37 protein-coding genes are annotated in these 41,488 nt (G+C 68.4%); 7 read left to right on the top strand and 30 right to left on the bottom strand.

Annotated features, from left to right (window positions below):
- Window positions 1-119 precede the first annotated feature (119 nt).
- From AWX74_RS37030 to fxlM, 16 genes are all read right to left on the bottom strand, one after another.
- Complete coding sequence (locus AWX74_RS37030; RefSeq protein WP_054571259.1) at window positions 120-2,465, bottom strand: TniQ family protein; 2,346 nt, start codon at window positions 2,463-2,465, stop codon at window positions 120-122.
- Entirely contained in the window at window positions 2,462-3,619 is a 1,158-nt protein-coding gene (locus tag AWX74_RS37025) for an ATP-binding protein (protein ID WP_054571260.1), read from the bottom strand. Before AWX74_RS37025 ends, AWX74_RS37030 begins: the two co-directional genes overlap by 4 nt.
- On the bottom strand, window positions 3,616-5,721 hold the full coding sequence (locus AWX74_RS37020) for a Mu transposase C-terminal domain-containing protein (RefSeq protein ID WP_200931456.1): 2,106 nt from the start codon (window positions 5,719-5,721) through the stop codon (window positions 3,616-3,618). The genes AWX74_RS37025 and AWX74_RS37020 overlap by 4 nt, the downstream gene beginning before the upstream one ends.
- Window positions 5,718-6,500, bottom strand: coding sequence for a TnsA-like heteromeric transposase endonuclease subunit (locus tag AWX74_RS37015; protein WP_200931457.1), 783 nt, complete (start codon window positions 6,498-6,500; stop codon window positions 5,718-5,720). The genes AWX74_RS37020 and AWX74_RS37015 overlap by 4 nt, the downstream gene beginning before the upstream one ends.
- Before the next feature lie 293 nt (window positions 6,501-6,793).
- Entirely contained in the window at window positions 6,794-7,048 is a 255-nt protein-coding gene (locus tag AWX74_RS37010) for a hypothetical protein (RefSeq protein ID WP_242666587.1), read from the bottom strand.
- 62 nt (window positions 7,049-7,110) lie between these two features.
- Entirely contained in the window at window positions 7,111-8,013 is a 903-nt protein-coding gene (locus AWX74_RS37005) for a type II secretion system F family protein (RefSeq protein ID WP_091286531.1), read from the bottom strand.
- Complete coding sequence (locus AWX74_RS37000) at window positions 8,010-8,891, bottom strand: type II secretion system F family protein (RefSeq protein ID WP_091286526.1); 882 nt, start codon at window positions 8,889-8,891, stop codon at window positions 8,010-8,012. The genes AWX74_RS37005 and AWX74_RS37000 overlap by 4 nt, the downstream gene beginning before the upstream one ends.
- Window positions 8,885-10,213, bottom strand: a complete 1,329-nt coding sequence (locus tag AWX74_RS36995; RefSeq protein WP_054571540.1) for a TadA family conjugal transfer-associated ATPase — start codon at window positions 10,211-10,213, stop codon at window positions 8,885-8,887. The genes AWX74_RS37000 and AWX74_RS36995 overlap by 7 nt, the downstream gene beginning before the upstream one ends.
- Window positions 10,210-11,133 carry a hypothetical protein gene (locus AWX74_RS39330; protein ID WP_054571541.1) on the bottom strand — a complete coding sequence of 308 codons (924 nt, stop codon included), beginning with the start codon at window positions 11,131-11,133 and terminating at the stop codon, window positions 10,210-10,212. The genes AWX74_RS36995 and AWX74_RS39330 overlap by 4 nt, the downstream gene beginning before the upstream one ends.
- On the bottom strand, window positions 11,130-11,762 hold the full coding sequence (locus AWX74_RS36985; RefSeq protein WP_063793379.1) for an SAF domain-containing protein: 633 nt from the start codon (window positions 11,760-11,762) through the stop codon (window positions 11,130-11,132). Before AWX74_RS36985 ends, AWX74_RS39330 begins: the two co-directional genes overlap by 4 nt.
- A 68-nt stretch (window positions 11,763-11,830) precedes the next feature.
- Entirely contained in the window at window positions 11,831-12,385 is a 555-nt protein-coding gene (locus tag AWX74_RS36980; RefSeq protein WP_235498513.1) for a hypothetical protein, read from the bottom strand.
- Between the two features lie 1,808 nt (window positions 12,386-14,193).
- Window positions 14,194-15,123, bottom strand: coding sequence for an endonuclease/exonuclease/phosphatase family protein (locus AWX74_RS36965; protein WP_054571542.1), 930 nt, complete (start codon window positions 15,121-15,123; stop codon window positions 14,194-14,196).
- A gap of 964 nt (window positions 15,124-16,087) precedes the next feature.
- Window positions 16,088-16,606 (bottom strand): hypothetical protein, encoded by a 519-nt coding sequence (locus AWX74_RS36950; RefSeq protein ID WP_091286521.1) that lies wholly within the window; start codon window positions 16,604-16,606, stop codon window positions 16,088-16,090.
- 214 nt (window positions 16,607-16,820) lie between these two features.
- Window positions 16,821-17,390, bottom strand: a complete 570-nt coding sequence (locus AWX74_RS36945) for a hypothetical protein (RefSeq protein ID WP_091286518.1) — start codon at window positions 17,388-17,390, stop codon at window positions 16,821-16,823.
- 204 nt (window positions 17,391-17,594) lie between these two features.
- Window positions 17,595-18,482 (bottom strand): methyltransferase domain-containing protein, encoded by an 888-nt coding sequence (locus AWX74_RS36940; protein ID WP_083473985.1) that lies wholly within the window; start codon window positions 18,480-18,482, stop codon window positions 17,595-17,597.
- A gap of 3 nt (window positions 18,483-18,485) precedes the next feature.
- Window positions 18,486-19,688, bottom strand: coding sequence for a methyltransferase, FxLD system (gene fxlM, locus AWX74_RS36935; RefSeq protein WP_091286515.1), 1,203 nt, complete (start codon window positions 19,686-19,688; stop codon window positions 18,486-18,488).
- Between the two features lie 711 nt (window positions 19,689-20,399).
- Between fxlM and AWX74_RS36930 the strand changes: the two genes are divergently transcribed.
- Complete coding sequence (locus tag AWX74_RS36930; protein WP_083473986.1) at window positions 20,400-21,935, top strand: helix-turn-helix domain-containing protein; 1,536 nt, start codon at window positions 20,400-20,402, stop codon at window positions 21,933-21,935.
- A 43-nt stretch (window positions 21,936-21,978) separates the two neighbouring features.
- On the opposite strand, the gene AWX74_RS36925 is transcribed toward AWX74_RS36930, so the two are convergent.
- From AWX74_RS36925 to AWX74_RS40500, 7 genes are all read right to left on the bottom strand, one after another.
- Window positions 21,979-22,848 carry a dimethylarginine dimethylaminohydrolase family protein gene (locus AWX74_RS36925; protein WP_054571547.1) on the bottom strand — a complete coding sequence of 290 codons (870 nt, stop codon included), beginning with the start codon at window positions 22,846-22,848 and terminating at the stop codon, window positions 21,979-21,981.
- Window positions 22,849-23,003: 155 nt separating this feature from the next.
- Window positions 23,004-23,417, bottom strand: a complete 414-nt coding sequence (locus AWX74_RS36920) for a GFA family protein (RefSeq protein WP_054571548.1) — start codon at window positions 23,415-23,417, stop codon at window positions 23,004-23,006.
- Complete coding sequence (locus AWX74_RS36915) at window positions 23,414-24,244, bottom strand: DUF3865 domain-containing protein (RefSeq protein ID WP_054571549.1); 831 nt, start codon at window positions 24,242-24,244, stop codon at window positions 23,414-23,416. The genes AWX74_RS36920 and AWX74_RS36915 overlap by 4 nt, the downstream gene beginning before the upstream one ends.
- Entirely contained in the window at window positions 24,241-25,536 is a 1,296-nt protein-coding gene (locus tag AWX74_RS36910) for a JmjC domain-containing protein (protein ID WP_054571550.1), read from the bottom strand. Before AWX74_RS36910 ends, AWX74_RS36915 begins: the two co-directional genes overlap by 4 nt.
- A gap of 93 nt (window positions 25,537-25,629) precedes the next feature.
- Window positions 25,630-26,757, bottom strand: coding sequence for a hypothetical protein (locus AWX74_RS36905; protein ID WP_054571551.1), 1,128 nt, complete (start codon window positions 26,755-26,757; stop codon window positions 25,630-25,632).
- Window positions 26,758-26,836: 79 nt separating this feature from the next.
- Window positions 26,837-27,946, bottom strand: coding sequence for a fatty acid desaturase family protein (locus tag AWX74_RS36900; protein WP_083473987.1), 1,110 nt, complete (start codon window positions 27,944-27,946; stop codon window positions 26,837-26,839).
- Between the two features lie 138 nt (window positions 27,947-28,084).
- On the bottom strand, window positions 28,085-28,258 hold the full coding sequence (locus AWX74_RS40500) for a hypothetical protein (RefSeq protein WP_165615951.1): 174 nt from the start codon (window positions 28,256-28,258) through the stop codon (window positions 28,085-28,087).
- A 481-nt stretch (window positions 28,259-28,739) separates the two neighbouring features.
- Between AWX74_RS40500 and AWX74_RS36895 the strand changes: the two genes are divergently transcribed.
- The 3 genes from AWX74_RS36895 to AWX74_RS36885 all read left to right on the top strand — a co-directional run bounded on the left by AWX74_RS36895 (window position 28,740) and on the right by AWX74_RS36885 (window position 31,719).
- Window positions 28,740-29,627, top strand: a complete 888-nt coding sequence (locus AWX74_RS36895; protein ID WP_200931474.1) for an amino acid--tRNA ligase-related protein — start codon at window positions 28,740-28,742, stop codon at window positions 29,625-29,627.
- A 39-nt stretch (window positions 29,628-29,666) separates the two neighbouring features.
- A complete protein-coding gene (locus tag AWX74_RS36890; protein WP_054571552.1) occupies window positions 29,667-30,509 on the top strand; it encodes a TauD/TfdA dioxygenase family protein in 843 nt (280 codons plus the stop codon).
- An 82-nt stretch (window positions 30,510-30,591) separates the two neighbouring features.
- Window positions 30,592-31,719, top strand: coding sequence for a hypothetical protein (locus tag AWX74_RS36885; RefSeq protein ID WP_054571553.1), 1,128 nt, complete (start codon window positions 30,592-30,594; stop codon window positions 31,717-31,719).
- Here the strand turns inward: AWX74_RS36885 and AWX74_RS36880 are convergent.
- The 3 genes from AWX74_RS36880 to AWX74_RS36865 form a co-directional block, all read right to left on the bottom strand.
- Entirely contained in the window at window positions 31,716-33,035 is a 1,320-nt protein-coding gene (locus AWX74_RS36880; RefSeq protein WP_200931475.1) for a helix-turn-helix transcriptional regulator, read from the bottom strand. The genes AWX74_RS36885 and AWX74_RS36880 overlap by 4 nt on opposite strands.
- Before the next feature lie 1,108 nt (window positions 33,036-34,143).
- On the bottom strand, window positions 34,144-34,479 hold the full coding sequence (locus AWX74_RS36870; protein WP_091286509.1) for a hypothetical protein: 336 nt from the start codon (window positions 34,477-34,479) through the stop codon (window positions 34,144-34,146).
- Window positions 34,476-35,546, bottom strand: coding sequence for an ATP-binding protein (locus tag AWX74_RS36865; protein WP_083473988.1), 1,071 nt, complete (start codon window positions 35,544-35,546; stop codon window positions 34,476-34,478). Before AWX74_RS36865 ends, AWX74_RS36870 begins: the two co-directional genes overlap by 4 nt.
- Window positions 35,547-35,944: 398 nt before the next feature.
- Here AWX74_RS36865 and AWX74_RS36860 point away from each other — a divergent pair, with 398 nt between their 5' ends.
- Both AWX74_RS36860 and AWX74_RS36855 read left to right on the top strand, forming a co-directional pair.
- Window positions 35,945-36,805 carry a helix-turn-helix domain-containing protein gene (locus tag AWX74_RS36860; protein WP_091286534.1) on the top strand — a complete coding sequence of 287 codons (861 nt, stop codon included), beginning with the start codon at window positions 35,945-35,947 and terminating at the stop codon, window positions 36,803-36,805.
- On the top strand, window positions 36,802-37,026 hold the full coding sequence (locus tag AWX74_RS36855; protein WP_054571557.1) for a DUF397 domain-containing protein: 225 nt from the start codon (window positions 36,802-36,804) through the stop codon (window positions 37,024-37,026). Before AWX74_RS36860 ends, AWX74_RS36855 begins: the two co-directional genes overlap by 4 nt.
- Window positions 37,027-37,098: 72 nt before the next feature.
- Here the strand turns inward: AWX74_RS36855 and AWX74_RS36850 are convergent, their stop codons facing one another.
- The 4 genes from AWX74_RS36850 to AWX74_RS36835 all read right to left on the bottom strand — a co-directional run bounded on the left by AWX74_RS36850 (window position 37,099) and on the right by AWX74_RS36835 (window position 40,618).
- Window positions 37,099-37,902, bottom strand: a complete 804-nt coding sequence (locus tag AWX74_RS36850; protein WP_054571558.1) for a hypothetical protein — start codon at window positions 37,900-37,902, stop codon at window positions 37,099-37,101.
- A 489-nt stretch (window positions 37,903-38,391) separates the two neighbouring features.
- Window positions 38,392-38,733 (bottom strand): histone-like nucleoid-structuring protein Lsr2, encoded by a 342-nt coding sequence (locus AWX74_RS36845; protein WP_054571559.1) that lies wholly within the window; start codon window positions 38,731-38,733, stop codon window positions 38,392-38,394.
- A 423-nt stretch (window positions 38,734-39,156) separates the two neighbouring features.
- A complete protein-coding gene (locus AWX74_RS36840) occupies window positions 39,157-39,675 on the bottom strand; it encodes a hypothetical protein (RefSeq protein ID WP_226931195.1) in 519 nt (172 codons plus the stop codon).
- Between the two features lie 160 nt (window positions 39,676-39,835).
- Window positions 39,836-40,618 (bottom strand): AcrVA2 family anti-CRISPR protein, encoded by a 783-nt coding sequence (locus AWX74_RS36835; RefSeq protein ID WP_226932687.1) that lies wholly within the window; start codon window positions 40,616-40,618, stop codon window positions 39,836-39,838.
- 421 nt (window positions 40,619-41,039) lie between these two features.
- On the opposite strand from AWX74_RS36835, the gene AWX74_RS40495 reads away from it, so the two are divergent.
- Entirely contained in the window at window positions 41,040-41,237 is a 198-nt protein-coding gene (locus AWX74_RS40495) for a hypothetical protein (protein WP_054571562.1), read from the top strand.
- Window positions 41,238-41,488 lie beyond the last annotated feature (251 nt).

Here is a 41,488-nt window from a genome sequence, read left to right as displayed (position 1 = left end):
TGTAGGGAGGCCGGCGAAGATGTCCATTCGGGTGCCGTGATCGTGTCCACTGGGGGTTTCCCGTGCTTTCTTGGGGGCCGGGGTGGTTGTCCATTTCTTCGCTGTGCCTGTTCGTGTCGTCATGGGTGGCTGGTGGTGTCGTGGAGGATGTGGGCTTCTATCTGGAGGTGTAGTGCCTGTCCGAGTTCTGTGGGGCTGTCGAGGCGTCTGGGGTGGTGGCGGCGCATGAGGGTGCCGCCGCAGACGCGTTCGAGGTAGGTGAGCTGTTCGGAGAGGGAGGCGGGGGTGACGCCGGCTTCTTCGGCGGCTCTGGTGAGGTTGGAATGTCGGACGATCATCGTGAAGCGTTCGAGGCGGAGATGGGCTTGGTGGCCGGTGAGGGCGCTGCGTAGTGGTTCGGGTAGTTGGGAGGGGTGGGTTCCTGTGAGGGTGTGGATGTGGTGTGAGCCGCCGGATGGACGTAGCGGGATTCCGTGTTTCTCCGCGAAAGCCCGGAGGGTGCTGTAAACGCAGCCGATTTCGTCGGCGATGTCTGCGAGGGTGCGTTTCCAGGTGACGTATTGTTCGTGGAGCCAGGTGGGGTCGACGTAATGGATTCCGGGTTTGTGCTGCTGGCTGGTGTCGGGGTGGAGCGGGAGGATCGCTCCGGCGCGGTGGGTGGGATAGAGCGGGCGTGGCAGCGGGTGTAGCCGCACGGCTTGGCGGACGTGCTCTGTCGACATGTGGAGGGTTTCGGCGACCTGCTGCGGGGATCGGTGCTGGCGGGTGAGCAGGTCGTGGATGGGGGCGGGGTCGGTGTGTTCGAGATCGGCGCCGGGCCAGTCGTGGGTGTGGACCCAGTGCGCTGGCGGGGCCCAGCGCAGCGGCTCGTCGGTGACGCCGGCGTGGAGAAGCAGGGCGTGGGCGTGGCTGGTGAGATCGTCGGCGAGCGGCGCGGGCATCCCGAGGACGAACTCGTGGTAGGCGGGGCGTCGCGCGGGGTCGACGATCCGGTAGGGCGGTGAGGCGATGGCGAGGTTGCCGTCGGTGAGGAGTTCGTAGAGGTAGGAGCGGGCGAAATCGAGGCGGCGTCGGTGCCCGCGGCGCAGCTCCCCGGGGCCGAGGAAGCTTCTCCAGGTCGCGCGGTCGATCAGCTCGGTCGTGGCGGCGAGGTGACGGCGGCGCGTGTAGTCGATCGGGATGGGGTGGGTGTCGCAGGCCAGGGCGAGTTCGGTGAGGATGCGCAGCGTGGTGCTGCCGGCGGGGCCGCGGGTCAGTTTGCCGAGCTGGTGGGCGACGGTGCCGCCGGTGATCTGGTCGCTGACGAGGGCGGTGATCTGGTTGAGCCGCAGAGCGCTGTGGGGAAGCAGAAGCGCCGCGATCGCCGCGGGGCGGAAGGTCACCGGTTCGAGGGAGTCGTCGTCGAGGAGACGGATCGTCCAGACGGGCCAGAGCTGGTCGGGTAGGCGTGCGGCTCGCAGGACGGCCGGGTCCGGTTCGCCGCTGGTGGGGTCGGTGGTCGGGGGATGCAAGGTGGGCAGGGTGGTGGCGTGCCGGAGGCGTTCGATGGGACGCAGGAATCCGTCGCGGCTGTGCGCGATGCGGGTTGTCAGGCTGGGGCTGGCGGATTTCCAGGACTCGGGCACTGCCAGGGGCCGGGGCCCGGCCGAGTGGTGGGCGACCAGGGGCGCGAGGGGGTCGTCCGGGCGGCCAGCGGTGGGGGCGGTGAGCAGCTGGTAGGCGGTGAGCAGGGTGTCGGCCCGCAGGTCGCCCGCGACGGGTGTTCGCTGGCGGCGGGGGCGGTCGTTCGTCGCGATGTGGGCGGCGAGGATGGTCAGGTCGGTGAGCGTGGCGAGGGCTTCGTGCCGGGCGGTGGCGTCGGGTGGGAGGCGTAGCCGCGCGAGGCTGCGGTCGATCAGCTGCTGGGCGGTGTGGGCGGCGGCGGGATCGGCGCAGGTGGGGTGGGGGGGCTCGGTGAGGTCGAAGCCGCAGCGGGTGGTGGTCGCCGCGGCGGTGACGTGGCGGGTGCAATGACCGGGTGGTGTCCGTCCGGACGGGTGCCGGACGGGTTGGGTGGACCCGCAGCGCGGGCATCGGTCCGCGAGTGGCTGGCCGTGATCGAGGCAGAAGAACGTCCAGCGCAGCTGCCAGGCCAGGGCGAACCGGCCGGGATGTTCGGCCAGGCAAGTCGGGCAGAACCGGCTGGTGCGTCCCGCGGTCGCCGCGGTGCGCAGGGCGTCGGGGGTGCGCGGGGGCAGATCCGGGAGCGGAGGGTGGAACATCGCGGCGAAGGTCCGGGGGGTCAGACCGGTCGCGTCGGCGACCGTGAGCGGCGTGGTGACGGCCGGGGGCGGGTCGGCGGTGAGGCCGAGGGCGCGGGTGAGTTCGCTGGTGGTGACGCGCAGGCGCCGCGCGTAGGCGGTCGTCCAGCTCTCGAACGATTCCCCGGGCAGCGGTGTCAGGGTGAACGGGAGCCGGCGGGTCATGCCGCGCCCTCCCCGCCCAGGCGCGTGGTGGTCTGGCGGGCGGGCCGGCTGGTCAGCCGGCCCGCGCCGAGCGCGGCGTGCAGGTCACGGCGGGCTTTCTCCGCGGCCTCGTCGATGCGGACCGCGTCGAGCAGACCGGCGGTGAGGGTTTCCGCGCCGGTCCTGACGGCCCGGTAGCAGCCCCGGGCGATCAGGGACATCAGCGAGGCGAAGTGCCCGGAGCTGCGGGCGAACAGGTAGTCCGACAGGTCCTCGGCGACCGTTCCCCGGCCGAGTTCGGCGAGAACCAGGTCGCGTTCGATACCGAGGAGCAGGTTGCGCCAGGTGCGCCGCCCGGCCTCGCTGTGGATCTCGAACGGGGTCAGGGTGAGGACGTTCCACCGTCGCGCGGTCTGGGAGAACGCGGCGTCGGCGCCGGTCAGGCCCTCGGTGAGCAGCCCGCGGGCGCGTAGCCCCACCCCGACGAAGAAGAACGTCACCGGGAACGTGTTGGCGAGCCACTTGAAATGGTTGGCGACCTCCCGGCCATCGCGACGGTGGACGTCGAGGAAGTGCACGTCGTCGACGACGACGAGACGGGTCTTGCACCCGGCGACGCATTCGGCGGCGCGGTTCGCCAGGCGTGTCGCGGTGCCGCGGTCAGGGGCGGGCAGCGCGTAGAAGCGGCAGAGCATCGCGTTCAGGCTGCGGATCGTCGTGTTCGAGGTCAGCCCGAGGTAAACGACCGGCACCCGCTGCCACTGGCCGCCCGTGGCGGGAACCGTCGGCCCGTAGAGGTCGACCTGTTCGCGGTGGAAGGCGCGGGCGAACGCCAGCGCGGCGGTCGTCTTGCCCAGCCCGGGAAGCGCGTCGAGGACCGCGGCGGGTTTGACCTTCTCCCCGTCCTGCCGGTTCGATCCGCAGATCTCGTCGAGCTGCTCGAAGACGGTGTCCATGCCCGGGGTCGCGACGGGGCCGAGGTTGGCGTGCCAACGGGCACGGGTCTCGTTGTAACGCAGCCGGACGGTCCGCGACATCCCCGCGATCTCGCAGGCGCTGTGCCGCGGCGGGCGGGTCCTCGGCGGGGTGTCGACCATCGCGAACCAGCCGTCCTTGCATGACAGGTTCCAGTCCCGCTCGTCACGGTCGGACAGCACCGCGTCCGGGCGGTTCATGGCACGACCCTCAGCGCGTCGGCGTAGAACTCCTCGTCGGCGATCCTGGCCGGTTCGTCGGCGGCGGCGCCGTCCAGCTCACCGTCGCAGTCGTCGTCACCGGCCCGCCACGAACCCGCCGGTGTCCCGGCGGGTTCCAGCCCGGCGCTGACCGCCGGCAGCTCGCAGGCCGCCGCGAGGTCGCCGCCGACGGCGGCCTGCAACCGGGCCTGGCGCTGCTCGCTCGCGCGGATCGCCATCCGACGTTCGGCGGGATGACGCACGAGCCCCGCGTCCCACCGGTCCAGCAGGTCCGCCAGGGCGAGCCGGTCATCGACGTGACGGCCCTCGGCGAGCGCGAGGCGGCGGGCGTAGGCGAGCGTGTCCGCGGAGAACGGCATCCCGACACCGCCGGCGTGCTCCCAGACCAGCGTGTGCCAGCGCTGGTCGGCCGGGTCCTGGAAGTAGACCCGTGAGATGTCGTCAGTGTCGTAGCGCACCGGCCACTTGCCGGCGTGCCGACCGGTGAACGGGCTGAGCCGGTTGCGGTAGCCGCCCAGCACGGGGCCGTTGTAACGAAGCCCGTTGACCTCGATCCCGTAATGCTGGATGGTCCGCCAGGCGACCGGCAGAAGATCGAACACCAGATCCGTCCGCGCGGGCACCCGCAGCCGACCGGCCCGGACCAGACCGTGAGCGAACATCTCCGCCGGACACAGATCCAACCCCGGCACCGCCGGGTCCACCAGCCCGCCGTGCGGACGCCGGTGGTAGATCCCGACGATCCACTGGCGGATCACGGTCTCCAGCTCGTCGACGAAGAAGTAGGCGCAGCCCTGCGGATCCTTCCCACGGCTGTGGACATCCGGCCCCTTGTAGCCGGGCAACGCCGCCAGCAATCCTTCTCGCAGGGTCCGGAAGAACCGCTCCACCGGCGCCTTGTCAGTGGGGGTCAGCGGCCGGGCCGGCTGCACCGACACCCCGAGGCGCTGACACACCGACAGCAGATGCTCCGACAGGAAGATCTTGCCGTGGTCGACGACGATGCTCTCCGCGGCCACCCCCGGCAGCCCCGGCTCCGCCTCGACGACGACGGTGTCCGGCAGCCCCGCGTAGGGCAGCAGACCGCCGCCGCTGCCCCGGGCCGTGTCCACCACCAGCGACTCGTAGAGCACGACCGCCGCGTCGACGGACTTCGTCGACACCGGGGAGAGCCGCAGGCCGGTCACGCACCGCGAATACAGATCGAGCGCGACGGTCAGCTCGACCCGGACCCAGCGCAAGGTCAGCGGTTCCATCGCGAACACGTCCAACCCGGTGGTGTCCACCAGCACGTACTCACCCGGCCGGGTCGCGCGCAGCCGCCCGTAAGGCTGTGTCGGCCGGTTCGCGATCGACCGTTTCGCCGCCGTCGCGCCGGTGAACGCGTGGGTGGCCCGGGACAACTCCTCCAGCACCAGCCGGGCCCGCCGCCGCCCCGGCGCCCGCACCGATCCGGCGCCGTGCTCGGCGTCGAGCCGTGCCGCCACCCGTTCCAGCAGCAGCTGCCGGGTCGGCCGGCTGGCGTCGGTGTGTTCGTCGAGCACCAGCCGACACATCGCCAACCACCGCTCATCGACCCCGGTGAACGGATCGGCCAGCCGCACCATGCGCTGATCGACCAGCCCCGCGGCGCCCGCTGTCTGGACCGCGCGGACCCAGCGGCGCACCGTCCGGACGTCCACCCCCACCTCCGCGGCCTTCGCCGCGTAGCGGTCCATCAACGGCACCGCCATCTCGTAGGCCGCCCGCGGCTCACCGGCAGCCGCCAGCGTCACCGTTCCTGAGACGTAGCCGGTCAGCACCTCACGCACATGCCCGAGCCGCGCCAGCACCTCGGCGCGTCGCGGCCCGTCCAGGCTGTCCAGTACCGGCCCCAACGCCTCCATCGGCGCCACCGGCTCCCCGTCCGCCCCGAGCACCGAGGTCGCGGGATTCGCCAGCACCGTCGCCGTGTGCACCAGCTCCTCGCGGCCCTGCCCGTCACGCAGCCGCAGCCGCTGCGCTTCGATACCGACGACCGTGCGCATCTCGCCGTCGTGGACCAGCCTCGTCCCGATCGTCACCGTCACCGTCGCGCTCACACCACACGCTCCAGCACCGACACCGGCGACAACGGCCTGTCCAGATCGACGCGGAACACGCCCCGCCACACCAGATGCAGCAACGCCGGCCGGCACACCTCGACCGCGAACCGGCCCGCCAACCCGGCCTCCACCTCACCGAGAGCCACCCTCCCCGTGACCGTCCGATCGATCTCCTCGACGGCCTCGGCGTCGACCCGATCAGCACGCCGATAGGCCGCCAGGAACCGCACATTTCCCAGCACCGCCGCCGGCGCCCCCGACCAGACCTCATGGCACCAGCCGGCCCGCGTGAAAACCTGGCCCGCCCAGGCCAACGCTTCCGCGACCTTCTCCCTGGCCAGCTGCTCCGCCGGCTTCACATTGACCACGGTCACCAGCCCGCCCGGGTCCACCAGCAGAAAGTCCGGAACATGCCGCCGGAGCCGCCCATCCACCTCCGCGGTCAGGCAGAAAGGCTGCGCCGCGATTCCCACCACCGAACAATCGAAATCGGCGAGCAGGAGCCGGGCAAGCTCCAGCCGGCTTTCATAAACCACATGGCCCGCCATCGTCACCGACCAATACCAGCCCGAGTAGTGCGCCTGTCCCTGCCGCCATCGAAAAACCCGCCACGGACACCCAGCCACCGTCGCGGCAAGGTCAACCAGCGACAGATCCTCGTACGTCGACACCGCGCCAGTGGAATCCCTGACGCTCAATTGAGCATCAGTCACCATCGCTACCATCTCCCCAGATAGAAGACATGATCCCAACTGGCACGGTAGATCACTGGACATCAGTCCGGTCGCTGGACACGCTGCGGACAAACAGGACGCCAGTGCACAACGTCTCCGGTATCACGCAACCTAAATCCGCATAGAAATCTCCTTCCCTGCCCTGTTTCACGGGCTCGTCGAGGGCTTCCGTCGCCTTTGCCCCGGCTTGCCGTAGCCCCGGTAGTCCGCTGTGGACAGAACACCGGTCGTTGGACATCGACTGGACATATATCGCGGCCATTGGACATCTAGACCGGCGTCCCTACATCAGCCATGTCGTCGCGACACCTGATCGTTCTTTCGTCGGTCGCGGGTCATAGGCTGATGCCGTTGGCCTTGTCGATCACGGCGCGCGAGATGATCCCGATGACGGCGAGCGCGAGCACGACCAGCATCGCGGTGATGATCACCGTTTCGGTCGAGTACCCGGCGTCCCGGCCTTCTTCCCGGCCCCGGGTCTCCCACAGCTCGAAGCGGGCCTTCAGGAGGGCCGGCAGGCCCAGCAGTAGAACGGTGGTCGCCGCCACCGAGCGGCGGGCGGCGATGCGAGTGTGGCCGAGACGGGACACGGGCGGAGGGTCCTTCCTGTCGACGCGATCAGGGCTTCAGAAATCACGAACCCACGGTCTTCTCAGAGGCTGGTCATGACGCGGGCGACGGCCGGGTAGCCGATCAGCAGCAGGAACCCGAGGAACAGCACGGCGACGGGCAGGGACATGCGTTCGGTGGTGGCGGCGGCGTACGCGTCCGCGTCGGTGAGAGCACGCAGGCGGATCGTGGCGGCTTTGGCGGTGAGCGAGGCGCGGATCTTGGCGCCTTCACCGCCGGCGAGGGCGACGCTGGCGGCGGTCTCGACGATGTCGGCGATGTCGTGGCGGTTGCCGAGCTCGGCCAGGACGGTCCAGATCGGGGTGCCGGTGAGGACCGCGGTGTCGACGGCAGCCTTCAGCCGGGTGTAGGCGGGGCCGGTGCCGATGGACGCGGCGTCGTCGAGGGCCTGCTCGAGTCCGGCCCCACCCGCCAGAGAGATCACGACGAGGTCGAGGAAAGTGGCGAACGCGGCCCGGAACGCCCGCCGATGCGACCGCGCGTCGGCGTGGACCACGAGATCCGGGGCGAAGAACCCGGCGATGGCCAGGGCGAGTGCCCCGACCGTTGGCAGGAGCACGGGCAGGGTGATCCCGGCGACGGCCAGCACCACCGTGAGCAGCGGAAGCAGGAACAGGCCGACGACACCGCTGGTGACCTTCTCGGCGAGGTGGCTGGAAGGGTCGCGGTCGAGCGCGACCAGGTCCCGGCGGATGGTCAGCGGGAGCAGCCGCGCGGGGTCGAGGTGCCGGGCCAGGGGCTGCCCGGCGCGGGCCGCCCACCCGCCAGGCCCCGGCCCAGTGTCCGCCTCGCCGAGGGTGGGGGGTGTGGGGCGTAGGTCGGCGAGGAGCTGCTCCAGGTCGGGACGGGCGGGCCGCAGAGCGGTCCACAGCAGCCACAGGCCCAGCCCGCAGCCGGCACCGCAGGCCAGCACAAGCCCGCTCATCGGTGCTCCCCGGTGGGCGGCCGGGTCAGGATTCTCGGGTCCGCCGGTGCCCGGCCCATCCGCGCCAGCCAGACCAGCCCGCCGGCGAACAGGGCGGCGACCCCGAGCAGGACCAGCTGGCCCGCCGCGCTGTCGTAGGGCTCGACGAAGGCCGGGGAGAACACGAGCAGCCCGAACGCCATGGTCAGGGTGATCGTGGCGATGACCCGGGTGGCGGTACGGATCCGCGCTCGGCCGGCCAGGGTACGTAGCCGTAGCGCGGTCTGGTCGTGCGCGGCGGCGGCGAGACGGCCCAGCAGGTCCGCGAGCTGGCGGGCCTGGCGGGACGCGGCCATCACCAGCGCGGCCACGACCAGATCCGCGGTCGGGTCGTCGAGCTCGTCCGCGAACACCACCAGCGCGTCCGGCAGCCGTGTGCCGCTATCGAGGGAGGCGGCGAGGGTGAGGACCTCGACGCGGATCGGCAGCGGCGCGAGGGGCGCGGTGGCACGGATCGCCTGCTCCAGGCCCGCGGCGCCGGCGAGGGTGTCGCGCAGCATCTCCGTCCAGACCGCGATCGCCTCGACCCGTGCGGTCTGTGTTTTCTCCGTCCGGCTCGCGGCGAGCAGACCCGGCGCGAGCAGGACGGTGAGGGCGGCCAGCGAGGCGGCGACCGGCCACCCGGTCAGCAGACCTACTCCGACCGCGGCGGCGACGGCCCCGGCGGTCCGGGCGTGCCGGGCCTGCGGGGACAACCCGTCGCCGGCACGGCGGGCCGCCGCACGGCGCAGCGCGCTCGCGGCCGGTGCGCTTCCGGTACCGGCCAGCCACAGGCCGACTCCGCAGGCCGCCCCGCACCCGAGGGCCAGGACCAGCCCGGCCGTGGTCGTGTTCACCATGACGGGACCGCCTCCCAACCACCGGTGCTGATCACGCCCGGTAGCGGGCGGTGGTCGTGGGCGGCGAGGAGCGCGGTGTTCTGCGGGCTTAGCGGCGCCCCGGGCACCGCGGCACCGTCCGGGCAGGGGCGCCACACCTCGTTCGTCGCTACCAGCAGCCCGTCGGCCCCGACGACCTCCCGGACGCTGGACACCACCCGGCGCCCGCCGGCGGTGCGGTCCAGGTGGATGACGAAGTGCACCGAAGCGGCGACGAGCAGCGCGGTCGCGTCCAACGGCAGCCGCTCCGCGGACTGCGCCGCGTAGGCGGCGAGTTTGAGGAATACCCCGGCGGAGGAGGAGGCGTGGATGGTGGCCATCGACCCGTCCACACCCATGGACATGGCGTTGAGCATCGGGATGACCTCGGCGCCGCGCACCTCCCCGACGATCACCCGGTCCGGGCTCATCCGTAGCGCCGCCCGTGCGAGGTCGGCCTGGCTGATCGCGCCTTCGCCTTCGATGTTGGGCTGGCGGGCCTGCAACGCGACGACGTCACCGTGCTGGCCGTCGCGGTCCAGACCGAGCTCGTAGGCGTCCTCGATCGTGATGATCCGCTCGGCGTACGGGACGTCGGCGGCCAGCGCCCGCAGGAACGTCGTCTTCCCGATCCCGGTCCCACCCGCGATCAGCACATTGCGTCGGGCCAGGACCAGCAGCTTCAGGAAGTGCCGCAGCTCGGGGCTGAGCATGCCCAGGTCGGTCAGCGCGTCGACCGTGACCCGCTGGTAGCGGTGGCGGCGGATCGACACGGCCGGACGGTGCGCGACCGCCATCAGCGCGTGCAGCCGGGACCCGTCCGGCAGCTGGCAGGACACCTCCGGCGACGCCCGGTCCCAGCGACGTTCCTCCACCCCGGCCCGTGCCACGACCGTGCGGACCAGCTCGACCAGCTCCGCGTCGGAACGCGCCACCGCCGGCATCCGTTCACGCGAGCCGTCGAACCGGCTGACCCACACCACATCGGCACCGTTCACCGAGATGTTCTCAACGGTGGGATCGTCGAGGAGATGCTGCAACCCAGCCAGCCCGAACAGGCCGTCGAGGACCGCCCGGGTGAGCCGCTCCTCGTCGTGGCGAGACGGCAGCTGACCGCCCGCGGCGAGCTGGGCGTGGGCATGCTCCGCGAGGACCTCCGCGATCAGTTCGGAGGCCAACGCCCGCTGATCATCCCGCCCCAGCGGCGGGAGGCCGCGCGCCTCGCGAATCTGCAGCCGCGCGGACAGCGCCGCGCCCACCTGGGCCCGAACCTGCGCCGCGAACGCGTCCAGGTCGCCGGTCATTGCCAGCCCTCCCGGTCAGGGGTCGTGGGAACCCAGCCAGACGCCGCCGCCTGCCCACCCGGCCGAGAGATCGTGAACGTCGCACCCGGCACCACCGGGAGACGACCACCCGCCCGCGGCAACGAGCCCGGCGGGACAGCGGGGAGCGGGGCGGCGGAAGGCAGCGCGGCGAGGGCCCGCGACGATCCGCCGCGCCGGCCGGCGAGGCGACGATCGAGATCGGCAGCGATGTCCGCGGCGGCGCGCAGGAGTTGGGAACGGCGGGCGCCACGACCAAAGCGGCCCCCCGCCACCCCGGCCGCCGCCCGCGGATGATGCGGTATCACCCCCACGACCGGAAGACCCACCGCCTCCTCGACCCGCCCGGCCGACCATTCCGGTTCCCCGGCGAGGACCAGCACACAGTCCCGGCGGCCCGCGCCCGTCAGCTCCTCCACCCGGCCCGCGACCCGGGCCAGCTCGGCGGGGACCGGGCGCGCCAGCACGACCAGCACCCCGGCCGCCCCCGCGATCGGGAGCGCGACCGAGCCGGGATCAAGCCGGCCGCAGTCCGCCACGACCAGCCGGCCCGACGCGGCCCACGGCACCGACCCGGTCTGTGCCAGGACCGCGACCGCCCCACGGGCAGAGCCCGCCTCCACCGGCGCCGCGACCAGCCCCACACCCCCGGCGAGCGCCCACACATGCGCGTCCACCGCCGCCGCCCCGCCCCGTGCGGCAGCCGCCCAGGCCAGCAGGCCCGGATAGCCGAGCAGCCCGTACCAGCCAGCCACATCACCACCCGACGGATCCGCCTCCACCAGCAGCGGACCGGCATCCGCCGCGCCAGCCGGCCACACCGCCGCTAGCGCCAGCGCCGCCGTCGTCACCCCCGGCGAGCCCTTCAACGCGCCCACCGCGACCAGACCCACCCCGCTCACCGGGACACCGCCCGAACCACCAGCACGACCCGGCCCGCCGCCGCCGCCTCCGCCACCGGCGCGGCATCCCCGCCGGCCACCTGCAGCGACACGACCACCCCGCCGTCACCGGTCGGATCCGCCAGCCCGGCGCCGACACCCACGACCAGGCCCTCCACCGACCGCGCCCCCGACTCCGTGGACGGTGTGGACGGCGTAGACACGCTCCCGCTGACGGTCCCCGCCTGGGCCGACACCGCGGTGAGCAGGATCGACACCCTGTCGCCCCGCGCCAGCCCCGGAGGGAACTGGCCCGCCCGCAGCGACGCGCCGACCAGCGCCTGCCCCTCCGGCGGCACCCGCGACCCATCACCCACCGCCCCGGCCGGGAGCAGACTGCCCGCCAGCAACGGCACCACCGCCACCCGGCCCAGCACCGCGGCCACGCCGTCCGCGGCCACCACGTCCACCCCGCCAGCCGCTCCCACCGACACAGCGCGTAGATCCTGCGCGGTCAGCACCTGGCCCGCCGGCACGTCTCGCGCCACCAGCAGCAGATCGCGCCGCGCCTGACGCTCGTTCCCGACGGCGACGAACGCCGCGACCGACAGCGCGACCAGCACCACCCCGACCAGCGCCCGCCGTGCCATCCCACCCCGCGCACGGCTCTGCGCCCCCAGACGGGCGTCTTCATTGTGTCGAGGCCGCCTCGTGCCGCTCACCGGCCCGACCCCGACAGCACCAGCGCCTGTGACTCCCCGACGGCAACTGACGCCGTCGTCTGCGACGTCAGGCCGGCGGCCTCACCGGTCTGCCCCCCGCCCACCCAGCCGACCTGCCACGACACCGTGACCGTCAGCGGAAACCGACCCCCGGGCTCGCCCGCGGAGCCCCTCGTGAACCTGATCGCGCACTCCGACATCGCCGCGGGATCATCCACACCAGCCTGGAACGCCCGCCCGGGTCCCGCGCACCGCACCTGTCCGCCCGACCCGAAGTCCCACACCACTGACACCGGACGCGCCGTCGCGGTCACCGACACCCCCGGCACCGAGGCCGTCGCTGATACCGACATCCAGCTCGCCGCGTCGACCCACAGCCACACTGGCACCCCGACCAGCTGCACCGTCTCCACATCCGGGGACAACCCGAAAGCGGGGGCGGGCAACACCAGGCGGTTCACCGCCCGCTGCGCCATCACCTCCGGCGACGGAGGAACGACCGCGCCCATCTGCGCATCGGGCCGCCACACGATTCCGTAGCTGCTACTCACCCCGGGGCATTTGCGCTCATACCAGGAGCCGGGAATTCCCGGAGTGACTTCCGCAGCAAGGATCGCCGGAGGCGTGAAATCGGGCCGAGCCTTGTAATAGCAGCCATCACTGGCGAGTCGTCCCAGTTCTGGATCGACGCACGGCACCTTTCCTAGCACCGGAACATCGCATTCCTCTACGCTTCCTGAAGCGTCCGCTGGAGATAGTACTGGCGCGTGATTCTGATACACGTCGTCGGCGGGAGTTCCTTGGGTTCCGGCCCAGACGTCACAGGCTCGGTCGGCCTGTTGGCATCGAGCTCCGAACAGGACGTCGTCCGCTCGAGCTGCCGTCGCCTGGAGGAGCATCACGAGTGGGACCGCACCGGCGATCAGCGGGGAGAGTTTCAACACGTGCCTTTATTCTGAATGACCAGCTGATCAACTTTCCAGGTGCCGTCATGGAAGAGCACCAGTGCTTGGCTGCTACTTCGACCACCGGGGACATCGTCCTGAAGTACACCATCGGGCGTGTAGTTGAGCCACTTTGTGGTGTCCACACAGTCGGTAACAGTCACCCGATCCGGCCTGCCCGCAGGATCCGCTGCCGTGACGTGTGGGCTGAGCCCCGGCGTTCCCTTAGAAACGACCCCGTTCCGCCAGTTCGTGTAAACCGCACGGTAGGCAAGCGTCAGTGCGCTCCCGCTCGCATGTCGCGCCATCCTGAGACTCGCGTAGTCGGATGTCTCCGCGATGGCAACCCAGTCCTCCCACATCCCCCGATAGGCAGTGAGCGCGTCGCGTTCAGCGATCTCCGCCGGGGTCAACGACGCCGAGGGGCTGACGGCAGATGGAGAAGGCGCCGCCGACGCCGGCGGCGCCGGTGGGTCGCCAGGACTGTCGGCGCAGGCACCGGTCGCGAGCAGGACCAGCAGGGCCGCCGACCATCCGCGCCGCCTCACGTTCCGTTACCCATCTGACCCCTGCCTTATCACGTTGGTGACTCGCCGAAGTGCCAGAGAGTTAGACCACCAGCGGGAATGAATGACAAGGGAGGTGAACGTCACAGACGCATCCGCGGCGGCGCGAACTATTATGCGCGCGAGCAAAGGGAGTGGCTACACTCCGCGATCGCGCCTTCGGTGCTTTGGCGAACAGGAGGGCGCTCGCGACCCATCGGGGAGACATACCCGCTCGGCGCACTCAAGATCACAAAATGGCTGCGCGGGCCCGGAGGAAATCCTCTGGCCAAGGCATCGACACGGGTCGAGGGCTGTGACGCGCATCGTCGACTGTCCCAACGCCGGGATTCGGCCGAGACTCACCCCGGAAGGCCGACAGCTTCACTGCGGAGAGTGATGTCCAGGAGGGTCATCGTGCGGCATCGTGCCGTGCCAATGCAGGTGCATGGCATCTTCGGGACATTTCGCTGCCAGCAAAAAGCGGGGTGCGAGAGAGATCAACATCGGCCCATGTACCGGACAGTAACGACAGCGGCCCTCAGCGGGGCCGGCCGGCCCCGCCGCTGTCATCGGCTGGCGCCTGGTTAGGTCACGGTGAGGTAGGCGATGGAGGTTCCCAGGAGGAAGGGGGCGTCGGCGGGCGGTTGAGCGCCATGCGTCGGCGTAGCGGCGGGCGAAGGCGGTGCCGAGGACGCGGCTGATCGCCTGGTAGGCGGATTCTCCCGCCGGTCCCGTGGCGCGGAGCGCGGCGTCGGCCGCGGCTTCTCCGATGATGGGGGCGGTGACCGTTTCCTCCCCACACACCACTATCGGGGGATCATCTTCGCAGACCGTCCCGCCTCAACCGCTTGCGTTCGGCTGATTTCCTCACGAGGGAAGCTGCGGATTGCTGCGCTGTGCCTGCGTGCCGAGAGCCGTGGTCTCGTAGGTGACCGTGACGGGCAGGTGATCCGAGGCGCTGCGTGCCAGCTCGGTCCGGGTCACCTCGACCGCGCGCAGCGCCGGGGCGATCTCGGCGGTCACGCGGATCGCGTCGATCCGCCGGTCTCCGAAGGTGTTGCCGGGCCAGTGCCCGACGGTGGCCTCCCACGGCCGGTCCAACACGACCGCGGCGTCCGTGAGCCCGCCCGCGTACAGCACCTCACCGGGCTCCCGGTCCGCCCGGTGCCACCGGCGGCCGTGTTCGTCGTACCCCCACACGGTCTGGTAGATCAGGTCCGCGTACCAGTCACTGTCGGCATACGGGTCCGGGTCGTAGAACGTGCCGTCCGGCCGCCGGTCCGCGCTGACACAGTTCCAGTCCGCGCCGACCAGACCGGGCGGGCTGCCCTCGGGCCGGGTCATCACCGCCACGACCCGCTCCATCTGATCGGCCCGCATGTGCCGGCCGAACGGCGTCCCATGGTGGCTCGCGTACTGCACCCGCCGCCCGTCGATCTCCAATGTGATCTTCGCGAGGGCGTGCCAGAAGTCGGCCGCCCCGTACGTGCGGAACGATCCCGGGACCACCGTCAGGCCCGGCCGCCACAGCAGGCCGACGTGGAAACGCTGCCGGCCGGCGGCGATCGCGGGCCGGTCCGGCTCGTAGGCGCACTCCATCCCGGCGTCGTCGGCGAGGGCCCGCAGCCGGGCCGCGGCGACCTCGACGTTCGGGGCGATGATCTCCTGGACCGCGAGGACGTCCGCGTCCAGACCGCGGATGACCTCCACGACCCGCCCGTACCGCTCACGCTCCTCGGCGCTGTCGGACTCGAACAGGTTGAGCATGTTGTACGTCGCGAACCGAACCTCGGCCATCTGACGCCTTTCCTTCCGTGCGGGTCCGCGACGATGCGCCGCGGAAGGTCCGTGAGCGGCAGGACCGGCCGGCCAGCCGCTTTTCGCCGGCCGACAAGTCCCAATATTTGATCATGGCTGCTGTCGCACGGCCGGCGTCGGCGCGCGAGCATGGACAGGAGCGTCCGGAGGCGAGCAGGACGGGTGATGCCGATGAGGACCGAGAAGACACGGCGTCGCCGTGAACTCCGCGACGCCCAGTACCGAGCCGCTCTCGGCCTGCCAGCCGACGGCCCGCTGCCGGCGAGCCTGGGCGCGGTCGGCGGCTCCCGCGGCGGCGGTCACGCCGGCCGGATCAACCAGACGACCACCGGACGACCAGCCGGTTGGCGTCATCCCACCCGGTCGGCACGGAAACACCAGGGCAAGCACGGAGGTGAGCACCATGAGCAAGAGCGGTAGCAGGGCCGGTCGGAGTACGCCGAGCAGCGGAAGGTCGTCACGGTCGACGCCGATGACAGGGAAAGCATCGTCGAGAGTGCAGTCGTCCGCTGCCCGTAACCCCTCGGGCCGGTCGGCCCGGACCGGGTTCGCACCGCGAGCGCAGTCCGCAGCCGCACGGAACCCCGGCCCGGCCAAGCCCCAGTAGCCCACCCGGATCCGGTCGCGATGGCGATTTGATCGAGACTCTGGATCTCGCTCGATCACGCGGGTCCCGTCAGACACGCGTCCGCAACACGCTCACGATCCCGCAGCGTCACGGACTTGTCCGCTACGTGAATCCCCGCGGCGCAGGCATCGACGGCGGCTGCGGTCGGAAAACTGAAGCAGAACCACATCCGGCCGATGTGGGCCGAGACGGGCCCGCCAACGCGGGCCACCGGTCCTGCGGTGTGCCGACTCCGTCACTGAGGCCACCTCGGGGCAGGTTCTGCGTGTTGATCGTCAACATCATCGGAGTGCCCTCCTGCGTCGTGGGTCATGGTCACAGCGATGGCGCCAGCGTGATCGTGGCCGGATGCCGCCGCCCGGCGTAGTCGATGCTCACCGACCGGGCCAGCAGGCCGGAGAGTGGGCGCGACCGCCTGAACCACCACAGCCACGACATCGTCCAGCCCATGACAGCGCTGGCCACGACCGCTGCCGGCAGATCGACCTCGACAAGCAGCGGTTGCGCGCACGGGCCGAGGACCAGGCACTGCCCGACCCCGCCGGACGCCACCAGGCCGCATCCGGGGAAGGTTCGCAGAAGCGTCAGGCACCGCTCGAGGTCATCGCCACCACCCGAGTGGATAAGAACATCGGCAATTGCGAGGTCGTTAGGCCCCCATGTCCACGAGGCCGATTCCCGCCAACCGGGGGGCAGGGTCGCCCGAAAATGATGCCCCTCCAGCACCGAGGAGGGCTTCGCCTTGATCTCCAGGCCGTGCTCCACCACCCACAACACCACCGGACCATCGCTGCTCACATCGGCGAACACCGGCGCATCGCCGCTCACCTCCACGACCTTCGTGACAACGCCCGCAGTCACATGCGTCGCCCCATAGTTGTCAGGCCACCGAAGGCCACGGCCCGCGGCCGAGGTCATCTCCCGCTGACCCGCGTCGCGTCGGACGCCCCGGCCGGGCCGCTCACGCCAGCCCAGCCCCGCTGCAGACTCCTCGTCCGCGCACACCGTGCCTCTCCGCGCCCGCCTTGCCGCCCTGTATGTGCCGTGCTCACAGCGACGGGTCCAGCGTGAGAGTCACCGGGTAGCGCCGCCCCGCGTAGTCGATAACCACCGGCCGGGTCAGCATGTCGGCGAGGGGCCGTCGGCGCCGGGCCCAGTACCACGAGGCGATCCAGCCGTAGACCGCGCTAGCGACAGGTGGCGCTGGCAGATCAACCGCGACCCGTAGCGGCTGCGCGTAACGGGCGACCACCACGTAGTCCTCGACCTCGCCAGCGACGGTCACCTCACAGCCGGGGAAAGCGCGCAGCAGTCCTACGCAATGCGCGACAGCGTCCTCGCCGTCGCCGCCTGGGTAGACGAGAACGTCAGCGGACTGGAGCTCGGCGGGCCCGACCATCGGGTGGCTGAGCCCGGTACCGGGGTGGATGACCCGCAGGTGATGACCCTCCAACTGGAGAAAAGGATCCGCCATGATGTCCACGCTGTGATCGACTACAGCGATGATGACCGGCCCGTCACTGCTGACATCAGCGGTCTCTATGACGACCCCGGTGGTCACGACAGCCACGCCCTCGCCGTCTCCCCGCGCGGCGGTGCTCGCCTCAGGAGCGGTCATCCCCACGTAGCCAGTGCCGGGTCCAGTAGCCCGGCGGTGGCGCTCAGGCCAGCGTCCGCCGGAAGCACCCGCGTCACCCGCGCCCGGCCGCGTCATTCTGCATCACAGAATCCCCCTCCGGTTACCCACCGCATCATAGATCGCCATGTTGGGGGCTGATCCACGTTGGGAGACGAGAGCTGCGGGGCCGACCATGGCGGGCCGTCACGTGGCGGATTCCGGTTTGGTCATGGTGAGGTAGGCGATGGGGGTTTGCAGGAGAAGGGGGCGTCGGCGGGCGGTCGAGCGCCATGCTTCGGCGTAGCGGTGGGCGAAGGCCGCGCCGAGGACGCGGCTGATCGCCTGGTAGGCGGACTCTCCCGCCGGGCCCACGGCGCGCAGCGCCGTGTCGGCCGCGGCGACTCCGATGATGGGGGCGGTGACCGTCTCCTGGGTGTGTTCGACCGGGAGGAGGCCGGCGAGGCGGGCGTTGCCGATCGCGTGTGCCGCGGTGAAGGTGTGGGCGGCGGGGCGGACGCCGGCGAGAACCCGTTCGGCCTGGGCGATCTCGCGGGCGCTGAGACCGTCGAGGGCGATAGGTCCGCTCTGCCCGAGCAGGGGCTCACACAGGGACAGCCATCCTCCCGGTTTGAGGACACGGGCGATGTCGATCAGCATCCGGCGGGGGTACAGGAGCGGGCCGAGGAGACTGCGGCCGATGACCGCGTCCACGCTGGCGTCCGGCAGGGGTACGGGGTTTTCGGTGAGGTCCCAGACCGATCCCCAGGTGTGGCCGTTCTCCGGGGTCGGCCGGATCCGCTGCAGCGCTTCCGCGGTCGGGGTCAGGGTGGTGACGCTGCCGCCGGGGAGAACAGCCCAGAGCGCGGCGCTGGTCAGGGTCGATGCCTGGCTGAGGTCGACCAGGTCCTGCCCGGGACGGACCCGTGCCCCAGCGAGGACCGTGGTCTCGGCCGGTGACAGGCGGCGCCGGACCTCGAGATGCTTCTGGTGACGGTGCACGATCAGAAGATCCGCGTCGGCGGGTCCCGCGGCGGAGCGGCTGATGGGCCGGCCGCCCCGCCCGGTTTTCGACGAGGAACGTGACGAAGCCATGGTTCAGCCCCAGCTGATCAGGACCTGCGCGGACGGCAGGTCGAAGCGCCGGCCGGGTGGCGGGGACTTCTCGACGACGCCGCGGGGGTAGACGTGGATCGTGGGGAGCTCGCCGCGGTGCTCCGTGTTCCAGACACGGACATCGTGAGCGAGCTGGTCCGCGAGCCGGGTCCGGTCCGGCCCGTAGGCGATCACGCCGATTTCCAGTCCGTCCCCGGTGGTGTGTCCGAGGGCGAGGAAGGCGAGCGTGGCGTCGGTCCAGATCGCCGGCGCTCCGGGCGGGATGGTCTCTGTGACCGGGCCCGTCTGATAGGTGGGGGTGTCGGTGTGGAGCCGGCCCAAGGTCGGTTGGGCTGTGGCCAGCCACAGGTCCAGGCTCGACAGCAGCAGGGTGTCGTCGGGAGCGACGATCACACCGGTTCCCACGGTGTGACGTGGCCCGGCGAGCGCGGCGCACAGCGCGTCGACGTCGACGTCCTGGTCAGGGCCGACGTCAAGCCGTGCCCCGCCTGCCAGGGTCACCGTGGTCCGCCGGGGGACACCGAATCCTTGCATCGGTCCGAACGCGAACGGTCGGATCGCGTCGGAGGTCAGGATCCCACCGACCTTGGCGAATGCGACGGTGTGGGTGAGGCCGCGGAGGTGCAGGGGGATGATGATCCTGCCGCCTTCGACAAGCTGGTCGAACCAGTCCTGTGGCACGTCCGGCGTGTCGAACGTGACGACGATCCGGTCATAGGGGGCACGGAGCCCGAACCCGAAGCGCCCATTGGAGACCAGCGCCGTGATCCCGGTGTAGCCGGCCGTGCCCAGGCATTCGTGGGTGCGGCGGACCACGGTCTCCTCGAGGTCGAGGCTCACCACCGAACCTGTCCGCCCTGTCAGCCTCGCCAACAGGGCGGCCTCGTAGCCCCCGGATCCCAGCTCGAGGATCCGCTGGCCGGGTTCGACCCGCAGCGCTTCCAGCATCGCCGCGACCACCGACGGCTGCGACACCGAGCCCACAGGGTTCTTGTAGATGTCACGTTTGGTGACGACGGCCTGGTCCTGGTAGGCCGCCTCGGGCGGCAGGTCCGGCAGGAACAGCTCCCGCGGCACGGTGCGCATCGCCGCCTCGACCGGCGCCGACACCGGCTCGGCGGCCAGGATCCGCTCGACCATCGCCTCCCGCAGTCGCGCGACCGAGACATCCGCGATGGAGGTCACGGCGCCACCGCCGAGAGCGCGCCGTGGCCCTCACCGTTCTCTGTCGCGCGCGTGATGGCGATGGCCTCATGTACCGCGGGAGGGAACTGGAGGAGCTGCCGCCCTCGCGGAATGGCCGGAGCGGCGGGGAATGTGAACACGGCTTCCTCAGACAGGAGACGGCTGGCGATGGAACCCGCCAAGCCCGGACCGCACACCCGATGTCGATCCGAACCCGGCGGGGGACGACGCAGGTCCCCGGGTGCCAGGCGCCCGATCACACGAAGGCATCACGCCCCGGCCAGCCGCGAAACGTTCGTGGCTGGCCGGGCATCGTTTTCCTCGTACGACCGGCGTCCGGCACCGCCTCGGAGCGCTGCTGCTCTGATGGAACCGTGGCGTAGCGCAGGTGCACAGACCGAAACCCTGGCCTTCTACTGGCCTTTCACTGGCCTTGTTCGCGGCCGGTTTGGGCGCCCCGAGCGGCTCACCCCGCCGCTACACCTGGCAGGGCCGCGACCCACCAGGTCGTCCGCATGGAGGAGCTGACGCCCAGGGACCTCTGGAAGAGTCAGACCAGAGCAAGCGGCTTTGACTTCCCGGCCTGATGGGGTCACGGGTAAGCGGCCCGCGCAGGGCACCCTGACTTTTTGTGGTCGCGTTCGGGCCTCGCCGGGCCCCGAGTGTTTACGCTGTAGCCGATCCGAGCTCGCTGTGTGACGGGGAGGTGGAGTGACAGCTCATACGCGCGCGGACCTGCTCACGCAGTACCGCACCTGGTATCAGCTCACCCAGCCCGAACTCGCCGAGAAGATCGCAGAGCGAGGGCAACGCGAGGACCCCAACTCCACTCGGCCAGCGGTGACGGCCAGCCTTGTCTCGCGGTGGGAACGAGGTGCGAGCCAACCCAGCCCCCGCTATCTGCGTCTCCTGTGCGCGGTACTCCAGGCCACCCCGGCCGAGCTCGGGCTACGTCCGCCCATGCCCGGCGAACGCATCACCCACCCCTGGAACCAGTCCAGCCCCGACCAGCCGAAACCGATAACTCCCGCACGCCCATCCCAGCCGCGGACCAGCGAAGACCTGAGCCCGACAGCACGAATCGCCGCGCGTTCCGGAGCGAGCCACGGGATTGGCCACGAGAGGGAGCCCTGGGACGTTCCTGGCTTGGTGTATCGATCCTCGTTGGGGCATACGCTTGTCACCGTTGATGAGATCGGGAGGGCAGACGTGCGCCGTCGGGACCTGCTACTGCGATCATCGTTCGTTCTGGGGGCGCTCGCCGGACCCTCCCGGGACTGGCTCCTCGCCAGCCTGGAGGCCGTCGACGCCGGAGGCCCCCGCCGCGCGGACATGGACACGATCTCCTCGATCCGAACGATGTTCGGGGTCTTCCAGGAGATGGACGTCATCCAGGGCGGTGGAGAAGTCGCCCGCCGCACGGTCGCCCAGTACCTGACCGACCACGTACTCCCGCTCCTCACAGAGTCCCAGCCCTCGCATGTCCGCAAGGCGCTGGCCGAGGTCGCCGCCGAACAGACCTACCTCGCGGGATGGATGGCGTTCGACGCCGGGCAACAAGGCGTCGCCCAGCGTTATCTCATCCAGTCGCTGCGCCTCGCCGAGACATCCGGGAACCGGATGCTCGGAGCCCATGTACTGGCCGGCCTGGCAGACCAGGCAACGATGCTCGGTCACCCCGACGAAGGCCTACGCCTCGCCCGTACCGGCCGTCACGGACTCGGCAACCTCAACGCCCCCGCCGTCCTCACCGACCTCTGGGTGCTGGAGGCACGCGCCCTGGCGGTCATGGGCCGGCGAAGCGAGTCCGCGGTCGCGATCGGTCACGCGGAGAGGAAGTTCGACCTAGTCGACGTCGCAGACGAACCCGAGTGGGCGAGGTTTATCGACGAGCCCTACATCGCAGGAGAGATCGCAAACAGTCTGCGTGACGCGGGGGACCCCGCAGAGGCGCAGCGCTACGCCCACCGATCCGTCGAGGGCGCCCGCCGGCAGAACCGCAGTCGGCGCGCGGCGCTGTCCCAAACCGTGATCGCGGTCGGACACGCCCAACGCAACGACATCGAGGCCGCCGTCGCAGCCACGCACACCGCGATGGACATCGCCATGGGCGTTCCGATCTCCGCCCGGTATGCCACCGCTATCACAGACCTGCGGGACCGCCTCATCCCCCACCAGCGCGAAGCCGCAGCCCACGACGTCATCGCGCGCATCAACCGCACAGCACTGGCCCCCGCCAACATTTAGCAACGGCCCAGAAGGTCCTGTAAAAGCAACAGTTTGACGCTGATTAGATTCGTAGGAGCGGGAGGGTGGTACAGCGCAGTGAACCGGGTATTTGGGTCACGGCCGAGTAGTCGACGGTGAGCACCTCGATGCCCTCGGCTGCCAGCGCGCGGCAAATACGGTCGCTCCCGGTAGCCGCAACAACTACTCCTGGGGAAATCGCGAGCATATTCGCCTGCACCGCACATGCTTCATCATCCGTGACTTCGATGAGGCGGTCAAAGTGCTCCTCGAACCAGAGAATCTGATCTGGGGGGAACACTGCCCGATGAACAAGGGCAATTCTGGGTGCGACGATATTGAAATGATCGTCCAGGTGCACGATGCCGGGAACCGCGAAGCGGATGGGGATCACCTCACGGTCGACGCCGAGAGCATTGAGGATGGCCTGCAGGCCCGCGACACCGGACAGAGATGTCTCTTCGCTGAGGCCTACTAGCACGCATCCGTCGTGGAGCATGACGTCTCCGCCCTCGATTGTGCCACGCGGAAGGTATGCGACCCGCGGCATTCCCGCCGTGAGAGCGGCCAGAGCAGATGCTTCAGGTCTCCGATGTTCGGAGTTCAGGCGGGCCATTACGAAGACGTTGTCGATGACGAAGCCGAGGTCGCGCGGGTAGTGCTGGCACGAGCATCCGGGAGCAGGGTCGAGTATGACGATCTCCGCACCACGGTCCCGCAATAGATCCATAAAAGCATCCTGCTGGGCGCGAACCTTCGTGCTGTCGTAGGGCGACCAATTGCTGGTCGTCATCTGGCGAGCGAGGACAGGGTGGACATCGGGGCCGTCGAGGTCTCGGGTAAAGTCGCCGGCGTAACGCATCGCTACGCGACGTAGATTGTCGAACTCGTTTACTACATGCGGAGGAAGCATGACAGGTGGGCCTCCGATGCAGCGCCAGGGCGAGGGGACTGAATGGCCGCGCACTTCGGAAAGCGCACGGCAAAGAGGCCGGCGCTTGCCATTCCGGCCACCGGGGTGGTGAGTCCTCTACGTCTCCTCACCACCCGAGTCGTTGGCGGTAAGCGTCAGCCGACCACGCTGTGCCGGGTGTCGGACACCTGCGGCAGCCAGGTGACCGCGTCGCCGCGGAAGGACTGGTTGACCGGGATGAGGTCGGTGGCCTCATCCAGCGCACTGAGCGTGATCGCGATGGTGTCGCCGCCGTCGTCGAGAGCACACAGCTGGCTGCCGCAGCTGGGACAAAAGCCGCGCTTGGTCTCACCCTCGAAGGTGTAGTACCAGGATGGTGTGCCGCTCGCGCCGGTCCAGACGAGTCCGACCAAGGGGAAGGACACCCACGACATCATCGGGCCGCCAGAAAGCTTCTGGCAGTGGGGGCAGCTGCAGGTATGCGGGTAATCCGGCTCGCCAACGACCGTGAACTTGATCTTTCCGCACAGGCAGCCGCCAGAGCGAAGCTCAGTGCCTGAGGTGCTCATCCGATTCTCCTTGCTCGGGTAGCCAGTTCGCTCCACCAGTGTGCCATCGCCTCGAAGATCTGCAGGAAGCCGTCCGTTGACTGTGACAGGTCGAGATGGAACAGATCATTCTGCCTAATGAACCGCGCTAGCCCTTCGATGTGGGAAGCTTCGACACTCAAGCCCTCGATCTGCGCGGCATCGTGCTCGTCGTCCAAATGCAGCTCGTAGTAGTGGTGCAGCGCCTTGAGCTCCTTGCCGCTGGCCCGGACCGTCAGCTCGCCGTAGCGGTTCGTGATGTCTCGCAGGAGTGCGGTTTCAGCGATCGCGACGGCCTCCGTTGCGTAGTAGCCTCCCGCTATCAAGCTGGGCATGTGCGAGCCGACCATCACTTGGTGGAGAAGGACCAGTTTGGCCGTCTCGTCGGCCGGGACATGCCCGTTGACGAGAAGACCGAGGTCGCTGAGCAGGGCGTTGGAGTACAGCACGTAGTGCGCGGGGACCTTGCCGCGCTCGCCGCCCTCCTCCAGGTGGTTGCGCCGCAGTTCGTGAGCGAGCTCCGGGCAGAATCCCTCCACGGCGGTGGCAGCAGCCTTGAGGAACTGAGCATTGTAGCGAGCGAACACCGAGAGCTCCTCGATGTACATGCGGGCCTGGGCTGCGGTGAGCGTGTCCGGACCAACCACGTTCCGGATCTCCTCGAACACCCAGGCGACCATCGGTGCAAAGTGCTTGTCGACCAGGTCGTCACCCGAGTCACAGGTTCCCAGAAGGGCAGCGTTGATGTACCTGCGCGTATCGGCGTGAGACTCGCAGTAGGCCTGCACGAGAGAGTTTTCGGGGGTCATGCCGCGATGTCCTTCATGTGGATGGAGCGAGTGGTGACGTGGAGGCCGCCGGTCGCGCCTAGCGCACGGATCGCGGCGAGTACGTTCTCGTCCTCGGGGAGGGTGATGCTGGTCCCAGCGCTGAGGTCTGCGGCCACCTTCGGGGGCAACACGCTGGCGTCGATGGCGATCTCATAGCCGCGCAGGAAGATCCGTTGACCGCTGACGAGCATCCGGTACGGCTCAATGACTGAGACCGACGCGCCGGGCACGACCTCCTCTACGTTGAACGCGGCGGCGGCCTCGGACCGGGCGAGGTCTCCGTCCACCAGTTCCCAGCCGCCGTTACTGAGGATGGTGTTCCATCTCTGGCTTGCATGCTGCTCGACGGCGGCAGCGAGCCCCTCAAGCGCGGTGGCGAGTGTCGGGCGGGCGAGGTCGGTCAGGCGCTGCGCTACCGGGCCACTTCCCGCGGCCAAAGCCGCCATCGGCGAAGGATGGCTGAGCTCGTGGTCGGGTCCGCGATCGGCGAGAAGGGACGCGAACAGTTCGGGGAACAGGACCTCGCGAAGGAGGCCTGCGTCGGGGTAGGTGTACAGCGGCACAGCCACTGAGACGCTGAACTCATCCTGGGTCCCAACGTGGAATACGCGACGGGGCAGGAACAGGATGTCGCCAGCTTCCAGGACGAAATGCTCGCCATGTTCCAGCAGCCACGAGTAGTCGCCATAAAGAGGATTCTTGCTGCCGGTGAGCTTCTCAAACGCCTCAGCGGACCACGTATAGAAGTTCTTCGGATTCGGCCCGAGGTGGACAAGGAAGGCGTCCTCGAATCCCTCGTGGACACCGAACGCCGTGCCCGCGTAGTTCCCGACGAACGCGACCAGCTCAGCGCCACCGAGAGGCACGCCCCATCCGTCAAGGAGGGACGCAAGGAATGCTCCTAGCCCTGCGGCCAGCCGCGGGCTTACGGTCTCCAGATTGTTGATTACCAGGCTAAAGCGCTCGGCGACAGTCAGGGTCTGCAACCATTGGACGAAGCCTCCCTCGTCCCACCCCGGTGCACTCAGCACCCCAGGCAGGAGGTCGTCCCGCCGGTCCTCTCCAACATAGACACGAGCGTGCGCTGCGATATCAGTTCCGGCAACGTGTGTCCTACGGATTGCTGCGAATCCGGCAAGGACGTCGTCAGGTCGCGCCGCGGCCGCTGGAATCACGTTCTTGAACAGGAAGGGCGCCGTCCCGACACTGGTGCGCGAGAGGAACTCGTCGGTCCAGAAACTGCGGTCGAGGGGCCGGGCATAGATAGTCATTCGCTGTCCAGACGATCAGGCGGCCGCTATAGGTGTGCGATCCGCGGCGTCGTGAGATGGAGAGGAAGGGCGACCGGGGGCGCAGCGGGGTCGCTAGCCGAGGTAATCTTCACAACCTCCTGCGCGGACGGTGTCGAGAGTGAAACAATGGAAGCCTCCCCCGAAGAGTCGGCGGTGCCGATGGCGAACCGGAACAACCGTGAAGCCACGCCCCTCGAGCACGCTAATCAGTTCAGGGTAGTGAGAATTGACGACGACGGTCTCCTCGTCGATCGATAGCACATTGATGTCGATGTAGCGGCTGGCGATGGGGATAACGAAGCCGAAGTCGTCATACTTGGGAAAAGTGGACTCGTCCGTCTCCGGGGGGTAGATAACATCCCACGCTTGCATTTCCTTAGGTAGGAACGCCAAATATTTTGGCGAACGCAGAAGCATCAAACCAGGCCGCAGTGGCACCACAACACTGTCGATGTGGTTGTCTGCTATTCCGTCGAGTCGATGGAAGCGCATATGGGGGAAGTTGACGGTGAGCCAGCGCAGCGCCAGCTCATGATTGCGGTTGGCCACGTTCACTAGGACATCGCGACCTAGCCGCATGCACTGTGCGCCGTCGAAAACCAGCTCCAGGCCCAAGCCGTCGATGCCCAGGGCCGTCTCACCTTCGGTGGCACGAGAGACATCGATGCCAAGGCGGCGGAAATAGGCGTCATCCAGGGAATCCCGCCCCAGCGCGGGTCGTGGCATGCTCAGCCAGTTCGACCCGCCCTCGAAGTAGGAATAGAAGAGCGGTTTGAGAAGATCGTTTTCGAAGATTCTCGAGCGCACGTGTGGCGCGGTCTCCACGATCGTGTTCCCGAGAACTATCGTCTGGTCTCTGACATTGAGGGGAGGTGTTGCTCGGGCATTCCAGAGTGGGGAGCATATGTCGACATTCTTGCCCGGAGTCGCGGGCCGTAGAACGCTCACTCCGCACCCGGTCAGGGCGTCGACGAGGCCAGCAATGTCCTCGTTCAGCTCGTCGACCAGTTGCTCAGGGATCGCCAGGAGAGGATCTGCGCCACCCTCATTTCCTAGGGTGGGAGCCACATTGTCGAAGAAGAACAGCCGCCACGAAGTGTCGAGGTCGTGGGCGGTGTAATACTCGGCGCGACCGACGATGACTTGGCTGAGCCGCGTCCATTCGTCAAAGCTGTTCGCACCACTGGCGGGGTCGGTCATGGCGTGCAGTCTCCTTGGCGGGGGAAGCGCAGTTCTCTTCGGATGTACTGGGCGCAGGCGTCCAGCGCATCCGTGACAATCACCAGCCGGTCGGCAACGACTCTGGGTAGTGCAGGGGTAATACGGCCGCTTCACTGATGCCAGTGCCGACCTCAGTAGAGTTCGCACTCAGGCAACGGATGATGTCCTCGATCACGCACGGCTGATCTGGGGTGGATCTGCGGCGGAAGAAGTAGCCCGAGCACCACGGGACTTCGCCCCATCGCTCCAGACTCTGCGCGGCTGAAGCCTTGGCTTCAGGTAGACGCCGCCAGGGTATCTGCGGACACCAGTGGTGGAGCGGGTGGTACATGTCATCGAGATGACCACCGAGGAGATGACGGGTCAGCCAATGGGAAGACCAGCCGCGCGTCTGCCGGAGCGGGTCAGCGTTCTCAATGAGGCCTGCGTGATTACCGAGGTCTGTGATCCACGTGACGACCGGTCTGACAAAAAGGAGCGGGACCAGCCAATATAGGAGGAACGACAGCACTGCGTTGAAGGGCAAGCATGCTACAACGATGCCCGCCCACAGAGCGCTTCGCGCGGCTGGCGCCCGCCAGGACTCATCCGGACTCTTTGTGACCAGTGTTAGGGCGGCGGTCTTGGGTAGCCGCCAGAGGGCGCCTCGCACGATGATCCGAATGACGAAGGTGCGTCGGCTAGGTGTCACACCGGCGACATTAATGTTGCCTGCCCGGTAGGATCGGAACATCGGATCGTCATCCGAACCGAGCCTAGCGTGGTGCATGAGATGGCTGCTGCGGTATGGCTGGAAACCCTCCCCGAGCAGACCGGTCAGCAGGTACCCGATGATGCGGTTCTCCCGCCGCGTTGCCATCAACTTGGAGTGGACGCACTCATGAGCAAGGTTCGACAGGTGCCGCTGCCGGACGCCGATGTAGCACACGGCTAGCAGGGGTCCGACGAGGTGGCCGATGAGGTGGCCGACAGCCGCGGCGACAGCGATCGACGCGACGTCCAGGCAGACATCGGACCGCCCGATGGTCGGTGGGCCGCAGAGCCGCTCGAGCGAGGCGACGAGATCCGCTCCGAGTGCCTTACGGACAGGCCCCGACGCGCCGGTCCCGTTGCGAGTCCTGCCTCGTGGCGCCGGCTTCCGCACCATGCTTCTGGCAGGACTACCCATCAGATCCTCCTGACGTCGCGGCATTCGGGTCGCGTTTCATGAACAAGCACGGCCCGCTCGCCGCCCCGGCGCACCAACCGCCGGATGACGCCGGTGCTGGCATGGGTGGCGCGCCGGAGCGCAACGAGCGGCGAAGCTTCAGGCTGCGACGGCGTCGGGACGCATCCCGACCTTCAATGCACTCGCATCGGGACGCATCCCGATCTTGAGGCCGGCGTCAGGACGCATCCCGAGCTTGAGACTGGCGTCGGGACGCATCCCGACCTTCAGCGCACTCGCATCGGGACGCATCCCGGTCGTTGGAGCGGACACTGTGAGCTCTCCCTTCGGTCGCCTGGATCCCGCGAATCCGCGGTGATCAGGGTGTGCTTTTCTTCGAGCCGCAGCGGATAGACGAGTCGAATCCGACAACTCGGCCAGCGGCCAGGCGTGCGCGCGCCACGAGAATGCAACACTTGGAAGGACCTTCCCCAAGCAGAACACCACGGTAGCGGACGCCTAGCGCGTGCCCCCACACGTTATGACTCCCCCCATGGTGGGCACAATGCCTGCGAACTTGCGTCCGATGCACGGACCGTTGCACATCCTTTGCACGCCAGCGCCCTCTGAGCTGCTGGTATGTGCCACAGGGCCCGCTGAAGCGACCATAGTCGGCCACGAACTGCTCCTCGATGCGCGACGGCGGGTTCCCACTTGGGACAGATGCGACTAGTTTTGTGAGTCAGCCAATGACTTGGCGCGCTCGCGGTCGTGCCCAGCCGGCCTGGCAGGAGGCCCAAATGAGGAGAGCCACATGACTGCGGTGTTCGACCCGATCGGTCTGAAGTCCGAGATCCTATTTAGTCTGCGCGACACCTTGCGCGCTGAATCCTTTGTCGAACTGATCACTCCAGTCGCTCGACGCACCGATCTCGGCCCGCGGCGACGGGCTCGAATCGATCTCGATGGTGGCCGGTTCCTGCGGACGATGATCGGTCCAGCCCTGCGCATAAATCTCGAATACCATCCACGAGTCTTCGAGATCGGCCCGTGCTTCCGCCACGAACCATCGGACGAGCTCCACTCGAGCGAGTTCACCATGCTCGACCTCTACGCAACTGGGGAGAGCTTCGACTGGCTCTACGACATGGCTGTGCGTCTGGTCGCCCCGCACATCGCCTACAAGCCGGTGCGGATCTCAGTCGCGGACTACATCTTCGATCTGTTCGGCGTCAACCTGCGGCGCGAGCCTCTCGGCGATCTACCCATGCGGATCGCCGATCGCATGCGTCTGAGCGCAACGACACCGTTCAGGACCGTGCTCGGGCAATTTGTGGAGCACGAGCTTGAGACGAAGAGCAGGGCCGCGGCGGTGTTCCTGACCGACTACCCGCTGGGCGGCGACGAGCCATGCGCCCGCCTCACCCCGGGTACACCCGCCGTGATCAACAGATTCGAGCTCGTCATCGACGGCATCGAGGTAGTCCATGGCTATGAGGACGAGGTCGACGGCGTCGCATTCGCCCAGCGGGCCCGCGAGGCGGACCTGTACGACGACGAGCAGGGTCTGGTCTGGCGCGCGATCGACGCGGGTCAGGTGCCGGGCAGCAGCGTCGGCCTTGGTATCGGCGTCGAGCGCCTGTGCATGGCAGCGTCGGGGGTCAAGGATATAAGCCACTTTCGGCAGTCCCCTCAGTACTGAGCGCGGCCGATGTTCACCCCATTCGCCAGGAGGATTCGCATGGCCCTATCGTCGCATCCGATGGCGGGAGGCTTCGGCGCAGTCGTCGACTTCGACCTCAGCCAGCATGCACGCCTGAGGCATTCTGCGGATTTGGCTGAGGCCCTTCAGCAGCACAGGCTCCTCATCTTCCCCGACCAGCACCTTAACCACGCTGACATCCTCGCTGTCAGTGAACACTTCGGCACCGTGGACACCGACGTCGACTCCCAGTATGCCGTCAGCGGATTCCCCGGCATCACGGTCATCAGCAATCTAGTCGAGAACGGTGTCCGCGTCGGGATCTACGATGGGGATAACGAGGAGGAGTGGCACGCCGACAACAGTTTCAAGCCTCTCCTGAGCCGGGCGACAGTGCTCTATTCGGTGATCACTCCCGAACAGGGCGGACAGACCCGATTCTCCGACACGACCCAAGCCTACGCTGACCTGCCCGCGGAGCTGAAGGAGCGCCTCGAAGGTCTGCGCGCGGTCCACTCGGTCCAGCGGCTGTGCGCGCTCCAAGGCCAGGCCAACGGCGGCCACTCATCGGCAGCGGTGGGCAGCCTCGCCACCCACCCCGAGGTCGAACACCCGCTCGTCCTAGAACACCCGGTTACCGGTGCACGGTCACTCCTGCTCGGCTCGATGGTCATCAGCAGGATCGACGGCCTGGACAACCAGAACTGCAGGAGCCTCCTCGCTGACCTGCTGGGGCGGGCGACCAGCGGCCAGTACGTCTACACCCACCGATGGCGTCAGGGCGACTTCGTCGTCTGGGACAATTTCGCCGTCCTCCACACCGCGTCCCCGTGCGACAGCTCGCGGCACCACCGCCTGCTTTATCGCACCTCGGTGCGATAGCCTGCTCGCGCCGACTCGGCACTCCGCATTGCGCACAGTAGGCTCCCCTCGGCCGGTGCCCCGTCGTCGCTAGGGTTTACACATGACGACCGCGAAGGTTCCCCTCAAAGAGCAGGCGTTGCATGCTGATCGCGTCGCCCGGATCGGCAGGGAGGTGCAGGCTGTCCTCCCCGGCTTCGATGCGGAAGGGTTCGTCCGCGAGGTGGTTGCTGACCTGCCTAGATTGGAACTGAAAGCCCGCATTGCCCGAATCAGTCAAGCTCTGCGGGACTACCTCCCAGTAACCGGCCGCCAGGCGCTCGACGTGCTTCTGCAGTCTTTGCCACCCACCCCGGAGGCCGCTGGGGCAACCTCGGATTTCGGCCTGCATATCTACTCTCCCCACTCCGACTTCATTGCCCGCTTTTGCCGCACCAGCGAAGACCTGCGCTTCGCCCTCGAAGCGCTCCGGCGCCTGACCCCCTATTTCTCTGCCGAGGACGCCGTTCGTTACTTCCTCAACGACTTTCCCAGCGAGACCATGGCGGCGATCGGCAAGTGGGCGAAAGATTCCGACCATCGAGTGCGCCGATTGGCCAGCGAGTCCACACGCCCCAAGCTCCCGTGGTCCCCCCGCATCGCCCTGCCCATTGATGCCGCGCTGCCCGTGCTCGACCAGTTGTACACCGACTCCAGTCGGTACGTGACCCGCTCCGTGGCGAATCATCTGCATGACATCGCTTCCGAGAATCCTGACCTCGTCCTCGGCGTCCTCCAGCGCTGGAAAAGTTCCGGGGCGACCCAGAGCAAGGAGTTCGACTTCATCGCACGCGAGGCGCTTCGCACTCGGCTCAAGTCGGGCTGGCTAGCAGCATACGAGTTCTTCGGCTACGCGATCGACGCGCCGGTCGAACTCTCTCCGGTCCATCTTGAACATGCTGAACTCAAGGACGGCGATACCCTCCTATTCGCTGCGGAAATATCAACCAGGGCTCCGGTTCCACTGCACGTGACATACGTGATCTCCTCAACCACGCAGCGAGGGGCGCGTCGCGAGAAAGTCTATTTTCTCGCGAGAGCCATGGCCAAACCCGGCCATCCTCTTACGCTCACCAAAAGGCACACTCTACGCACGACGGCAAATACGAAGATCACGCCGGGAGCGTACGCAGTCGAAATCCAGGTCAACGGACGGCGCTTTCCCGCGGTAGGATTCCAGGTCATCGACTAGAAGTCATCGAGCGGCTGACCGGAGACGAGCAGTTTGACTCGAGCCGCCAGGCGGCGACTCATCAGCGGTCGCGATGCATCCTCAGCGCGCTTTGCTAGTGAAGCGTGCTCGGCAAGGTCACCTCGAAGGCGCGCCAGTTCGGCGGCAGTGATGAGCAACTCCACATTGGCGCGTCTATGGTCGCTCGGCACGTTCAGAGCCTCATGCAGCGCATCCATTCCCGGCACGGACAAGCCGGCAACTGCCAGCGCCCATGCCGCTTGCCGCTCGAGCTCAGACCGGTCGAGCCACGAAAGCCAGCCCGGGTCCGTGGAACCCGCACGGTTGAGGGCATCTCGGGCTCGGGCCACTGCGGCAGAAGTCTGGCTGGGCTGCCCGTTGAACGCCCATGCGCGGGCCTCGGTGACAGCGGCATAAGCCTTGACGAGCGGTGGCGCCCCGGCCGACGCAAGAACCGCACTTCGGGCGTGGGTTAGCGCACACTTGCGCTCACCGTGAGCTGCGGCCAGCCGGGCATGATGGATGTGTGCGCGTGTGATGCGGGAGCGGTCGCCGATCGCCTGGGCCAGTCTCATCGCTTGCAGGTCGTACCGCTGAGCAAGACCGGGCAGCTGATCGTCGTAGGCCATGCTCGCCATCGTGAGTACCGCGTCCGCCACGCTGCCGTATAGTTTCCGCCCTAGCTGCGTAGAGAATGACCCATGGAGGAGCTCAGTGGTGTGAGCATCCATGAAACCTGCGAACACGCTACGGAATTTCCCGCTGCCGTGCAGCGCATCCAATTTTCCGTACAGGTGGGTGTGGTGTTTCAAGAGCTCTACGTCAGCAGTCGAGACCTTGCGGTGGCCATGTCCCGAAAGGTCCAGATCGGGAGGCATGACGAGCGCTTCACGGGAGGCGGAGTCAAAGGTAACAGCGAAGAACATCCTCTGGATATTGTTGTGCTTGCATAGAAAGTCAAGCTCCCAGAGCTTGCCCAGAATCCGCACGGCGTGAGCTAGTCCACTGTATTCCAGGGATTCGGCCGCAATATCTTCTGAGGCCGCCGACCAGCCTAAGCTCTCCGGCGTCACAATTTGGTGCAGGGCGGATGAAAGAACGTGACAGGCTGCAGCACATAGCTCGGGGCCGGGCACCGTCTTCCCCCTGCACCACCGCGAAACAGTACTCGGGCTGACGGTATTCGATAGCCCTATCACCTGGCAGCGCTGATGCACCCGTCGCGCGAAGCCGCTGATCGACCAATTTAGCTGCTTTAAATATATCTGCAACGCATTACTTTGGCTGCCATTCAAATTCGGCGCGACTTCCAGCATTACACCTCCTTCCCTACTGGGGGTGACGGTGCGGCCGGGGGGCATCGAAATCAGCCGACACCGAGAAGGAAGCCGTCATTCGGCACTGAGGCCCCCGTAGATGCCCATTCCACCTGATGTAGCCATCCTGGTCGAATCGGTAGGCGAGAAGGAACGATGCCTGCACGGGTCGCGGACGGAGTGTGTCGAGCGAGAGCGATGCAGGGCGCTGCGCCGTGGGCATCGGCGCGCACTCGAGCGCCCGGCTCCGGCGCACCCTCACAGGCATGGCGGTCGCCCCGCAGAGCGGGTCGACGACCACCCTCACAACCTCCGGGCCGGCGAGCACTTGGTCTTCGGCGAGGTGCGCCGTCACCAGCTCTTCCGTAGTGGCGACCACCGAGTGCCCGCTGGTCATCCGACGGTCCATAGTCATCGGCCGAGCCCCCCCGAGCGGCACCGATTCCCTGGCAGGCCAGGATCTGTGCTCCATTATGGCAGAAGCAGAGTGAAGAAGATGGACGCGATCCGTCCGCCAAGCGCTGATGTGCTTTTCGACCTGCACGCGAAGGGACCGTTAGCTGGACGGCGGAGGGTCGCGATCTCAGGAAATGCGACCGCAACGATTGCTTCGGTGCTATGGTGGCCGAGGCTGCATGGTTCGGGCTGGCGGTGTCCGGGGTTTCTTGGCTCCACCGCTGGCGAGGGAATCCATCGGCCATCGTTCTGTCAGGTTCTTCGCCTACCGTGGATCGGGTCCAGGCGGGCTGGATACCGTCCCAGATGGGGCCAGGGTCTGCGTCGGGAGGGGCAGGGGCGGGGCCTCGGCGCGCTAGACGAGGTGGAGCGCGCATCCCCACGGTGGAGGGATTCCTCGTCGGTCGTGAAGATGCTGCGAATGGCCTGTCCTTGTCCACGACGATAACTTGATCGTCGCGCTGTAGGTTCCGCAGGGCACGGCGCCTTTCAGGGTGGAGATGTCCTGGTGTGACATGGCGACCGCCGAGGGGCGAGTCGGGTGATGAATCATTCAAGGAATTCCGGGGATGCCATGGGCGACTCAAAGGCGACCTGATGAGTTCCGGCGCCGGGCCGTCGCCCGTGCCAGCCGTCGGGTCGCTGCCGGTCGTCATACGCGGCGTTCCGTGGGCGGTGTCCGCTGGGTCGGTATGCGGCACGATCCGGCAGTGCCGGGGTCTGTCGGGTAGGCGAGCAGGGTCTCCGCGGCAATGATGATCTGCTGGCGGGCGGCGTCCAAGCGGACTGGGTCCTGCGCGTCGTCGTAGTGGTCGAGGGCGGCGCGCAGCGCGGCCCATTCCGGTGAGGTCGGGTCGATGGGTGGGGTGAACATGGCGAGCATCCGTGCGATGTCCGCGGGCGGTGTGACCTCGGGCAGGGCTGCCATGCGCGCGATGAGGACGACCGGGCGCAGGATCACGGGAACGGGAGAAACGCGGGAGTTCATGCGGTCTGCTCGGCCAGCAGCGTCCAGCAGACTTCGGTGCGGAGGTTGGTGGTGATCGACGCGGGCAGGACTATCCGGTCCTCCGCGGCCAGCGGGGGCTTCCCAGAGCGGGCTGCCTCAGTGCCGGGTAGGTACCAGTCGTCAAGAGCCCGCAGTCCGTCGGCAACCCGGCGCAGGAGCGCCGGATCGTGCTCGAAGGCAACTGGCCTCACAGGATCCGGCACCGGTCCGGCCGTACGCTGTATCAGCTGCACGGCCGACCCGTCGTCCTGCAGATCCATCGTATCTGCCGGCATTTCTGCCCAGACGACCTTTCCGCCGGATTTCGCCCGACGCCAGGACCATCGGCGGCTCAACGCGTTGACGAGGAACAGGCCGCGCCCGTCCTCTCCGTCGTAAGCCGGATCCCGCAGGACGGGTGGGGCGACGGTGCTGTCCCAGACCTCGATGAGAAGGCTGCTGCCACTGGCCGTGAGCCGCACCGCGACGATGCCATCGGCCGGACTTGCTTTCGCGGCATTCGCGGTGAGCTCGGAGACGATCAACTCGGCAGTGTTCAGCGTTTCGGCGGTCAGCCGCCATCCCTGCAGTGTACGGAGGGCGGCAGCGCGGGCAGCGGGAACGGAGCTGAGGAGGGCGGGGAACCGTTCGACTGTCACACGGATGGTCGGTGACGCTGTCGGGTTCCGGCCGACCCCTCGGGATCCTGGCTGATGTTGCTGGTCTGTTGGGGCGGCCTGTGTGGGGACCCGGGACGGCGATGCGAGGGGAACGATCGCGCTGCCGAGCGCGGTCACCTCTTCCTCGAGGAAACGGCGCGCGTGCTGGGCGCAGGGGAGATGGGTCATGTCGGGGACCAGCATGACGGCCCGGTCGGACCGTCCGACCGCTTCGAGGAGGGTCGTCAAGCCGGGTCGAGCGGCGTCGGTCGACCGGCCTTCCTGGTCGACATAGATGGCTACCAGGCTCATCCCCTCGGCGGCAGCATATGAGCGGATCATGTCGCGTAGACGGTGTAGCTCGTCGTCCCTCGCACTCGAGACCCGTACGTATCCGAACGCCCGCATCACACGCCACCACCCGTGATCCCTGCGGAGCTCACCCTCCGTGTCCGTGGCCGACGATTGTCGTGCTTCCTTCGCGCGCCGATCGGCACCGTTAGCATCCGCACCACCCAGCTCCGGTCCGCGCACATGACACGGACGCGCTTCCCGTCCCGGGCGGGGCGAAGCGCGCGCAAGCGGCTTCACCGTGACCGGACGTGGCTATCCCCCCCGCCACTCGCGATCCCCGGAGGCAGATCGTGGCGAGGTGGTGACAAGAACAGAATGCCTGCATTGCACGCTCCGTGCAATGCACGGCAGCTACCATGCGTAGAAATTTTTGTGCCGTTGGCTCCCCTTGCAGGGTGGTGCATGTGAAGGTGACAGACTCGAGCCGGGTTGACCTTGACGAGGAGGCGGTCGTGGCTGGGGAAGCAACCCCGACGATGCGACGCCGGCAGGTCGGCGCGGAGCTGCGGCGGCTACGGGAAGCGGCCGACACCACGATCGACCAGGCCGCAGCACATCTGCAGTGCTCGGCATCGAAGATCAGCCGGATGGAGACGGGCACGGGGATACAGCGGACCCGTGACGTCACAGCGCTGCTCGACCTTTACGGTGTGACTGGCGAGCAGCTACGCGACGAACTGCTGGGTATGGTGCGTTCCGCCCGCCAGCAAGACTGGTGGCACAGCTACACCGACGCGGTGCCTCGCTGGTTCGAGCGGTTCATGGCGGCCGAGAGCAGCGCGGTGAGCGTCGAGGAGTTCGAGAATCAGCTCGTTCCTGGGCTGTTGCAGACACCGGGGTACGCGCGTGCGGTGCTTCGGGCTGCGAACACCAGCCTCGACGACGACGAGATCGACCGCCGGGTGACGGTCCGGATGGAACGGCAGAAGCGGCTGGCCGGTGACGATCCGCTCTCGCTCTGGGTCGTGCTCGACGAGTCCGTGCTCCATCGCCATGTCGGGGGTTCCGAGGTCATGCGTGTCCAGCTCGCTCACCTCGCCGACCGTGCCGCCCAGCCGAACATCACCGTGCAGGTCCTGCCCTACGCGCTAGGGGCGTACGCCGCGTTCGGCTATCCCTTCACGATCCTTGCCTTCTCCGCCCCGCCGGGCGGAGAGGTCGTCCACATGGATCAGCTCCACAGCGGCCTGTACTTGGAACGGGACGCCGACCTGCGCCGGTATAAACTCGCCATGAACCGCCTACGAGCAGCCGCGATGGACCCAGAACGGTCAAACAGGCTGATCATCGAGGCCGCGGAGGAGATGGGATGAACAGCACCCCACCCGGCCCGACCAACCCCCCGGCGGGGTTGACCTGGCGCAAGAGCAGCTACAGCGGCGGCAACGGCGGGAACTGCGTCGAGGTCGCCGAGCTACCTGACGGCGGACGCGCCGTCAGGCACTCCAAGCACCCCGACGGCGGCGTCCTGTCTTTCAGCGCAGCCGAATGGGACGCGTTCCTCGCCGGCGCCCGCGACGGAGAATTCAACTAGCGTGCGGCACCGGCCACCGCTGGCAACGTGTCGATGATGGTCCGGTAAGCGGCTTCCGCGAGCTGGACGCTGTCACGTAGCGCGGTAGAGCGCCCACGCACCTGCCGCCGAGGCCGTTCGTGAGGTCCACTCATCCCCGCTGGCCTGCGCGATTTCGGCCCACAGACGTGCGTTCGCCTTCGCGTATGCGGCGACAGCATCGGCGGGTGCGGCCTGCCAGGATGGGATCTGTTCCGCCCACGCTTCGGCCTGGGTGGCAGTGTGCCTGCCTTCGGCCATGAGCCAGATCAGCCAGCCCGCAGGGTCCAGCCATGCCGCGCCCCGGGTCGCCCACGCCCAGTCGACCAGGTAGGCACGGTCGCTGATCAGGAGGTTCGCGCTGTTCCAGTCGGTGTGCAACAGCGAGCTGCCTGCGAACATCTCGGCTTCGGCCGGCTCGGTGACGTAGCCGCTTAGCCGCTGATCAGCTTGTTTGAGGGGGATGTCCGGGCAGGCGACCTGCTGAAGCCGTCGCAGGCACTCGGCGATCAGGGGAAGGTCGTCGGAGTCCGGCCGGTAGTCCGCGTGCCGGCCGTCGATGTGCTCGAAGCCGGACAGATCCCATCCGTCCACCTCGACATGCCACAGCAGCCGGGGAGACAGTCCGACCACGTGGGGGTTGATCTCGCGTTCGCGACGTTGCGTGACGATCTGCCGGTGACTCGCCGGGAGGCCCTTGCAGAACACCGTCCCGGAGCGTGTCCGCAGGGTCGCGGCGATCGCCGAGTTGAAGCCACCTGACGCCGTCGAGGCGGCCGTGACAGGCCCCGTGTGGGCCTCCACCGCCCGCCGGACGTCCGCGGGCAGGTCGTCCCAGTTCATCCGAGGCAGGGACACACAGATCCTTCCTGCGGGAGCGGAGCAGAGCCCTGCCCGGATTCGCGCGCTACCAGCCCCGCTTCCGAAACCAAACCCGATCACGGCCACAAGGCCGTCACACGACGCGGCCCGGGTGCGACGCCGCCTCGGCTGTGCGGCCCGGACATCCCACGCACCGGGGGCGACAGAGTGCCGGCAGCGCTGGCTCGGCACCCACCATGGCGCCGGGTCCGTTCGGTATCGCCGTGCTGCCGCGTGTCCACGGTCTCCGCCTCGGTCACGAGGCCATCGTGCCCGTCTCACCGCCACGCCGGGCCGACGGGGCCGCCCAGGCCACAGGGAGCCAAACGCCAACGGTCACCCATCCCACGGCCCCGCACCGCGCCCGGCGGTGCTCGAACCGGGAGGGGCCCCTTCGCGACGGGTCGACTTGTAACCCCTCGTTTCGAGGTCCGGGCGCCCGGCGCGCCCCGTGACGACGCACGCCATGGCCCCGGGCTGGTGCGGCTAGTGGGCCTTCTCGAACGCCTCGACGATGTTCGACGCGATACGGCCCCGGTCGCTCACCGTGTAGCCGTTGCTCCGCGCCCACTCCCGGATATCCGCGGTACGGTCCGCGGCCACGGCGCGCGGTGAAGCGGCACGCTGTCCGCGCCGCCCACCGGCCGCGCGGCCACCGGAACGGCGTCCCGCGGTCACGAACGAGGCCAGCGCCTCCCGTAGCTTCGTGGCGTTCGCTTCGGACAGGTCGATCTCGTACTGGGCGCCGTCCAGTCCGAACCGGATCGTCTCGTCGGCGGTTTCACCGTTGAGGTCATCGATCAGCGAAACGATCGTCTTCTGTGCCATGGATATTCCCCACTCCTACCCGCGGACCGTGTATCCGCGACGTATTCCCTACCGTATCGCGTGACTGCCTGGACCGGCCGCCCCGCCCTGAACATGACGGAAAGTCTTCCCGCTCGGAGCACCACATAGGGACTATCGAGAACGCGGAGGAACCTTATGACACCGGACCGAGCACCGGGAACCGGCGGAGGCCGGAAGGTGGCGTTCACCGAGCCGCCGACCAGCCCATACGGGTGGAGCGGTCGGACTTCTCCGAGCACACGACTGACAGAAGGGATCCGGCGGCCGGAGGGTTCCGGAAGAACATGTCACGCAGAACCCCGGCATGCCGTGGACGAGGGCGCCTACCGGGAATGACTCCGATCTCCCGGATCGGCGACAACTCCGAGGTAGCGCATCACAGGCAGGACAGGATGCTGATGGTCACAGGCGGCTTTCCTTCCCGAGGGCTGCGAACTCGGCTTTCTGCTCGTCGGTGAGGGAGGTGCGCAGCGCGGTCCAGCAGTGGTCGTCGCGCGGCAGCCCGGCCCTGTGGTCGATCCACCAGGCGGCGTCGGTGCGCTCGCAGATCCTGTCGAGCAGCCAGTCAAGATGGTCCCCGGTCGCGCCCGGCATCGTCGCCAGCGACGGCGCTCTTTTGATCGTGTTGTCCCGCAGGACCAGCGCCCAGGCCACCTGCCGGTCGGTGCCCGTGAGGGTCGGTAGTCCGTCGAGGTCTGCTTGTCCCGCCGCCTGGTGCGCCGCTTGTTCGGCCTCGACGGCACGCCGCTGGCGTGCGCATGCCTGGCAGGGCCGCATCTCTGTCCGGTTCGCTCTGGCCTGCCGGGTGTCGCTCGGCCCGTAGACCTGGATGCGTTCGACGGCGCCGCAGCAGTCGCGTCTGATCGTGTACCAGGCCATCTGATCCCCCTCGGTGATCGCCCGCGGTTCGTCGATGCGCAAGGCCGGAACACGGCGCCGCAACCCGCCGTCCCGCCGGGCGGGCGACACGGTCAGGCGGACGCGGCGTCCGGCTTCGCCGCGTGCTCGTCCGGTCGACCGCCGGGGCAGAGGCACAGATCGCGACGCACCGCCCAGACCAGGCCTGATGCCGCGGTGCCCGTCAGACCGACCGCAGCACCGGCCGCGGCGCGGGGCCCGCCGTCGCCCGCCAGAACGAGGTCCGGGACCGCTGCGGCCACACGATCCGGGTGCCGCGCGGCTGCGCCCGTGCCCGTTCCAACACCTCACCCGGCCGGTCCCGGCCGATCACCCGACCTGCGGGATCGACCAGAGCGGACACCAGCGGCCACACCTGCGCCACGACCAGGCCAGCCATCTCCACGCTGGCCGCGAGCCGTGGATCATCCGCCCGTGCTCCTTCGACCAGGCCGGCGGCGACGTTCGCGGTCATCACCCGGGCCGCAGCCTGGAACGACCAGCGCACCGTCGGCTGGTCCAGATGCACGGGAACGGCGTGCAACCCCTCCCACGTCCCGTCGGTGTCCATCAGCAGCCGCAGCTCGGCGCCCCCGGTCGCCGCGTCCCACTCGGTGTGTGCGAAGAACCCGCGAGGCCAGTAGACCCCGGTGGTCGTCTCCGGGCGCTCGGGCAGCGGGACGTACGGGCACCAGGCCGGCAGGCCCGCCAGGAGCCTTTCGCGGTCGATCCGGATGTCCTGCCCGACCGCCGGAAGATGCCGGACCGCCAGGTCCTCGTCGATCTCGATCACCGCACGGTCCAGCCACCAGGTGGCCAGCGCGGCGAGACGGCCGATGTCGTCCGGGCGGGGGCTGTCCTGCGGCCGGCGGGGACCCGCGCCCGCCACCGCCGCCATCGGTAGCCAGCACCAGTCCGGCCAGTCCGGCCACGGCGCCATCCCACGCCGGCCTGCCACGTCGCGCATCCAGGACAGCGCCGGAGCGTACCGGCTACGGCACTCATCGAGATGTCGATCAGGGGCAGCGGCCACGCGGAAAGCGTACCCAGCCCCAACGACACACCCGCATACAGCGCCACCCCGACCGGCGCCCCGCGCGAGGACACGTGCGGGCCCGGCGCTGGGTGGCTCCCGGTCTCTTCGTCCCAGGCCGCGCGCCGAACCCGCGACCGTGCCGGTTTTGTCGACGACGGTGCGAGGGCGGGACCTGAACCATGTAAATACCCCTTCGAGGTCCGACGGCGCTCGCGCCCGCGCGGCCTGCGTTCGGCAGGCGCGGGGTGGGTCTGTCACCGCCGACCATGGTCTGCCGGGTCCTGCGGGGAGGGAGCCGGCTGCCCGTTAGGGTGATCCCAGAGGATTACGCCGGATCTGGGGGTTGTGTACGGTGACCGATGCCGAGGCCGGCGCGTCCAGTCCGAAGTCGTGGCTCGCCTGGAGGCGAGAGGAGATCAGCTCGGTTGATCTGAAGACGGACGTTCCGCACACCGCCCGCATGTACGACTACTACCTGCTGCGCCACGAGGCGCCGCGTCACCGAGCAGGGGTGGGAGACCCTCGCCATTGGGCCGTCGCAGCGGCCTGATTGAAGATGGGGGCAGTCTGATCCGGGGAGCGCCGGGGAGGACGGGAAGCGGCCCCGACAACGCCGGGACGGTCCAGCACTGCCAGATGGGCCGGGTTCGGCAATCGAGATCAGAAGGTGCAGCGTAAGCGAATCAGTGGTTGACGCTCCGTAAGAGTCGTGCCGGCTCAAATCTGGTGGATAAGGGCCGGTGTGCAGCGCGTGGCCGTCTGGTAGGTGGAGGCGGTCAACTCTGAAGCCGGGTCAGCTAG

The organism is Parafrankia irregularis (genome assembly GCF_001536285.1).
In the GTDB taxonomy this organism is placed as follows: domain Bacteria; phylum Actinomycetota; class Actinomycetes; order Frankiales; family Frankiaceae; genus Parafrankia; species Parafrankia irregularis.
This window is presented reverse-complemented; position numbering and strand designations above follow the sequence as displayed.

Bases quoted from the DNA above. Each gene is read 5' to 3' on its own strand.
- AWX74_RS36965 (WP_054571542.1), bottom strand. From the start codon at position 15,123: ATGGCCGAGGTTCGGTTCGCGACGTACAACATGCTCAACCTGTTCGAG.
- AWX74_RS37025 (WP_054571260.1), bottom strand. From the start codon at position 3,619: ATGAACCGCCCGGACGCGGTGCTGTCCGACCGTGACGAGCGGGACTGG.
- AWX74_RS37015 (WP_200931457.1), bottom strand. From the start codon at position 6,500: ATGTCCAGTGATCTACCGTGCCAGTTGGGATCATGTCTTCTATCTGGG.
- AWX74_RS36845 (WP_054571559.1), bottom strand. From the start codon at position 38,733: ATGGCACAGAAGACGATCGTTTCGCTGATCGATGACCTCAACGGTGAA.
- AWX74_RS36925 (WP_054571547.1), bottom strand. From the start codon at position 22,848: ATGCTTCCTCCGCATGTAGTAAACGAGTTCGACAATCTACGTCGCGTA.
- AWX74_RS36870 (WP_091286509.1), bottom strand. From the start codon at position 34,479: ATGAACTCCCGCGTTTCTCCCGTTCCCGTGATCCTGCGCCCGGTCGTC.
- AWX74_RS36865 (WP_083473988.1), bottom strand. From the start codon at position 35,546: ATGCGGGCGTTCGGATACGTACGGGTCTCGAGTGCGAGGGACGACGAG.
- AWX74_RS36995 (WP_054571540.1), bottom strand. From the start codon at position 10,213: ATGACCGGCGACCTGGACGCGTTCGCGGCGCAGGTTCGGGCCCAGGTG.
- AWX74_RS36890 (WP_054571552.1), top strand. From the start codon at position 29,667: ATGGCCCTATCGTCGCATCCGATGGCGGGAGGCTTCGGCGCAGTCGTC.
- AWX74_RS37000 (WP_091286526.1), bottom strand. From the start codon at position 8,891: ATGGTGAACACGACCACGGCCGGGCTGGTCCTGGCCCTCGGGTGCGGG.
- AWX74_RS36835 (WP_226932687.1), bottom strand. From the start codon at position 40,618: ATGCGCGACGTGGCAGGCCGGCGTGGGATGGCGCCGTGGCCGGACTGG.
- AWX74_RS36920 (WP_054571548.1), bottom strand. From the start codon at position 23,417: ATGAGCACCTCAGGCACTGAGCTTCGCTCTGGCGGCTGCCTGTGCGGA.
- AWX74_RS36910 (WP_054571550.1), bottom strand. From the start codon at position 25,536: ATGACTATCTATGCCCGGCCCCTCGACCGCAGTTTCTGGACCGACGAG.
- AWX74_RS36905 (WP_054571551.1), bottom strand. From the start codon at position 26,757: ATGACCGACCCCGCCAGTGGTGCGAACAGCTTTGACGAATGGACGCGG.
- AWX74_RS36915 (WP_054571549.1), bottom strand. From the start codon at position 24,244: ATGACCCCCGAAAACTCTCTCGTGCAGGCCTACTGCGAGTCTCACGCC.
- AWX74_RS36895 (WP_200931474.1), top strand. From the start codon at position 28,740: ATGACTGCGGTGTTCGACCCGATCGGTCTGAAGTCCGAGATCCTATTT.
- AWX74_RS36940 (WP_083473985.1), bottom strand. From the start codon at position 18,482: ATGGCTTCGTCACGTTCCTCGTCGAAAACCGGGCGGGGCGGCCGGCCC.
- AWX74_RS36880 (WP_200931475.1), bottom strand. From the start codon at position 33,035: ATGCTGGAAGTCGCGCCGAATTTGAATGGCAGCCAAAGTAATGCGTTG.
- AWX74_RS36945 (WP_091286518.1), bottom strand. From the start codon at position 17,390: ATGACCGCTCCTGAGGCGAGCACCGCCGCGCGGGGAGACGGCGAGGGC.
- AWX74_RS37030 (WP_054571259.1), bottom strand. From the start codon at position 2,465: ATGACCCGCCGGCTCCCGTTCACCCTGACACCGCTGCCCGGGGAATCG.
- AWX74_RS36885 (WP_054571553.1), top strand. From the start codon at position 30,592: ATGACGACCGCGAAGGTTCCCCTCAAAGAGCAGGCGTTGCATGCTGAT.
- AWX74_RS37005 (WP_091286531.1), bottom strand. From the start codon at position 8,013: ATGAGCGGGCTTGTGCTGGCCTGCGGTGCCGGCTGCGGGCTGGGCCTG.
- AWX74_RS36985 (WP_063793379.1), bottom strand. From the start codon at position 11,762: ATGGCACGGCGGGCGCTGGTCGGGGTGGTGCTGGTCGCGCTGTCGGTC.
- AWX74_RS36900 (WP_083473987.1), bottom strand. From the start codon at position 27,946: ATGGGTAGTCCTGCCAGAAGCATGGTGCGGAAGCCGGCGCCACGAGGC.
- AWX74_RS36855 (WP_054571557.1), top strand. From the start codon at position 36,802: ATGAACAGCACCCCACCCGGCCCGACCAACCCCCCGGCGGGGTTGACC.